Below are 40,822 nucleotides of genomic sequence, written 5' to 3'. Positions count from 1 at the left end.
CGGCCTTGTAGCCGACCAGCGGGCCCATGCGCGCGGCCAGCGCCTGCTGGAAGAAGGCGCGGGTGCAGTCGGCGGCATCGCTGCCGAAGCCGGCGGGCAGGTCGGGCACCGGGCGGCGCGCCTCGTAGGCCCGCATCCAGCCGTCGATCTGCGCCGGGCTCAGGCAGCCGGGCACGCGCGCCATCGGCGGCGCGGCCGCGGCCGTGGCGGGCGCCGCCGGCGCTGCGGCCGCGGGCGCCGCGGCGCGGGCCGGCTCGCCGCCGCCGCGCGACATGAACTTCGGCAGGCTGCAGCCGCCGAGCGCCGCCGCAGCGGCGAGCGCGAGCAGCAGGTGCGCCGGGCGCCGGCCGCGCGTCGGTGAGGGAAAGTGCATGCGGGCTGTCTCCTGGTTGAATGGGCCGCGGCGCCGATGGCTATAGGATGGGGCGGCATCCTAAACGCGGAGACACGCATGGCCCTCATCAATTACCTCACCCAGATCCAGTTCGAGTTCGGCGCGCTGCGCCTGCTGGCCGACGAGTGCCGGCGCATCGGCATTGCCCGGCCGCTGGTGGTGACCGACGCCGGCGTGCGCGCGGCCGGCCTGCTCGACAGGACGCTGGCGGCGCTGGACGGCCTGGAAGCCGCGGTGTTCGACCAGACGCCGTCCAACCCCACCGAGGCCGCGGTGCGCGCCGCGGTGCAGGCCTACCGCGCCGGCCGCTGCGACGGGCTGATCGCCGTGGGTGGCGGCTCGGCCATCGACTGCGCCAAGGGCGTGGCCATCGCCGCCACGCACGAGGGGCCGCTCAAGACCTACGCCACCATCGAGGGCGGCTCGCCGAAGATCACCGACGGCGTGGCGCCGCTGATCGCGGTGCCCACCACGGCCGGCACCGGCAGCGAGGTGGCGCGCGGCGCCATCATCATCGTGGACGACCACCGCAAGCTGGGCTTCCACAGCTGGCACCTGATGCCCAAGGCCGCCATCTGCGACCCCGAGCTCACGCTGGGCCTGCCGCCGCGCCTGACCGCCGCCACGGGCATGGACGCCATCGCGCACTGCATGGAGACCTTCATGGCCGGCGCCTTCAACCCGCCGGCCGACGGCATTGCGCTCGATGGCCTGGAGCGAGCCTGGAACCACATCGAGCGTGCGACGAAGGACGGCAGCGACCGCGAGGCCCGCCTGAACCTGATGAGCGCGTCGATGCAGGGCGCCATGGCCTTCCAGAAGGGCCTGGGCTGCGTGCACAGCCTGAGCCACAGCCTGGGCGGCGTCGATCCGCGTCTGCACCACGGCACACTCAACGCCCTCTTCCTGCCGGCCGTGGTGCGCTTCAATGCCGGGGCCGAGTCGGTGCAGAAGGAGCATCGCCTGCAGCGCATGGCGCGCGCCATGCACCTGGACCAGCCGGGCGACATCGGCGAGGCCATCCGCGACATGAATGCCCGCCTGGGCCTGCCGAGCGGCCTGGCGGAGATCGGCGTGACCGAGGCCATGTTCGACAAGGTGATCGACGGCGCCATGGTCGACCATTGCCACAAGACCAACCCGCGGCTGGCCACGCGCGAGGACTACCGCGAGATGCTGGCGTCGTCGATGTGACGGCGCGCGTGCGGCGGCCTGCGGGGCGCCGCTGCAGGATAGCGGGCGGGCCTCAGCCCGCCAGTTGCTCGGCCCAGCCCAGGGCCTCCAGGTGCATCGCCAGCAGCGTGCCCGACGGCATGCGGTAGCGCTGCGAGACGATCTCCAGCAAGGCCGGATCGGCGCTTTCGCAGGCCTTGGCAATCTCCAGCAGCCCGGCATACGGGCCGCTGCCATGCAGGATGGCTTCCGACACCGGCGCAGGCAGCGGCATCAGCGCAAGCGCCTCGCGCAGCGGCGTGGCCATCAGCACGTCCAGCATGGAGAACAGGCCCGCCATGAAGGCCTGGTCGGCGTCGGCCGGCGCCATGTGCTGCAGCGCGATCAGCTCCATCAGCCGGCCACGCACTACCGCCAGGGTGCCGGCGGCGGGCGCCACGCTGCCGGGCGCGGTGCCCGCCACCAGCATGGCCGTCCAGCGCAGCAGCGGCTTGCTGCCCACGGCCATGACGGCATGGCGGAAGGACTCGATCTTCTGGCCCAGGCCGGCGCCGGCGGTGTTCAGGTGGCTCAGCAGCTTGTGCGCCAGCGTCGGCTCGTGCTTGAGCAGCGATTCGATCTCGAAGACCTCGGCGTCGTGCGCCACGAGGTTGAGCAGCCGGATCAGCGCGGAATAGGACAGCTGCACGCTGCGGTCGGGCGTGGTGGGCGGCTGCAGATACCAGCGGCCTTCGAACAGGCGCACGCCGGAGGCGGCGAGCTGCTTGAACTGCACCGGCGTGCGCACCTGTACCGCCAGCGGCACGGCCTGGGTGGTCTTCTGGATGGCGCGGGCCATCATCGAGGCCAGATCCAGCGGCAGCACGCCCATCTCCAGCACCACGTAGGACGCCAGCGGGACGGCGCTTTCGTATTCCTTCATCAACCGCGCATCGAAGGCCAGCCTGAAACCGCGGGCGCGCGCGGCCTTGAGGCGCTCGGGGTCGAAACCGACGCTGGCACCGCCGTTGGTCACCTGGATGACGACATGTTCCGGGTCCAGCGCATCGAGGGCTGGGCCCGCCAGGTCGTCGCAGGTGCAGGTCAAGAAGGTCGGACTGCGCAGGCTGGCGGCGGCGCCAGGGGCGGGCTCGCGCAGGCTGGGATCGGCCAGCCGCTGGGCAGGCACGCCGCGCAGGGCCACGGCCTGGTAGCCGGCGATGCGCCGGTGGGCATCGACCATCACCCGCCGGCCCAGCGAGGGCGCGATGTCTGCATGAATGGGCTGGGGTGCCTCGTCGGGCAATGCAGCCGGGGAGGACGACAAGGAATCGAGCATGGCGGGCCTCCCGGCAACTAATCCGATGCCTTGTTTATCGGCCAGCGGGGCGCCGGCTTGAGGGCCTGGGAACCCGTGGGCGCCGAATTCGTGCAAATTCTTCCCATTGGACGGCATCGATTAATCCAAAAGAATTCAAATTTTGCAAACCAAATGTCTAACGCTGAACGAATTGGAGACCTGCCCGCCGAATTCGGCGCCGGCCGCGGTCGCCAGCGCCTGCGAGCGCGATGAGGTCAAAGGGGTAGGACGGCCGCCATGTCCGGGCGGCGGAGCCACTCGGCCCACTCTTCCGCGAGACGGCTCGCCTCGCCGACGGCGCGGCGCCAGGCGGCGGCGCGGGCCTCGGGGCTCAGGCCGGGGTCGGTGAAATCCTTGCGGTCGGGCAGCTTGCCGCGCGGCAGGCGGCGCACCCAGTCCGGGTCGGGCGCAATGAGCACCATGCGGTCCAGGGCCGGCGTGGCGCGGTGGCGCCAGGTCAGGCCCTTGTCCAGCCAGCCGGGTACCACGGCCTGCTGGAAATGCGGATAGAGCACGATGCCCTCCTCCGCCCGGTAGCGCAGGTGGAGGTGGTAGTCGGTGATCCCGCCGTCCCAGTAGGCACCGGGCGGCGCGCCGGGAATGTCGTGCACCGCCTGCAGCACGAAGGGAATGGCGCACGACGCCTGCAGCGCGGGATGGAAGTTGGCGGCGTCGAGCGGCACGCGGCGGGTGCGGAAGTCGCGCGGGTCGAAAGGCAGTTCGGCGCCGCCGGCCGAAAACACGCAGCGCTCCAGCCAGCCGCCGAGGCTGCGGCGGTGCAGCCCGTTGGCGACGAAGGCGCCCAGGTAGCCGGCCACCGTGCGCACGCCGCCTTCGCGGCCCAGCAGGTGGCGCCCGTGCGCCGTCACCACGTGCAGCCGCCACCGGGGATGGTTCAGCACCTCGGCCACGCGCTGGCCGAAGAAGCCCGCCAGGTCGGCGCCGAAGCGCTGGCTGACCTGCTGCGCGCTCATGCGCTTGCGGCCTTCGGGCGGGTCGAAGCGCTGGGCGATGTAGTCGCGCTCGAAGCGGCCGAAGGCCGCGGCCGGATCGTTCAGGCAGGCAGTGGCCAGACGCCACGCCCCGATGGAGGCGCCGACGAGGTCCACCGGCTGGCGCGACTGCGGCAGCCATTCGCCGAAGAGGAAGCGGTCCAGCGGCCCGAGGATCAGCCCCTTGGGCCCACCGGCGGCGCCGGGCACCACGCGCACGTGATCGGGCGCGAGGCCGTTCTTCTCGAGGTGGGCGCGGGCCGCGGGGCCGGCGTGGATGCGCAGAGCTTTCATGGACGGGACGGATGGGCGGCGGATTGTGCCGCAGGGCCTCAAGCCTTGTCCGCCAGCCGGCGCAGGGCCGCGCCATGCTCGGCGCAGACGGCGCGGAACGACGGGCCGATGCGCCCGTCCGCCGCGGCGGCGTCCCAGAAGCCGAGGGCGGCGGTGCAGGCCGCCAGCCAGGCCGGGCGCTCCTGCGGCAGCGGCAGGGCGAACTCGGGCGAGCGGACCGGCAGTTCGCCGCCCGCCAGGGGCGCCAGCCGCATCGGGAGCATGTCGTAGGCCGGCGCCAGGGCCAGCCGTCCATCGACCGGCACAAAGGCCAGGTTGCCGGTGTGCATGTCGCTGTTGGCGATCAGGCGGCCGAACCACCACAACCGCTGCACGGCCGCTTCCGCGCCATCCGCCAGCAGGCCCAGGCCGGCCAGCCCCGCCGCCAGTTCCGTCCACTGGCTGCCGCCCCGGCCCAGGAAGGCGGCGTCCAGCACGTCGAGCGCGCACAGGGGGCTGCGGCCCGCCTCGCCGTGCCGGTCGAAGCGTTCGACTTCCAGGAAAGTGCGCCCGCCGCCTGCCAGGATGCGGCTGCGCGCCGCGTGCAAGCCCGGCAGCGTGGCGGCCGCTTCGAGCGCCAGGTGCTCGCAGACCAGCAGGTCGGCCCAGCGCCGCACGGTGGCCGAATCGTCGGCGCCGGAGAACTTGACGATGACATGCGGCGTGGCGGCGCCCGGGAGCGCACGCACCGCGGTGAACTTGGGAAACTCCCCCGCCGCGCTGGAACCGGGCACGCCGGCGGCCACCGCTTCGTCGGCGCGTTGCCGGTAATGGGCCACGGTCGCGGCCTCGGCCACGGGCGCCGGGGGCTGCGCCCGGTCGGCCAGCCATTGCTGGCAGGCCGCCTCGCCGACGACGAGGTGGCCGCTCAGGTCGCTGCCGGCCACGCTCATGGCGAAGAGCGCGTCGTCGTCGCTCCAGCGGGCCACGTCCTCCGGCACCTGCAGCCGGCGATGGGACAGCCGGGCGAACTGCCGGCCCATGTAGCCCTGGGGCCGCATCTGGTGCAGCGGATACGGCAGGCCCGGCCACCAGCCGTCGCGCGCCTCGTCCGGCACCGGCCAGCCGGCGTCCGCCAGCAGCAGGTGGCTGCCTTCGGGCTGGGTGAGCGCAAGCGGGCCAACGGCCTGCAGCCGGCCTTCGCGGTCCACCGCGAACACCGGCAGCTGCGCGGGGCCGCCGCGCAGGCGACGCGTCAGGGCATGCCGGGTGCGCCGCGCCCGGCCGGCGCTGAGCACCTCGCCGGCCGGCAGCCTGGCCATCTGGCGATGCAGCGTCGGCACGCTGACGCCGAGCGCGGCCGCCAGGTCTGGAGCCGCCTGCGCCGGCTGGCGGGCCAGCTGCTGGCGCAGCGCGTCCGGGGTGAGCTGGATAGGCCGCATGGGTTATGAAACGATTTCTGAAAAGATTCTATTCAGAAATTCCATTTCCCATCAGTCACTTGCACTTCACGAAACGCAAGTTTCGAGAAGATTCCCCGTGCGATCAGCGCTTGATGCCCTGCAGCTTGGCGAAGGCCGCCGCCATCTGGCCGCCGGCCTGGGGCGCGGGATCGCGCCGGGGCCCCTGCGCGCGGCCGGCAGGCTCGAAGCGATTGCCGTCTCGGTTGCCCTCGCGCCGGGCGCCAGTCGGCGCGTCCAGCTTCATGGTCAGGCCGATGCGCTTGCGCACCACGTCCACCTCGACCACTTTCACGCGCACGATGTCGCCGGTCTTGACCACCTCGCGCGCATCGTTGACGAACCTGTGGGAAAGCTGGCTCACGTGCACCAGGCCGTCCTGGTGCACGCCTAGGTCGATGAAAGCGCCGAACTGGGCGACGTTGCTCACCGTGCCTTCGAGCACCATGCCCTCCTTCAGGTCGGCGATGTCTTCCACGCCGTCGTTGAAGCGGGCCACCTTGAAGTCGGGACGCGGGTCGCGGCCGGGCTTTTCCAGCTCGGACAGGATGTCCTTGACGGTGATGACGCCGAACTTGTCGTTGGCGAAGAGTTCCGGCCGCAGCGTCTTGAGCATGTCGGCGCGGCCCATCAGCTCGGCCACCGGCTTGCCGGTCTGCTCCATGATCTTCTGCACCAGCGGATAGGTTTCGGGGTGCACGCCGGTCATGTCCAGCGGGTCCGCGCCGCCGCGGATGCGCAGGAAGCCCGCGCTCTGCTCGAAGGCCTTCGGCCCGAAGCCGCTCACCTCCAGCAGCTGCCGGCGGGTGGAGAAGGCGCCGTTGGCCTCGCGCCAGCGCACCACCGCCTTGGCCACGCCGGGCGTCAGGCCCGACACGCGGCTGAGCAGCGGCACGCTGGCCGTGTTCAGGTCCACGCCCACGCCGTTCACGCAGTCCTCGACCACGGCGCTCAGCGTGCGGGCCAGCTCGCTCTGGTTGACGTCGTGCTGGTACTGGCCGACGCCGATGCTCTTGGGATCGATCTTGACCAGCTCGGCCAGCGGATCCTGCAGCCGCCGCGCGATGCTGGCGGCGCCGCGCAGGCTCACGTCCACGTCGGGCATCTCCTGGCTGGCGTACTCGCTGGCGCTGTAGACGGAGGCGCCGGCCTCGCTGACGACGACCTTCTCCATGTGCGGCGCCGGTGCGCCGGCCTGCTCGCTCATCTTGGCCAGCAGCTTGATCAGGTCGGCGGCCAGCTTGTCCGTCTCCCGGCTGGCCGTGCCGTTGCCGATGGCGATCAGGTTCACGCCATGCTTGGCGCACAGCTTGCCCAGGGTGTGCAGCGAGCCTTCCCAGTCCTTGCGAGGCTCGTGCGGGAAGACGGTGGCGGTGTCCACCAGCTTGCCGGTCGCATCCACCACGGCCACCTTCACGCCGGTGCGAATGCCGGGGTCCAGACCCATCACCACGCGCGGGCCGGCCGGCGCAGCCAGCAGCAGGTCGCGCAGGTTGTCGGCGAAGACCTTGATGGCGACCTTCTCGGCCTCTTCACGCAGCCGCGAGAACAGGTCGCGCTCGCTCGACAGGCTGAGCTTGACGCGCCAGGTCCAGGCCACGCACTTGCGGATCAGATCGTCGGCCTTGCGGCCCTGGTGGCTCCAGCCCAGGTGCAGGGCGATGCGGCCTTCGGCGACGCTGGGCTTGCCCGGCTCGGGTTCGACGGGCAGCACCAGCTTGGCATCCAGCACCTCGAGCTGCCGGCCACGGAAGACCGCCAGCGCCCGGTGCGAGGGCACGCGGCCGATGGGCTCGTCGTAGTCGAAGTAATCGCGGAACTTGGCGACCTCGGGGTCGTTCTCGTTCTTGCCTGCGACCAGCGAGGACTTGAGCAGCCCCTCGGCCCACAGCCATTCGCGCAGCGACTGCACCAGCGCCGGGTCTTCGGCCCAGCGCTCGGACAGGATGTCGCGCACGCCTTCGAGCACCGCCATGGTGGTCGAGAAATCGGGGCCCGGCTTGCCGTCGTCCAGCGTGGTCGGCGGCTTCAGGAAGGCCTGCGCCTCGGCCACCGGGTCGAGCGTGGGGTCGGCCAGCAGCTTGTCGGCCAGCGGCTCGATGCCGAATTCCCGGGCGATCTGGCCCTTGGTGCGGCGCTTCTGCTTGAAGGGCAGGTAGATGTCTTCCAGTTCCTGCTTGGTCGGCGCGCCGGCGATGGCCAGGCGCAGAGCGTCGGTCAGCTTGCCCTGCTCGTCGATGGCCTTGAGCACCGCGCCGCGGCGCTCGTCCAGCTCGCGCAGGTAGGTCAGGCGCACTTCCAGTTCGCGCAGTTGCGCATCGTCCAGGCCGCCGGTGGCCTCCTTGCGGTAGCGGGCGATGAACGGCACCGTCGCGCCGCCATCCAGCAGGTCGGTCGCGGCCTGGACCTGGTGCTCGCCCACCTTCAGCTCGGCGGCGATCTGGCGAATGATCTTCTGCATGCTTGCTTGGTCTGTCCGAGAAAAAGGGCGGCAGTTTGCCATAGGGCTGCAGTCGGCTCAGGCGGCTATTGATAACGTACAATCGTTATCAATGAATGCCGTTTCATCCGATCGTCCAACGGCTGCATCGCCGCCCCGCAGCCTGCTCGGCATGGGCGCTGGCCTGCGGCTTGCGGGTGCCGTCGTGCTCATGGCCGTGCTGTGTCTGGCCGCTTGGTGGGCCATGCTGGAATGAACGCCGTCGCTTTCATGGAGGACGGGCCGGAGGCGCTCGCCGCCGCCGCACCTTGCCCCATCCGCCTGCATGACCTCACGGTGGCCTACCGCGGCCATCCGGCTGTCCACCACGTCAGCGGCGGCTTTGCTGGCGGCGCACTGACGGCCATCGTCGGGCCCAACGGCGCCGGCAAGACCACGCTGCTGAATGCCGTCATGGGCCGCCTGCGCCCGGCCAGCGGCCGGGTCGAGCTGGCCGGGGACTGCGCGGGCCGCATCGCCTGGCTTCCGCAGCAGGCGGAAATCGACCGCAGCTTCCCCGTCCAGGTGTTCGACCTTGTGGCCATGGGGCTGTGGCGCCAGGTGGGCAGCTTCGGCCGCCTGCGGCCGGCGCACCGCGAGCAGGCGATGGCCGCGCTGCAGACCGTCGGGCTGTCCGGCTTCGAGCGCCGCCAGATCGGTGAGTTGTCGGCCGGACAGTTCCAGCGCGTGCTGTTCGCCCGCGTGCTGCTGCAGGACGCGCCGGTGATCCTGCTGGACGAACCCTTCAACGCGGTCGACACCCGCACCACCGACGACCTGCTGGCCGTGGTGCACGGCTGGCGCGCGCAGGGCCGCACGGTGATCGCCGTGCTGCACGACATGGCCCAGGTGCAGGCGCATTTCGACCAGGCCCTGCTGCTGGCGCGCCGCTGCGTGGCCTGGGGCCCAGTGGCCGAGGCGCTGCGGCCGGAGCACCTGGCCGCAGCGCGGCGCATGGCGCAGGCCTGGGACGAGACGGCGCCGGTGTGCGAGGGCGCCGGCGCGCCGCATCTGGTCCGCGAGCGGCCATGAAACCTGCCGCCGGGGGCCGTGTGCCATGACTTTGCACGACCTGCTGATCCAGCCCTTCCTGGACTTCGGCTTCATGCGCCGCGCCCTGGTCGGCGCGCTGGCGCTGGCGCTGGGCAGTGCGCCCATGGGCACGCTGCTGGTGCTGCGCCGCATGAGCCTCATGGGCGACGCCACCGGCCATGCGCTGCTGCCGGGCGCGGCGCTGGGCTTCCTGATCGCCGGCCCCTCGGTTGCCGCCATGAGCATCGGCAGCTTCCTGGCCGCCATCGGCGTGGCGCTGGGCGCGGGCATCGTCGCCCGCAGCACCGCGCAGCGCGAGGACGCGAGCTTCGCCGCCTTCTACCTGATGGCGCTGGCCCTGGGCGTGATGCTGGTGTCGCTGCGCGGCACCAGCGTGGACCTGATGCACCTGCTCTTCGGCACCATCCTCGCCGTGGACGACAGCGCCCTGCTGCTGATCTGCGGCGTGAGCAGCCTCACACTGGCGGTGCTGGCGCTGCTGTGGCGGCCGCTGATCGCCGAATGCGTGGACCCGGGCTTCCTGCGCAGCGTCGGCGGCCCCGGACGCTGGGTGCACCTCGCCTTCCTGATGCTCACCGTCGCCAATCTGGTGGCGGGTTTCCAGGCCATGGGCACGCTGATGGCCGTGGGCCTGATGATGCTGCCCGCGACCGCGGCCCGCTTCTGGGCCGGCACCGTCGGCGGCCTGATCGCCGTGGCGGCGCTGATCGCCGCCTTCTCCGGCTTTGCAGGGCTGCTGCTGTCGTACCACGCGCAATGGCCCTCCGGCCCGGCCATCGTGCTGGTGGCCGGCGCCGTCTACCTGCTGTCGCTGTGTGCCGGCAGCCGCGAAGGCCTGCTGTGGCAGCGCCTGCGGCGGCCGCACCGGGTGGCTTGACGCCGTCCCTACCCGCGCCGGCTTTCTCATTTTCCTGCTGTCACACACCATGCCTTCCCAAACCCTGTCCCGCCGCCTCTTCGTCTCCGGCCTCGTCGCCGCGGCCGCAGCCGCGCCTGTCCATGCGCAGGAGCGCCCGCTGCGCGTCGTGGCGAGCTTCTCGATCCTGGCCGACCTGGTGCGCGAGGTCGGCGGGCCGGAGGTGCAGGTGCAATCGCTGGTCGGCCCCGATGCCGATGCGCACGTCTTCCAGCCCACGCCGGCGGATGCCCGCGCGCTGGCGGCGGCCGACCTGGTGGTCGTCAACGGCCTGGGCTTCGAAGGCTGGATCGACCGGCTGGTGAAGACCTCCGGCTACCGCGGCAGCGTGGTGGTGGCCAGCGCCGGCATCACGCCGCGCAAGGCCGACGACGACGAGGGCCACGGCCATGGGGCGCATGGCGAGGGCACCGATCCGCATGCCTGGCAGGATCTGCGCAACGCAGTGCGCTACGTCGCCAACGTCCGCGATGCGCTGTCCTCCCTGCGGCCCGCGCAGGCCGCTGCCATCGGCGAGCGCGCGGCCGCCTACACCGCGAAGCTGCAGGCCCTGGACCGCGACCTGCGCACGCGCTTCGCCGCCATTCCGGCGCAGCGCCGGCGCATCCTGACCTCGCACGACGCCTTCGGCTACTTCGGCGCCGCCTATGGCGTGAAGTTGCTGTCGCCGCAGGGCATCAACACCGATGCCGAGCCTTCCGCCGCCGACGTGGCGCAGCTCATCCGCCAGATCCGCAAGGGCCAGGTCAGCGCCGTCTTCATGGAGAACATCTCCAGCCCTCGCCTGGTGGAGCGCATCGCGCGGGAGTCCGGTGTGACGGTCGGTGGCAAGCTGTACTCCGACGCCCTCTCCGCGCCCGGCACTGAGGCGTCGACCTACCTCAGGCTGTTCGCCTACAACGCCGACACGATCGCGGCGGCCCTGATGGGCGCCAAGGTGCGCTGAACCACGCAGGCATCGGCGTTGCCGGTCCAGGCTGACGGCCCCGGCGGCCGGCCCTCGCTAGACTGAAGCCATGAGTGCCCCGCACCCCCATCCTCACCGCCACGACCACGGGCCGGCCACCGACGGCGAACCCGCGGCGCTGGAAGCCGGGGAGATGCCGGGCGCCAACTCGCCCATCGGCAGCCGCGGCACCCGGCAGCGGGCCGCTATTCGGCGGGTGATCGACGAATCGCAGCGTCCGCTCCTGCCCGCGGAGATCCTCGCCGTGGCGCAGCAGGAGGTGCCGGCCCTGGGCATCGCCACCATCTACCGCAACATCAAGCTGCTGCTGGAAGGCGGCGCCATCCGCGCCGTCGAACTGCCGGGCGCGGCGGCCCGCTATGAATCGGCGCGCCATGCGCACCACCACCACTTCCAGTGCCGGCGCTGTGAGCGCGTGTTCGACATCCATGCCTGCCCGGGCGACCTGTCCGGCCTGGCGCCGGCCGGCTTCGCGGTGGAAGCGCACGAGCTGACGCTGTACGGACTGTGCGCGGAGTGCGGGGCGGGGCGCGAGCCTCGACCCTGACGAACCGGTGGGGTGCGAGCGCGGCGGCGGCCCAGCGCCGCCGCTGTGCCGTCCTCAGGGCACCGGCTTGATGAGCAGCGTCTCGCCTTGGGGCCCCGTCTTCAGGTGCGGCGAGACCGGCAGCTTCTGGGCACCGGTGCCGGTCTGGACCGGGATGGACACGGCGCTGGTGGCATTGCCCTGGGTCGTGAAGACATCGATGTAGGCCAGGCCATCCGCCAGTGGCTGCACGTCCACCGCCCACATCGACTCGCCGGAGGGCAATGCGCGTTGCGCAGGCACGGTCAGCAGCGACAGGCCTGGCTCCGCCACGACGCGCACCGAGCCGCCGGCCGGACCGACTTCCACGAAGCGCAGCATGATCCGCGTGGAACGGCCGGTTACGGGATGGGGCTCCACGCTGTAGCTTACCGCGATGCCCGATCCGTTGGCCTTGGCCGGCGCGGCCGTCCAAGTGCGCTTTTCTTTCTTCGCTTCCGTGCTTGCGCCTGCCCACGCACTGCCCGCGGCTGCCACCGCCGCCAGGATCAGCGCCAATGCGGCACGACGGTTCCAGTTTCTTCCGTTCATGGCGTTCCCTTTCAGTTGACAGTAACCGTGAAGCACGTGTTGGCGGAAGAGACATTGAAGTCCTGCACGGCCACCACCGCAGTGCCGGCGCCCAGCTTCACCTTGGCCTGGTCGCTGCCAGCCTGCACGTTGGCGGCACCGCCGACGAGCGCACCCTGGTAGACCCGGAAGTCCGGGTCGGAACCCGCCGGGCCGCTCACGTTGACCGTGTAGTCGCGCGCCTGCGAGATGGGCAGCCGCAGGTAGGCGAAGCTACCGAGCTTGTTGCCCGATCCGCCGGGATCCGCCTGGTCGGTCACGCAGACCTGCTTCGGCGTACCCACCGCCGCGCTGGTGTAGAGCGGCAGGGCGAAGGCGCCCAGGCCGCCGTCGTTTGTCTCCGAGCCGCCGAAGGCGTCGGACGATCCAGTAATCCGCTGGCCGGCCAGCAGGCTGTTAAGCGCCGCTTGCTGCGCCGACGAGGCCACCGCGATGAAGGCGGAGGCGAACGCATGGATCGAGGTCACGGCCGGGGTGTTCTTCAGACCCTGGGTCATGGCCTGATGGATGGGCGTGAAGCCGATCTGGTTGTTCAGGTTCCACAGCACCGACTGGACGGAGAACTCCTTATACCAACCCGGCGTCGAAGGCGCCCCCGTGTCGAGCGCAAACGCGAAACCCTGCGACTGGCGGGGGCCCGCCGAGTCGGAATAGTCGCGGCGACCCAGCGCGATGCCGGACCACGCATTGCCCCAGCCTTCGGAGAAGGCCAGGCGCCGGTCGGCCAAATCGCCGGTCGAATGGGGACCGCCGGGCGAATCGTCGCGACTGAAGGCCGACTGGTAATAGTGCCCCCATTCGTGGGCGATCACGGAGGTGTCGTACTCGTCGGTGTCGACATTCTCCTGGCCCAGCACGTAGATGCTGCGCCCGCCGCCGCTGCGCGTACGGTCTTCGAAATGGCTCGTGCCGATCTGGCCGAGTTCCGGCGCCCCGCCAGCCGGCCGGTTGTCCGGACTCCAGTAGACGTCAAGCGGCGGAAAGACCGTGCCCGCCGCCGTAGACAGCACCTTCGACTGCGCGGCGTAGATGGCGTCCAGCACCGCGAAGGGTGCGGCCAGCCGGTCGCTGCCATAGGCGCTGCCGGTCCAGCCGGAGGCGGCGTTGATGTCGCGCGTCGCAGTGGCGCCACCCAGCGCGAAGAAGTTGGTCTGGATGCCATGGATGCCGCCCGACTGGGTGTTGTCGCGCACCGCGACGTCTGCACTGCCGCTGCCCGAACCGCGCACCAGCTTCGCGAGGACCCGCACGGCGACGGGCCCACCCGCCGCTACCGTCACGCTATAGCGCCCGTCCGCATCGGTGGTGGCGGATGCCTTCACGTTGCCTGCGGCATCCACCACGTCCAGCGGCACGCCGCGCACGGGCTTGCGCGCCACGGCACCGTAGTCGAGGACACCGTTGGCGCTGGGCACCGACTCGTAGGTGACCCGGCCAGAGAGCACGGTCGAGGCCGCCGCGGTGCCGCCACTGCCAGCGGCGCCGCCCGAGCCCGGGGTGGACGCACCGCCGGAGCCGCTGGCGCCGCCACCGCCCGACCCGGCGGCTGGCGGGGCGAAGCCGCCAAGGCCTCCGCCGCCGCCACTCCCGCCTCCGCCGCACGCGACGAGTAGAACAGCACACCCCAGATACACGGGGGCCCACGATGGCCTGACGAACATTGGACGCTTCCCTCCTGACAAAAGGAGGCGGAGCGTAGGGGCCGCATTGGCGCGATTGTGGCCGTCGTCAGAATAGTTCGGGTTGTGGCGAGCGAGGAAGAAACGCCCTATCGCACGGGGCTGGACGCTGCCATACCGAGCGCCTTCGACGCGAGCAGAAACGCCGCCGCATTCCAGCTCTGCCCCGCCATGCCCATGGGCGCCAGCGTCTTGCCGTGGAACCATTCGGTGAAGCGCCAGCCGCCGTGCGCATTGGCGCGGGCCAGCTTCACCAGTTCGGCCCGGGCCTGCGCGTGCAGGCCGAGCTGCGCCAGCGCCATCACCCAGAAGCCGCCGACGAAGGGCCAGATGCCGCCGTTGTGGTACTGGTGCAGGTAGTTCTGCTGGTGGCGCCCCATGTAGGGCCGCCACAGCGGATGCTGCTGCGACAGCGGGTGCAGCACCACCCGCACCGGCCAGGGCACGCTGGCACCGGCTTCGCCGATGCGCTGCACGATGCGGGCCGCCATGTCGGTATCGGCCAGGCCGCTCTGGATGGCCAGCACGTTGCCGAAGACGTCGCCCTCGTCGCCCACCACCGACAGGTTGACGAAGCTCAGGTACATGCCCGGATCGCGCCGGCCGCGCCGCGCGTAGTGACGCAGCAGGCGGGCGCGGTGGTATTCGGGCAGGTCGCGCTGGAAGGGGTTGAAGAGGTGGTTGAAGTGGTGCTTCGTCTCTTCTGCATTCGCCAGGCCGAAGCGGCGCTTGACCTCGTACCACAGCGCATTGGTGTAGAGCACGAAGCCCGAGCGCGGCATGATGTCCGCCCAGTCGCTGGCCTCGTTCTGCTGCAGCAGGCGGAAGTGCTGGTGCTCCTGGGCCAGCAGCCACTGGATGGCCAGCGCCTCGCCGGGCGCCCAGCGTCCGGCCGGCACGCGGCCCAGGCCCCGCAGGTGGTCGATGGCGATCAGCCACCACAGCGTGGCGTCGATGCAGCCCAGGTACCAGAAGTCGGCGTCCTGACCCTCGGGGTCCACGTACTTGGGAATCTGGCCGTTGGCCGCCTGCTGGTCGGCCAGCGCCTGCACGCTGGCGATGGCGCCCTCCTCCAGCGCCGGTACGCCGCTGCCGGCCATGGCCATGATGCAGATGGCCGCATCGCGGCCGAAGATGCGGGTGTAGCGCCGCGCCACCGCCGCCTCGGTGCGGCTGGCCGCCAGGATGCCGTGGGGCGAGAGGTTGCGCACCAGCAGGTCGAGCGAGGCCTGCTCGCACTGGTCCAGCAGGGCATGGTCGTCGGGGCTCAGGTCCTTCATCGGCCAGGAAACATGCAGGTTCAGTGCCCGCGCAACTGCTGGAGCATCTGCTGGGTGGGATAGCCGTCCGCCGGCTGGCCGCTGCTGCGCTGCCAGGCGCGGATGGCGCCGCGCGTGGCCGGGCCGAGCAGGCCGTCCGGCGTGCCGGGATCGAAGCCGCGGGCGGCCAGGCCCTGCTGCAAGGCCAGCATGTCGCTGCGGCCCAGCGGCTGCAGGTCGCGCGGCCATTCCGCGATCACGCCCGGACCGCCGGCGATGCGCTGGGCGAGCAGGCCGACGCCCAGCGCATAGCTGGTCGCATTGTTGTAGCGCAGCAGCGCGCGGAAGTTGGGCCCGACCAGGAAGGCCGGCCCGCGCGCGCCGGCCGGCAACAGCACGTAGGCATCGCCCAGCTCGGGCAGCGGGCCGCCTGCCGCGGCGCTCACGCCCTCGGCCGCCCATTGCGATGCGGACTGGCGCACCGATGGATCGGCCCGCGCCAGGTCGAAGCCGGCCGGCAGCCGCACTTCCGCCCCCCAGCCCTGGCCGCGCTGCCAGCCTTCGCGCATCAGGAAATTGCCGGTGGAGGCCATCACGTCGGCCATGCTGTACCAGATGTCGCGGCGGCCGTCGCCGTCGGCATCGACCGCATAGGCCAGGAAGTTGGTCGGCAGGAACTGCGTCTGCCCCATGGCGCCGGCCCAGGAGCCGATCATGTGGGCGGCGTCGATGTCGCCGTTCTGCACGATGCGCAGGGCGGCGATCAGTTGCTGGCGCGCCCAGTCGGCGCGCCGGCCGTCGAAGCCCAGCGTGGCCAATGCATCGATGGTGGGGATGTCGCCGTAGTTGCTGCCGAAATTGCTCTCCATGCCCCAGACGGCCACCAGCACCTCGGCCGGCACGCCGTAGCGGGCCGCGGCGGCATCGGCGGCCGCGGCCGCCTCCTGCCGCTTGGCCTGGCCGCGCGTCACGCGCTGGGGCGAGACGGCGGTGTCCAGGTAATCCCAGACGCTGCGGGTGAACTCGGGCTGGCTGCGGTCGCGCTCCACCACCGACGGCAGAAGGCGTGCCGTGTCGAGGGCGGCGCGCAGCGTTGGCTCCTGGATGCCGGCGGCGGCCGCCTGCTGGCGGAACTGGGCCAGCCACGCAGAGAACGCGGCCTGGCGCTCGTCGGGAACAGGGGCAGCCTGCTTCGACACAGGCGGTGCGACCGGGGCAGCGGAAGGCGCCGTCGCCACACGGCCCGGCTGCGGCGGCGGGACCGGAACGGGGGTGGAGGCACAGCCGGCGAGCAGCAGGGCGCCGGCAAGGGCGGGCGCGATGGGGAGGGAGCGGATCGGGGGGCGCAGGCGCATGGCCGGCATTGTCCACAGCCCTTCCGACCTGCCGCGCCAAATCCAAAAGCCCCTGCGCTGCGTAAAGGTGGCAGACCCGCACCGATCACCCGCCCGCCAGGACCGACCCCATGCCCCGAGACAACACCGCCACCGCCATCCGCTGGGTCGAACAGGGCTACGTGCCCGACAGCGTGATCCGCCTCGGCATCCGCCGCCTGCTGCGCGAGCGCATCGACGAACTGCAGTGCGGCGACGCCGAGGCCGTGGCCCGGCAGACGCGCGACTTCCTCACCGCCATGCGTGCTGCCCCGCTGGCGCCGCTGCCCGAGAAGGCCAACGAGCAGCACTACGAGGTGCCCGCCGAATTCTTCGGCGGCGTGCTCGGCCCGCACCGCAAGTACAGCTGCTGCGAATGGGGGCCCGGCGTCGAGGACCTGGGCGCCGCCGAGGCCGCCGCCCTGGCCACCACCTGCGAGCGCGCCGGCCTGGTGGACGGCCAGAAGATTCTGGAGCTGGGCTGCGGCTGGGGCTCGCTCTCGCTGTGGATGGCGGCGCACTATCCGAACAGCCCGATCACCGTCGTCTCCAACTCGCACTCGCAGCGCGCCTACATCGAAGGCGAAGCGGCGCGCCGCAAGCTGGCCAACCTGCGCGTCATCACCTGCGACATCAATGCCTTCGACATCGACGAGCGCTTCGACCGCATCGTCTCGGTCGAGATGTTCGAGCACCTGCGCAACTGGGCGGCCGCCTTCGGCCGCGTCGCCGGCTGGCTGGCGCCAGGCGGCCGCTTCTTCATGCACGTCTTCGTGCACAAGGAAGCGCCCTACCCCTTCGTCGAGCGTGACGCCAGCGACTGGATGACGCGCTACTTCTTCGCCGGCGGCATGATGCCCAGCGACGACCTGGCGATGCAGTGCCAGGACGACCTGCGCCTGCTCGACCGCTGGCGCTGGGATGGCCGCCACTACCAGCGCACCGCCCGCGCCTGGCTGGACAACATGGACGCACGCCGCGCCGAACTGCTGCCCGTGATCGCGGCTGCCTATGGCGCCAACGAGGCCGACCGCTGGTGGATGCGCTGGCGCCTGTTTTTTCTGTCGGTCGAAGAGCTGTTCGGCTGGGACGGCGGCCAGCGCTGGTGGGTCGGCCACTACCTGTTCGAAAAGCGCTGAGCCATGCTGCATGCCGCCCTCTTCGGCCTGCTCGTGTCGCTGCCGCTGGCCTTGGCCGGCTGGCTCGCCAGCCTGCGCCAGCGCGACGCCAGCCTGGCCGACCGCATCTGGCCCTGGCTCATCACCCTGCCCGCGCTGGCCTATGCCTGGGCCCTGCCGGCCGCCGACCCCACGCGGCGCGGCGCGATGCTGGTCTTGGCCTGCGCCTGGGCCCTGCGCCTGTGCGTCTACATCAGCTGGCGCAACTGGGGCCATGGCGAAGACCGCCGCTACGCCGAGATGCGCGAACGCCACGGCCCCGCCTTCGCCTGGAAGAGCCTGTTCATCGTCTTCGGCCTGCAGTGGCTGCTGGGCTGGATCATTTCCGCACCGTTGCTGGCCGGACTGGCCGGCGCCCGGCCTTTCGGTGCCATCGACCTGCTGGGCGCCGCGCTGGCGCTGTTCGGCATCGTCTTCGAGGCCGTGGCCGATGCGCAGATGGCCAGCTTCCGTGCCCGGCACCGCGGCAGCAAGGCGGTGATGGACCGCGGCCTGTGGCGCTATACCCGGCATCCCAACTACTTCGGCGAGAGCTGCGTGTGGTGGGGCCTGGCCCTGATGACGCTGGAGGCCGGGGGCCTGGGCGCCGCCTGGTGTTTCGTCTCGCCAATGCTGATCACCTTCATGCTGCTGCGCGTGTCGGGCGTGACGCTGCTGGAAAAAGACCTGCACGCACGCCGGCCCGCTTACCGCGACTACGTGGCGCGGACCAGCGCCTTCGTGCCCTGGCCGCCAAGAAAGGCCGGCGCATGAGCGACCGGTGGCTGGCGGCAGGGCGAACGGCTTCGGGCAGGCGCACGCGGCACGTCATCGCCGTGCTGGCGTTCGCAGCCTGGGCACTGCCGGCCGCCGCCGCTGAGCCGCGGCAAATCTGGAACTTCGACGCCGCGCTGGACGGCAAGCCCATCGGCGAGCACGTCTTCGCGCTCGACACCCAGCCCGACGGCATCCGCCTGCTGCGCAGCGAGGCCCGCTTCGACGTTAAGCTGCTCGGCATCACCGTCTACCGCTACCGCCACCGCGCCCAGGAACGCTGGCAGGGCGACTGCCTGCAGACGCTGCAGGCCGAGACCGACGACAACGGCGACAAGCTGGCCGTGCGCCTGCCACCTGGCGATGCGCTGCTGGCCGGCTGCGTCATGAGCTTCGCCTACTGGAACCGTGCGCTGCTGCAGCAGCGCGAACTGCTCAATGCGCAGACGGGCAAGCTGGAACCGGTGCGCGTCGAGCCCCTGCCGCCGGCCACGCTCGACGTACGCGGTCAGGCCGTGACCGCCCAGCGCTGGCGCATCGTGGCCCTCAAGCAGCGCATCGACCTGTGGTACGACGCCAGCGGCAACTGGGTCGGCCTGGACGGCACGCTCGAAGGCGGCCGGCTGCTGAGCTACCGCCTGCGCTGAAGTTTCGCCCTCTCCCTTCGTCCGCTTCGCCCCCTCAACGGCTCCGACCATGAACCTCCCCTTCGCCCACTATCTCACCGCCTACGGCATCGCCGCCGTCGTCTTTCTCGGCCTGGATGCCATCTGGCTCGGCACCATGGCCTCCCGGCTCTACCGGCCGGCCATCGGCCACCTGATGGCGGACGGCTTCGCGGTGGCACCGGCCGTGCTGTTCTACCTGCTGTATCTGGTGGGCATGGTGGTCTTCGCCATCGGCCCGGCGCTGGAGGCCCGCAAGCCGCTGCAGGCGCTGGCCATGGGCGCGCTGCTCGGGTTGATCTGCTACGCGACCTACGACCTGACCAACCAGGCGACGCTCAAGCAGTGGCCCTGGGCCGTGACGCTGGCCGACCTGGCCTGGGGCGCGTTCGTGACCGGCGTCTCCTCGGCGGTGGCCACGCGGCTGACGCTGGCCTGGCGCGGCTGAGCGCCGCGCCCCAGCCAGGGGCTGGCAGAAAAAAACCGCGCGGTCTTGGCCGCGCGGTTTTTTTTGCATCGGTGGCAGCCGGGCTCCAGCCCGTGCGTGCCGGCCACGCACTCACATGCCGACCATCGACCCCAGTGCGCGGGCCAGGAAGCTGTCGAACACCACGCGGCCGTCCACCGACGCCAGGCAGATGCATTCGCAACCGGGTTCCACCACCGGCTGGTGGTGGACACGGCCGTCCGCCGCATCGAAGTCGCCCGGGCCGAACAGAGCGCGGCCGTCGTGGAAGCTGCCCCACAGCACCTGGGTCAACTCCAGCTCACTGTGGGTGTGCGGCGGCAGGAACTTGCCCGCGCCGATGCGCAGCAGGAACAGGTTGGCGGACGGGTCGCTGGGCAGCGTCAGGCGGCTCCAGCGCATGCCCGGGCCGATCCAGCGCCAGGGCGTGCCGCTGCAATCCGCCAGCGCCCTGGGCCAGCGGGCACCGGCAGGCAGGTCCGGCCGGCGCGCGGTGCGAATCACGCGCTCTGCCTCGGTGACGGGCAGCGCGTCGATGGCGGCAAGGGTGTTCACCAGGGCCTCCGGGGCCAGGTCCGCGCCGGGCAGTTCTTCAAGCAACGCGCCGCCGAGAGCTTCCAGTTCGGCAAGACGGTTCGCACAGGCCGGGCAACCTTCGACGTGGCTCGCCACGACGGCGGCCGGTCCAGCCGCGAGCGTGCCGGCGGCCAGTGCGACGAGGAGGTCGTCGCACGGATGATGATGAATTGCCGTCATGCCAGGCCATCCAACAACTTGCGGAGATGGGCCACCGCCAGCCGCACGCGCGACTTGACGGTGCCGAGGGGAATGCCCAGATCCTGGGCGATGCGTGAATGCGGCTGTTCTTCGAAATAGGACAGGTGCAGCACCCGCAACTGGTCGGCGGGCAGGCGCCGCAGCGCCTCACGCAGCCGGCCTTCGCAGCGCAGGCTGTGCAGGCGCTCGTCGGGCGCGGGTGCGTCTTCTGCGATGGCGTCCAGGCCGGCGGCCTCCGTCGTCACCATTTCCACGGCGCCGCCCTGGCGGCGGAAGCGGTCGACGCGCAGGTTGCGGGCAATGGTGAACACCCAGGTCGACACCCCCGCCTGGCGGGGGTCGAACAGCGCCGCCTTGCGCCAGAGCATGACCATGGTTTCCTGCACCAGGTCCTCGGCCAGCTCGGCCTCGGCGCCTGCGCGCATCAGGTAGGTCTTGATCCGTGGCGCGAAATGCTTGAACAGCACGGCGAAGGCCGTTCTGTCCTGGCGTTCGGCCACCGCCTGCACCAGATCGCACAGTTCGGCAGAGGTCGGCAGTATGGCTTGGGCGTCGGCGAGGTTCACGATCGACACGGGCAGCGGACGCGTCCGTGGCCGGGGTGTATTCGATGGCAGGGGCCGGGCTTCCATGATGGAGCCTTTACGCTGCCGGCCGCGGATTGGATCACGGCGCCCGCCGCATCGCATGTAGGACGGCGCGAATCCAAGCCGCTCCGCGGCGCGTATAGGCATCGAGCACCTGGAGTCACGATGAGCCACCTTGTCCCCGTCGCCCACCCTCTGCCGCCCGATGCGGCCCACGCCGGCGCGCCGCTGAACATCGCGGTGGTCGGCGCCGGCATCGCCGGGCTCTCGGCCGCCTGGCTGCTTGGCCAGCGCCACCGGGTGACGGTGTTCGAGACCGAGCCGCGCCCCGGCGGCCACAGCCACACGGTGGACGCGCCCGTGCCGGGTGGCCAGCGCGTGCCGGTGGACACGGGCTTCATCGTCTACAACGAACCGTCCTACCCCAACCTCACGGCCCTGTTCGCACACCTGGGCGTGCCCACCGTGGCCTCCGACATGTCCTTTGCGGTCAGCCGCGACGGCGGCGCGCTCGAATATGCCGGCACCGATCTGCGCGGCCTGTTCGCCCAGCCGCGCAATCTGGTTCGGCCCCGCTTCTGGGCCATGCTGCGCGACCTAATGCGCTTCTACCGCGAGGCCCCTGGCCAGGCCGCCGCCGCCGGCCTGCAGCCCCTGGAGGAGTTTCTGGACGCGCACGGCTACGGCGCCGCCTTCCGCGAAGACCACCTCTATCCGATGGCCGCCGCCATCTGGTCCACGCCGGCCGGGCAGATCGGCCGCTATCCCACCGAGGCCTTCATCCGCTTCTGCCAGAACCATCACCTGCTGCAGGTCGATGGGCGCCCCGTGTGGCGCACCGTGCAGGGCGGCAGCCGCAGCTATGTGCAGCGGCTGGTGGCCGGCTTCGCGGACCGCCTGCACCTGGACCAGCCGGTAATCGCCGTCCGCCGCGACGACGAGGGCGCCTGGCTGCGCACCGCTGGCGGCTGGTGGCCCGAGCGCTTCGACGCCGTCGTGGTGGGCGCCCATGCCGACCAGGCGCTGGGCCTGCTCGGCGACGCGAGCGCCGACGAGCGCCGCCTGCTCGGCGCCTTCCAGTATTCGCGCAACCACACCGTGCTGCACAGTGACCCCGCGCTGATGCCCAGGCGCCGCGGCGTGTGGGCCAGCTGGAACTACCTGGCCGACAGCCGCAACCCCGATGCCGCGCCCTGCGTCACCTACTGGATGAACCGGCTGCAGGGCATCGACGAGAAGACGCCGCTGTTCGTCACGCTCAACCCCACGGTGGAGCCGCACGGCGACCACCTGATCCGCAGCCAGGTCTACGAACACCCGCTGTTCGATGCCCGGGCCATCGAGGCCCAGCGTTCGCTGTGGTCGCTGCAGGGCCAGCGGCGCGTGTGGTTCTGCGGCGCCTACTTCGGCTCGGGCTTCCACGAGGACGGGCTGCAGTCCGGTCTGGCCGTGGCCGAGGCCCTGGGCGGCGTGCGGCGCCCCTGGCAGGTGGCCAACGAGTCGGGCCGCATCCACCTCGGCGCCAGCCCTGCTGCAGCGGCCGGCACCCTCGGCACGACGGTCCCATGAGCGGCGACGGACAGGCGCTCTACAGCGGCCGCGTGATGCACCAGCGGATGCGTCCGCGGCGCCACCGCCTGGCCTACCGGGTCTATTCGCTGCTGCTGGACATCGACCGGGTGGAAGCGCTGTCGCAGCGCAGCCGGCTTTTCTCCCTCGGCCGCTTCAACCTGTTCAGCCTGCGCTGGTGCGACTACGGCGCGGGCGACGCCGAAGGCCCGCGTGCCCACGTGGAAGCCCAGCTGATTGCGGCCGGCCTGCCCGTTGGCGGGCGCATCCGGCTGCTCACCATGCCGCGCATTCTGGGCTACGCCTTCAACCCGCTGAGCGTGTACTTCTGCGATGCGCCGGGCGGCGGGCTGCGGGCCATCCTCTACGAGGTCAACAACACCTTCGGCCAGCGGCACAGCTACCTGCTGCCGGTGGAACCGGGGACGGGCGAGCGCGTCGAGCAGCGCTGCGACAAGGCGCTGTACGTGTCGCCCTTCATGGGGCTGGACATGCATTACCGCTTCCGCATCCGGCCGCCGGCCGCCGATGCGCCGGCCCACAGTCCGCTGTCGGTGGGCGTGGATGCGGTGGATGCCCAGGGCCCGCTGCTGGTGGCGCGCCTGGACGCCACGGCGCGGCCGCTGGACGACCGGGCGCTGCTGGCCGCCTTCGTCAGCCATCCGCTGCTCACGCTCAAGGTGATCGGCGCCATCCACTGGGAGGCGCTGCGCCTGTGGCTCAAGGGTGTCGGCCTGGTGCCGCGGCCCGCGCCGCCCGGCCATGCCGTCAGCATTCACAATGCCGGCCCAGCCCCTGCATCCGCCGGCCCTTCCGCCACCCTGCCGCCCACGACGCCATGACCCGACCGCTCGATCCCGCCTGCGACTGCGACCTGACGCCAAGCCCGCGCCCGCGTGGCAAGGGGCCGGTTGCCAGCCTTCTGGCCCGCCGGCTGCTGCAACCGCTGCTGGCCCGGCTGCGGGCCGGCCATCTGGTGGTCGAGCTGCCGCACGGTGCCCGCCTGGAGGCCCGCGGCGGCCAGCCCGGCCCGCAGGCCCTGCTGCGCCTGCACCGCTGGCGGCCGCTGCTGCGCCTGCTGGCACAGGGCGATCTCGGCCTGGCCACGTCCTACCGCGACGGCGACTGGTCCACCCCCGACCTGCCGGCCCTGCTGGAACTCGGCGCCCTGAACGAAGCCGCCTGGCAGGGCAGCGTCGAAGGCACCGGGCTCGCGCGGTGGCTGGCCCGCCTCGCGCACCGCCGGCGCGACAACACGCGCGCCGGCAGCCGCGACAACATCGCCTTCCACTACGACCTGGGCAATGCCTTCTACGAACGCTGGCTCGACCCGGGCCTGCAGTATTCCAGCGCCATCTATGCCCGCAGCGACGACACGCTGGAAGCCGCGCAGGACCGCAAGCTCGCGCGCATCGTCGAGCTGCTGAGGATCGACCCCGCGCAGTCCGTGTTGGAGATCGGCTGCGGCTGGGGCGGCCTGGCGCTGCGCATGGCCGAAGCGGGCGCGCAGGTCACCGGCCTCACCCTGTCCACCGAGCAGCTGCGCTGCGCCCAGGGGCGCGCCGAGGCCGCCGGCATGCAGCCGCGCATCGACCTGCGCCTGCAGGACTACCGCGACGTGCCGGGCCACTTCGACCGCATCGTGTCCATCGAGATGATCGAGGCCGTGGGCGAGGCCTGGTGGCCGACCTACTTCCAGGTGCTGAAGGACCGGCTGGCCGCCGGCGGCCGGATCGTCGTGCAGGCCATCACCATCGACGAAGACGCCTTCCCCCGCTACCGCGCCGGCGCGGACTTCATCCAGCGCTTCATCTTCCCCGGCGGCATGCTGCCCACGCCCACGCTGATGCGCGAGCACGGCGAGCGCGTCGGCCTGCGCCTGGCCGAGGTCCAGCGCTTCGGCCAGAGCTATGCGCTCACGCTGGCCGAATGGCGCCGGCGCTTCATGGCCCAGTGGCCCGCCATCGCCCCCCTGGGCTTCGACGAGAGCTTCCACCGGTTGTGGGAGTACTACCTGGCCTACTGCGAAGCGGGCTTCCGCCAGGGCCGCATCGACGTGGGCCTGTACGTGTACGAGCACGCCGACTGACCAGAACGGGGCCATCGACAGAAGCCGGTCCGTGTCGCCGCATGCCGGCGAACGGGCATGAAGAAAGGGGCCCGCAGGCCCCTTTCTCGTTGGCGCGGAAACCGCTGCCGTTTTTTCAGCGCACCACGGCGATCTGCGTGCGCTGGCCACCCTTGTAGGTGTACAGCGTCAGGGCGCCGTTCTTGATGTCGCCCTTCTCGTCGAAGGCGATGGGGCCGGTCAGGCCCTTGTATTCGATCTTGCCGACTTCGGGCAGGTACTTCGCCGGATCGGCCGAGCCGGCCTTCTGCATCGCAGCGGCCAGCACCTGCACGGCGTCGTAGACGTACGGGGCGTAGATCTGCACGTCCACACCGTTCTTTTCCTTGAACTTGGTCTTCCAGGCGTCCAGCGGGGCCTTGAAGTCGCCGTCCACGCCGCCGGCTTCGGCGCAGTAGACCATCTCTTCGCCCACGGCATCGCCGGCCAGCTTGGCCAGTTCGCCGGTGCACAGGCCGTCGCCGCCCATGAACTTGACGTTCAGGCCGAGTTGCTTGACCTGCTTGAGCATCGGGCCGCCCACGGCGTCCATGCCGCCGAAGAACAGGATGTCGGGCTTGGCGCCCTTCAGCTTGGTCAGGATGGCGTTGAAGTCGGTGGACTTGTCGGTGGTGAACTCGCGGCCCACGATGGTGGCGCCGGCGGCCTTGGCGGCCTTCTCGAACTCGTCGGCGACGCCCTGGCCGTAGGCCGTGCGATCGTCGATCACGGCGATGTTCTTGCCCTTGAGCGTGTCGACGGCGTACTTGCCCAGCGTGCCACCCAGATGGGTGTCGTCGGCCACCACGCGGAAGGTGGTCTTGAAGCCCTGGCGGGTGTACTTGGGGTTGGTGGCCGAGGGAGAGATCTGCGGAATGCCGGCGTCGCTGTAGATCTTGGAGGCCGGGATGGTGGTGCCCGAGTTCAGGTGGCCCACCACGCCGTTGACCTGGCTGTCCACCAGCTTCTGGGCGACGGCGGTGCCCTGCTTCGGATCGCCGGCATCGTCTTCGGCGATCAGTTCGAACTTGGCCGTCTTGTCGCCGATCTTGACGCCCTGGGCATTCAGGTCCTCGATGGCCATCTTGGCGCCGAGTTCGTTGTCCTTGCCGAGGTGGGCGATGGGACCGCTGGTGGGGGCCACGTGGCCGATCTTCACCGTCAGGGTCTCACCGGCGGGAGGCGTGGCCGGCGCGGGAGCAGCCGCCGTGGGCGCAGGGCTCGTCGCAGGTGCCGCGGCTTCTTCCTTCTTGCCACAAGCCACCAGCGAAAGTGCAGCCAGGGCGACCGCGGTCCATTTCAATTGCATGAGAAACCTCCAAACGATGAGGAACAGGAATAGACAGATTTAGCTCTACCGGTCGGTCCGACCGGAGCACCGACATGGAGCAAGTTCCAGGCCGCAGCGCCGGCGTTCGGCACCCTCGCGCCTGCCGACCTGCGGGCCAGTTTAGCCCAACGATGGTGCGCTTCCCCCGGCGAAAACACGGGGTTCGGCGGCGTCGAGTTCCTGCGCCAGCGCCTCGCCGATCAGGCGGCGCAAGCGGCCTTCCAGGCGCGCGCGGATGACGGGGATCATGGCGTCCAGCTGCTGCTGGACCGCCTCGGACACCACGTCGGTCAGCGCCTCTTCCAGCCGCAGATCGACGCGCTGGAGCACGCGGTGCAGCAGCTCTTCCTCGATGGCGAAGACGTCGTCCGGCCGAATGGCGACCATCGACGGCGCGGCGGCATGCCTGGCGTCGACGGTGCGCGGTCCGGCGGGCGATGCGGACGGTGCCATGGTCGGTGCCGGTGCACCGCTCGGGGGCGCCGCCGACGGCGCGTTTGCGGGTAATGCCGCCGAGCGCGCCGCAGCATCGCCGGCCTCGAGACCAGCACCCTCGGCGCGCCCCGGCGACAGGTCCAGCAACCCGGCCTGCGGCCATTTCAGTTCCGGCTCGGCCAGGGGTGGCGGCGCGTCCAGGTCGACCACCGCCGTGAGCGTGGGCACGAAGCGCGGCGGACGGCGCGGCCCGACGTTGCTCATGCCGCGTCGGCCGCCTGTGCCGTCCGTGCGCCCACGTCGTGGCGCGTGATGGCATAGCCGCGGTCGGCATAGTGGCGCCAGCGGTTGCGGCCTGCCAGGCGCTCGGCATCGTCCAGGCCCACGATGTCGATCAGGCGCTCGAAGCGCTCGAAGCCCGCGGGCAGGTCGACGCCCAGGTTGAGCATCACCTGCCGGTGCGAAGGCGCGTCGCCCTCGGCCAGGCCGAGCACCACCGGCGAGCGGCCGCGCACGTGCACCGGCGCATCGGCCTTGCAGTGCGCGATGAAGTCGGCCGGCGAGAACAGCCAGAGCGCTTCGTCCAGCGCATCCAGCAGCGGCGCCGGCCCCTGCACCACCACCTGCGCCCCCGCACCCAGCACCGCCTTGCGCAGCAGCCGGCAGGCGTGGCGCAGCTTGTCGGACGTGTTGTAGTGGACGTCGATCTCGGTCACGGCTGGCGCGGCAGATCAGGCGGCCGCCGTCTTGCGGGCGCGCTTGCGCGGCGCGGCGGTGGCTGCGCCTTGCCCCGCCTGCGCCAGCAGGTAGCTCAGCAGCAGGCCCACCGGGCGGCCGGTCGCGCCCTTGGCGCCGCCGCTCTTCCAGGCGGTGCCGGCGATGTCCAAGTGCGCCCACGGGTAGGCCGAGGTGAAGCGCTGCAGGAACTTGGCCGCCGTGATGGCGCCGCCCGCGCGCCCGCCCACGTTGGCGACGTCGGCAAAGCGGCTCTTGAGGCCGTCCGCATAGTCGTCGTCCAGCGGCAGGCGCCAGCACAGGTCCTGCGACGCATCGCCCGCCGCCTGCAGTGCCTGCGCCAGGGCCTCGTCGGTGGCGAACAGGCCGCTGCGCACGCCGCCCAGGGCCACCACGCAGGCGCCGGTGAGCGTGGCGATGTCGATGACCGCCGCCGGCTCGAAGCGCTTGGCGTAGCACAGCGCGTCGCACAGGATCAGCCGGCCTTCGGCATCGGTGTTCAGGATCTCGATGGTCTGGCCGTCCATGCTGGTGACCACGTCGCCGGGCTTGACCGCACGGCCGTCGTTCATGTTCTCGCAGCTGGGGATGAGGCCGACGACGTTGATGGCCGGCTGGATCTCGCCGAGCGCGCGGAACACGCCCAGCACGCTGGCCGCGCCGCCCATGTCGAACTTCATCTCGTCCATGTCGGCGGCGGGCTTGAGCGACACGCCACCGGTGTCGAAGGTGATGCCCTTGCCCACCAGCACCTGCGGCGCCACGTCCTTGCCCGCGCCCTGGTAGCGCAGCACGATGAAGCGCAGCGGCTGTTCCGAGCCCTGCGACACGGCCATGAAAGCGCCCATGCCCAGCTTGGCAACCTCGCGCGGGCCCAGCACCTCGACCTTGAGCTTGGGGCCACGCGCCAGCGACTGCGCGGCCTCGCCGAGCATGGTGGGCGTGCTGTGGTTGCCGGGGCGGTTGGCCCATTCCTTGGCGAATTCGATGCCGCGCACCGTGCCGCGCGCCACGTCGAAGGCGGCCTGCAGGCCGGCTGCCGCGGGCGTGCCGATCACCACCTGCCGCAGCGAGCGCGGCTCGGGCTTGGACAGGGTGGTGGTGTAGACGTAGCTGGCATCGGCCACGGCCAGCACGGCGGCATACAGGGCCTGCTCGCCCACGTCGCCGGCGAAGGCGATGACCATCTTCTTGGGTGCCGACGACTTGACGGCCTGCACCGCGGCACCGACCGCGCTGCGCACGGCCGCGGGCGACAGGTCGCCGGCGCAGCACAGCACGAGGCGCGCGGCCGATACGCCGGCCGCCGCATAGGCCGCCACCAGCTTGCCGGGTTTGCCCTTCAGGTCGCCGGCCTTGCGGGCCTGGGCGAGCAGGCCGGAGACGCCGTCGTTGCCGGCCGGCTTGAAGTCGTCATGGAGGAGGACGACGAGCACGTCGGCCTTTTCTGCGGCAGCCTGCGCGAGGCCGAGGGTCTTGAGTTGGAAGTCCATAATCCGTCTTTTCGCTCGGACGATGTTATTCCATTCCACTTTGCGCAAGGAGCTGTCGCGCAGCTTCGGGGCCACGCTGGTGGTGCTGATCGCGATCGTGATGACGATCATCCTGATCCGCACGCTGGGCCTCGCCTCGCGCGGCAGCGTCAATCCCTCCGAAGTCTTCCTGGTGATGGCCTATACGGTGATCGGCTACATGCCCACCATCCTGAGCCTGAGCCTGTTCATCTCCATCGTCGGCACGCTCTCGCGCATGTACCGCGACAGCGAGATGGTGATCTGGTTCTCGGCCGGCCGCGGCCTGGCGGACTTCATCTCGCCGCTGCTGCGCTTCGCCTGGCCGGTGCTGCTGCTGATCGCCGTGCTGGCGCTGGTGGGCTGGCCCTGGGCCAATTCGCAGACGCAGGGCATGCGCGACCAGTACGAGCGGCGCGGCGACCTCGAGCGCGTGGCGCCCGGGCAGTTCCAGGAATCGGCCGCCCGCAACCGCGTCTTCTACATCGACAAGGACTCGCCGGGCGCGACCTCGGCCTCCAACGTGTTCATCTCCTCGCTCGAGCGCAACCAGCAGATCATCACCTCGGCCCAGAGCGGCAAGATCGAGTCGCTGGATGGCGGCCGCTATCTGGTGCTGAGCAACGGCCAGCGGCTGGAACGCAGCTTCGACAACAACGACCTGAAGATCAGCGAATTCGCCACCTACGGCGCCCGCATGGGCGACGACAGCCCGCTGCCGGGCGATGCCGTGCCGCCCAAGGCCCAGTCCACCCTGTCGCTGCTGGCCAGCCCGACGCCGGCCAACCAGGGCGAGCTGGGATGGCGCATCGGCATGGTGCTGGCGGCCATCAACTTCGTGCTGATCGCGCTGGTGGTGTCCAACGTCAATCCGCGCGTGGGGCGCAGCGGCAACCTGCTGTTCGCCCTCTTCTGTTTCGTCATCTACTTCAACCTGCTCAACCTGGGCCAGAACTGGGTGGGCAGCGGCCGCTTCCCGCTGCCCGGCTTCGTGGTCGCGCTGCATGGCGGCGTGCTGGTGGCGGTGCTGGCCTGGCTGTGGCTGCGCCAGCACAGCTGGCGCCGGCCGCGCGCGGTCGCCCCGGCCGTCGCCCGCTGACCCGACAGGACCGCCTCCCGACCGCATGAGAACCCTGCGCCGCCTGATCTACGTGGAGGCGATCAAGTCGATCGCTTTCGTCACGCTGGGCTTCCTGAGCCTGTTCTTCTTCTTCGACTTCGTGGACGAGCTGTCCTCGGTGGGCCAGGGCACGGTCGCGCCCTACGGCCTGCCGCAGGCCCTGCTGTACGTCACGCTGCTGGTGCCCAGCCACCTGTACGAGCTGCTGCCCATCGCGGTGCTGATCGGCACCATCTTCGTCATGGCCAACCTGGCCCGCAGCTCCGAATACACCATCCTGCGCACCAGCGGCCTGGGGCCGTGGCGGGCGCTGCGCATGCTGCTCACGCTGGGCCTGGGCTTCGTGCTGCTGACCTTTGCCGTGGGCGACTACGTGGCGCCGCTGTCGGACCGCGCGGCGCAGCTGCTCAAGTCGCGCTACCAGGGCTACCTGGCGACGGCGGGGCTGACGGGCGGCTGGCTCAAGGAACGCCGCGGCGACGATTCCTTCGCCGTGAACGTCGTCTCCATCGACCGCGACGGCACGCTGAAGCTGCCGCGCATCTTCGAGTTCGACAACCGCGGCTTCCTGCGCTCGCTGACCACGGCCAACACGGCGCGCATCGTCGACGGCGGCTGGGTGCTGCAGGACGCGCAGCGCCAGGAATTCCAGACCGGGCCGAACAATGCCGCGCCCAAGGTCGTCAACGTCCACCAGCCGCTGATGGCCTGGCAGACCGGCCTGACCACCGACATGGTGGCGGTGGCGCTGCTCAAGCCCGAGCGCATGCGCACCATGGACCTGTTCGAATACACGCGCCACCTGGACGCCAACGGCCAGGCCACGCAGCGCTACAAGATCGAGTTCTGGCGCAAGGTGTTCTACCCGCTGTCCTGCCTGGTGATGGTGGTGCTGGCCCTGCCCTTCGCCTACCTGCACTTCCGCCAGAGCGGCATCGCCGGCTATGTGTTCGCCGGCGTGATGATCGGCATCAGCTTCTTCCTGTTGAACAACGTGTTCGGCTACATCGGCAACCTGCGCGACTGGTGGCCCTGGGCCACGGCAGCGGCGCCGGGCCTCCTGTACTCGCTGATGTCGCTGGGCGCCTTCGGCTGGCTGGTGCTGCGGCGATGACGGCGCGCGGCATCGTCCTGTTCGCTCACGGCTCGCGCGACGCGCAGTGGCGCGCACCCGTCGAAGCCGTGGCCCGGCGCGTGGCCGAGCAGGCGCCCGATGCGCGCGTGCGCTGCGCCTACCTGGAACTGGTGGCGCCCGATCTGCCCGCCGCAGTCGCCGAACTGGTGGCCGAGGGCGTGGCGAGCATCCACGTGGTGCCGCTCTTCCTCGGCATGGGCCGCCACGCGCGCGAGGATCTGCCCGTGCTGATGGCCGAACTTCGGCAGCGACACCCCGGCGTGCACTTCACCCAGGCGCCCGCCGTGGGCCAGGATCCGGCCGTCATCGACCTGCTGGCACGCCTCGCGCTGAACCCGCCTCGATAGATTCATAAGGCATAATGAATCGCGATAAATATCGGGATTTGTTATGAACCTTCACCAGTTCAAGTTCGTTCAGGAGGCCGTGCGCCGCAACCTGAACCTGACCGAAGCCGCCAAGGCGCTGCACACCTCGCAGCCCGGCGTCTCCAAGGCCATCATCGAACTGGAAGAAGAGCTGGGCGTGGAGATCTTCGCCCGCCACGGCAAGCGGCTCAAGCGCGTGACCGAGCCCGGCCAGCACGTCATCGCGAGCATCGAGCTGATCATGCGCGAGGTGGGCAACCTGCGGCGCATCGGCGAGCAGTTCAGTGCCCAGGACAGCGGCACGCTGTCCATCGCCACCACCCACACGCAGGCCCGCTACGTGCTGCCGGTGCCGGTGGTGAAGCTGCGCGAGGCGTACCCGAAGGTCAACGTCAGCCTGCACCAAGGCTCGCCGGCCCAGGTGGCGCAGATGGTGCTCGATGAGGTCGCCGAGATCGGCGTCGCCACCGAGTCGCTCGATGCCTACGACGGCCTGGTCACCCTGCCCTGCTACGAATGGCAGCACGTGCTGGTGCTGCCCAAGGACCATCCGCTGGCCACCAAGGAACGCGTGAGCCTGGAGGACCTGGCGGCCGAGCCGCTGATCACCTACCACCCTTCCTTCACCGGCCGCACGCGCATCGACCATGCCTTCGCGCAGAAGAAGCTGTCGCCGCGCATCGCGCTGGAAGCGATCGACTCCGACGTCATCAAGACCTATGTGCGCCTGGGCCTGGGCGTGGGCATCGTGGCCGAGATGGCGGTGCGCGAGGACAGCAACGACGACCTCGCCGTGCGGCCCATGGGCCAGGTGATCGGCCAGAACGTGGCGCGCGTGGCCTTCAAGCGCGGCGCTTACCTGCGCAACTTCGTCTTCAAGTTCGCCGAGCTGCTGTCGGACCGGCTGGACCGCAACCTGATCGCCAAGGCCCTGAGCGGCCATTACGACGACTACGAACTCTGAAACCGCCGCATCGCGCTCTCACTGCCATGACCGCACCCCGCACGCCCGAGCCGGGCACCAAGCTGCCCGCCGTGGGCACCACCATCTTCACCGTGATGTCCGCGCTGGCGGCCGAGCACGGCGCCGTCAACCTGGGCCAGGGCTTCCCGGACTTCGGCTGCGATCCGAAGCTGCTGGAGGCCGTCACCGCCGCCATGGCCGCCGGCCACAACCAGTACCCGCCGATGACCGGCGTGCCGCTGCTGCGCGAGCGCATCGCGGGCAAGATCGAGGCGCTCTACGGCCGCCGCTACGACGCCGGCAGCGAGATCACCGTCACCGCCGGCGCCACGCAGGCCATCATCACCGCCGTGCTGGCGCTGGTGCGGCCGGGCGACGAGGTGATCGTGCTCGAGCCCTGCTACGACAGCTACGTCCCCAACATCGAACTGGCCGGCGGCGTGGTGGTGCGCGTGCCGCTGGTGCCGGGCAGTTTCCGGCCCGACTTCGACCGCATCGCCGCCGCGCTCACGCCGCGCACCCGGGCCATCATCGTCAACACGCCGCACAACCCCAGCGCGACGGTGTGGACCGCCGAGGAGATGCGCCGGCTGGACGAACTGCTCGCGCCGACGGACGTGTTCGTGATCAGCGACGAGGTCTACGAGCACATGGTCTACGACGGCGCACTGCACCAGAGCGTGGCCCGCTTCCCGGGCCTGGCGGCGCGCAGCCTGATCGTCAGCAGCTTCGGCAAGACTTACCACGTGACCGGCTGGAAGGTGGGCTACGTGGCCGCGCCGGCCGTGTTGACGGCCGAGTTCCGCAAGGTGCACCAGTTCAATGTCTTCACTGTGAACACGCCGATGCAGCATGCGCTGGCGCACTTCATGGCGGACGCGGCGCCCTATCTGGAACTGCCGGCCTTCTACCAGCGCAAGCGCGACCTCTTCGCCGAGGGCCTGGCCCGCACGCGGCTGCGCCTGCTGCCGAGCGAAGGCAGCTACTTCCAGTGCGTGGACATCTCCGCGGTGAGCGACCTCTCGGAGTCGGACTTCTGCCAATGGCTCACGCGCGAGATCGGCGTGGCGGCCATCCCGCTGTCGGCCTTCTACGGCGACGGCTTCGACCAGCGCGTGGTGCGCTTCTGCTACGCCAAGAAGGACGAGACGCTGCGCAGCGCCCTGGCGCGGCTGGCAAAACTCTGACAGCGGACCGGGCCGATGGCCTGACAGCGCAAGAGGCCGGCGGCCGGCCGGGCATGCACCGGGATGCACTGAGCATCTGCGCCATCAACAACTTCCAGAGCACGGAGCCCGCCATGTCCCTGTCCTTCATCCTCCTCATCGTCCTGATCCTGCTGCTGATCGGTGCGCTGCCGAGCTGGGGCTACAGCCGCAGCTGGGGCTATGGCCCGAGCGGCGGCCTGGGTCTGGTGCTGGTGATCGTGATCGTGCTGCTGCTGATGGGACGCATCTAGTCCCCACGCCGCATCGTCAAGCCGCCCGCGTGGGCTGGGTCGTCGACCCGGTTCACGCGGGCGGTTTTTCTTTGTCCCGGTGCAGGCAGGGCCAGCCCGATGGCGTCGGGCCACGTGCGGCACGGATTCGGATGGGCGGCATTCAGCCGAGCGCCCGCACCTCGTTCAGGATCAGCTCTCCCACCTCCGCCATCAGCCCGCTCTCCGTCGTCGTCACGCGGTTCCAGAGGTAGATCGGCCGGGCGGCCGCCGGCCCCGGCCAGGGCAGCTGGGCCAGCCCGAAGCGCCGGCCCAGGCGGCGCAAGGGAAAGTCCGGCAGCACCGACAGGTGCCGGCCCCGCGCCAGCATCTCCAGCAGCACGAAGGCCTCGCCCAGCACCGTGACCTGTGCGCGCATCTGCTGCACGCCGCCGCCGGACAGCATGGCCCGCACGTCCTGGTCGAAGGGCGACGCCGTGCCCAGGCTGATCCAGTCCGCCGCCTCGGCCTCGCCGTGGGCGATCGATGCCCGTCCCGCGAAGGGATGGCCCAGTCCGGCATAAACGCCCAGGCTGTCCGCCACCAGCAGCCGCCGCTCGATGCCCTCGGGCGGCCGCTCCAGCCAGGACGGTCCGATGACGAAGTCGTGCTGGCCGTCGATCAGCTGCTCGACCAGCACGTGGGGCCGGTCGCTGCGCACCGACAGGGCGAGGTCGTCGAAGCGCGCGAGCAAGGCACGCGTCACCTCGTCGAGCACGGCGGCGCCAACCATGGGGCCCGAACCGATGCGCAACTGCCGGCGGATGCCGCCCCGATGCCGCGCGCTCACCTCGGCCGCGTCCTTGAGCCGGCGCGCGATGGCGCGGCCCTCGCGCGCCAGCATCTCGCCCAGCGGCGTGCTGCGCACCCCATAACGGCTGCGCTCGAAGAGCTGGCCGCCGGCCTGCATCTCCAGCGTCTGCATGTTGTGCGTGAGGGTGGGCTGCGTCAGGTGCAGGTGCCGGCTCGCCTGAGTGATCGAGCCTTTTTCCAGGATGGTCGCAAGCTGGACCAGGTGCCGGGGATCCATCGGAATTTTTATGGTTGGCGCGTGATTTTCAATTTTACGGATGGGTCCGCGCTGCCTAAGCTCGGCGCTTGCTTCCTGCTTCCTCCGCCATGACCGCCAGACCGAACATCATCTACATCGTCGCCGACGACCTCGGCTATGCCGACCTGGGCTGCTACGGCGGCCGCAGCGCCGACTTCGGCCCGGTCTCGCCGAACATCGACGCCATGGCCCGCGGCGGCCTGCGCTTCACCGAGGGCTATGCCAACTCGCCGGTGTGCTCGCCCACCCGCTTCGCGCTGATGACCATGCGCTACCAGTACCGGCTGCGCGGCGGCATGGAAGAGCCCATCAACAGCCGCAGCAAGGGCAGCACCACGCTGGGCCTGCCGCCGACGATGCCCACCCTGCCCTCGCTGCTGCGCGAGGCCGGCTATGCCACCGCGCTGATCGGCAAGTGGCACCTGGGCTACCCGCCCGCCTTCGGGCCGCTGCGCTCGGGCTACGACGCCTTCTACGGCATCATGGCCGGCGGCGTGGACTACTTCACCCACTGCTCGGGCAAGGGCGACCACGACCTGTACCTGGACGAGGAAGAGCACCACGAGCCCGGCTACCTCACCGACCTGCTGTCCGCGCGCGCGGTCGATCACGTGCGCACCCGTGCCGCCGACGCCCGGGCCGGCAAGCCCTTCTTCCTCAGCCTGCACTACACGGCGCCCCACTGGCCATGGGAGACCCGCGACGACGAACACGTGGCCGCCCAGACCGCCGCCAACCTGTTCCACCTGGACGGCGGCAACATCCACACGTACCGCCGCATGATCCACCACATGGACGAGGGCATCGGCCAGCTGGTCGAGGCGTTGCGCGCCGAGGGCCTGCTGGACGACACGCTGATCGTCTTCACCAGCGACAACGGCGGCGAGCGCTTCTCGGACAACTGGCCGCTGGTGGGCGGCAAGATGGACCTCACCGAAGGCGGCATCCGCGTGCCCTGGATCGCCCACTGGCCGGCGGCCATTCCCGCCGGCATGACCAGCGACCAGCACTGCATGACCATGGACTGGTCGGCCACGATGCTGGCACTCGGCGGCGGCGCGCCACCGGCCGGCCATACGCTGGATGGCGTCTCGCTCGCCGCCGTGCTGCGCGATCCGCAGCAGCGCTTCGAAAGGGCGCTCTACTGGCGCATGAACCACCGCGGCCAGCGCGCCCTGCGCCGCGGGCCCTGGAAGTACCTGCAGGTCGACGGCCACGAGTACCTGTTCGACCTGCGCGCCGACGAGCGCGAGCGCGCCAACCTGGCGGCGCGCGAGCTCGAGCGCCTGGCGGCGATGCGCGCGGACTGGCTGGCCTGGAACGATTCCGTGCCCGCCATTCCGGAGGACGCGGCCGTGAGCCTCGGCTACTCCTACCGCGACATGCCGCAGCGCTGAGCCCCCTTCACGATTCACGGAGACAACCATGACGACCATCCCCTTCGGCCGGCGCGCCGTCCTCTTCAGCGCACTGGCGCTTGGCTGCCTGGCGAGTCTGGGCGCCCAGGCCCAGACTTGGCCCATCAAGCCCATCAAGGTGATCGCGCCCTCGACGGCCGGCGGCGCCCCGGACGTGTATGCCCGGGCCCTGGCCGACCTGATGTCGCGCGAACTGGGCCAGCCCATGGTGGTCGAGAACGCGCCCGCCGTCGGCGGCATGGTGGCGGCCCAGCAGATGCAGCGCGCCCAGCCCGACGGCTACACGCTGCTCGTCAGCACCGCCGGCATGATGACCATCACGCCCAACGCCAATCCCAAGGCCAGGTACCAACCGGCCGACTTCACGCCCATCTGCCAGGGTGTGGATGCCGGCCTGGTGCTGGCGGGCAGCCCCACGCTGGGACCGAAGGACTTCAAGGCGCTGCAGCAGTGGCTGAAGGCCGAGAAGGCACCGCCGAGCTATTCCTCCTATTCGCCGGGCTCGCCCGCGCACTTTCTGGGCTACCAGCTGAGCGAGGCCTCGAATGTGCCGATGACGCACGTCCCTTACCGCAGCGGCCCGCAGCAGATCATCGACATGGTGGGCGGCATCGCGCCCCTGGGCTTCACGCAGATCGCCACCGCGTCGCCGCAGATCAAGGCCGGCAAGCTGGTCGCCTTCGCCACCACGGGCCCGCAGCGTGCGCCCGAACTGCCCGACGTGCCCACGGTGCGGGAGCTGGGCCTGCCGCAGCTGGAGACCACCGTCTGGTTCGGCCTGACCGGCCCCGCCGGCCTGCCCGCCCTGGTCGCCAAGCGGCTGACCGACGCGCACCGCAAGGTGCTGGCGTCGCCGGAGTTCCGCAACCGCATGGCCACGTCGGGCCTCGTGCCCTCGGCCGACATCTGCGGCGACGCCTTCCTGAAGAAGATGAACGACGAGTCGGCCCGCTGGGCCCGCATCGTCAAGGCCACCGGCTTCGTGGCCGACTGAAGAGCCCGTAGTCAGCCGTCCCACGCATACTCCGGCGATGGCCGAACCAGATGCAAGACACGAAGCAGCCGGGGCGCCCCGCACCCCGGCCCGCCCCGCCTGGCGCACCGGCGGCGAGGAGCCCGACTACCGCTTCACGCTGGCCAACGAGCGCACCTTCCTGGCCTGGATCCGCACCGCGCTGTCGGTGCTGGCGGCGGGCGTGCTGCTCGACCAGTTCTCCACCAAGCTGCAGCCGCATCTGGTGGTGGTCGCCACGGCCATCCTGCTGTGCGGCGTGGCCGGCGTGCTGGGCTCGCTGGCCTACACGCGCTGGCGCGACAACGAGGTGTCGATGCGCCACCGGCGTGCGCTGCCCCATTCGCGCATGCTGGCCATCCTGACGGTGGCCGTGGTGCTGGTCTGCGCGCTGCTCGCCATGCTGATGGCCTGGGCCATCGCCAGCCACCGCGCCTGAATGCCGGCCGACTCGAGCCGCGATACCGGGCTGCAGCCCGAGCGCACCACGCTGTCCTGGACGCGGACCGCCGCCGGCCTGCTGCTCAATGCCATGCTCAACCTGCGCAGCGGCTACGTCCACGATGCCGTGCCGCTGCTGGTGCTGTCGGGCGCGCTGGTCGTGGCGGCTGCGGCGGTGTCCGGCTTCGGGTGCGTGCGGCGCCGCCAGTTGGCGAGGCGCGGCCCCGCAGCGCTGGCCGATCCGCTGGCCATGCGCGTCGTCACGGCCGCCACGCTGCTGGCCACGGGCACGGGCCTGGCGTCGGTGCTTGTCGGCCATTGGGGATGAGGCGCCCCGGGCGACGCACACCGTCCGGGTGGACAGTGCTTCCCGCCAGAAAAGCAGAAAGCCGGCATGCACGCGCATACCGGCTTTCGAGTGGCCCGAAGGCCATCGCCCTTCACCAGACCCGCTGACAACGGGACCAGGACGGGCGACGAAGGTCCGATTACAGGCCGGCCTTGCGGTAGACCGACAGGCTGCCCTGGGTGTACTGCGTCGGGATCGTGCTGTTCACGAAGGCCTTGGCATCCAGGTTGGACGTGGGGTTGTGGGCCGCGGCCACGGCTTCGGCCTGGACGGCGGCGCGGCTGCGCGGGGCGGCCGGGGCGGCGGCGACCTGCTGGCCGACGTATTCCAGGTTCTGCTCGGCGCGGGCGGCTTGCACGCCCTGGGCGTTCACTTCGGCGCGGCTCAGGGCCGACACGGGGGCGACGACGCCCTGGTATTCCTCGGCGTGGGCGCCGGCAACGGCGGCGAACGACAGGGCGGCGAGGGCGATGATCTTCGAGGTCTTGGTCATGATTTTTCTCCTGTGATGCAGGCAATGCGTTGAACAGAGCTGGCAGGGCACCCGCCCCGCCGGCTTCGGGTCTGCGTTCAATCGCTGGCCCGTGAGATGAATTGTGGAACGCGACCCCAGGGAAAACCCGCATCGTTTCCGAACGTGGTGTTCCAGCGCACGAAACAATCGCAAGCCGAACATGAAGCGGCCGCCCTGCGCGACGACCTGCCCGCGGAACAGCGTCCCGGCGTGCACAGTCCAAATAATTCAATGATACTTGTATGATTGAATGATGAATGAGCGTCAAGCCGTCGCCGCCCTCGGTGCACTCGCCCATGCCCAGCGCCTGCGGGTGTTCCGCGCTTTGGTCGTCGCCGGCCCGGTGGGCGCGACGCCCAGTGCCATGGCCGATCAACTGGACGTGGCACGCAACACCCTGTCCTTCCACCTCAAGGAACTGGCCCGTGCGGGCCTCGTTTCGGCGCAGCCGCAGGGCCGCAACCTGATCTACCGCGCGGACTTCACGCACATGAACCAGCTGCTGGGCTACCTGACCGAGCACTGCTGCCAGGGCGCGGAGTGCGAAGTCGGGGACGCGTCCCGGTCGTGCACGTCCTGCTGACGGCGGCCATGCGACCCGCGACTTCCAGACACCTTCCAGCACCCGACCACCGCGACACCACGACGATGACCGCCGCAAGCCAGGACAACGACCATCGGCCCGCCTCCTCCGCCATGAGCGGCTTCGAGCGCTGCCTCACCCTGTGGGTGCTCGCCTGCATCGCGGCCGGCATCGGTCTGGGCCATATCGCGCCCGGCGTGTTCCAGGCCATCGGACGGATGGAAGTGGCCCAGGTCAACCTGCCGGTGGGGCTGCTGATCTGGGTCATGGTGATTCCGATGCTGCTCAAGGTGGACTTCGGCGCCCTCGGGCAGGTGCGGCGGCACTGGCGCGGCATCGGCGTGACGCTCTTCGTCAACTGGGCGGTCAAGCCCTTCTCGATGGCCCTGCTGGCCTGGTTGTTCGTGCGCCATGTGTTCGACGTCTGGCTGCCGGCCGAGCAACTCGACAGCTATGTGGCGGGCCTCATCCTGCTCGCAGCCGCGCCATGCACGGCCATGGTCTTCGTCTGGAGCCGGCTGACGGGCGGCGACCCGGTGTTCACGCTGTCGCAGGTGGCGCTGAACGACGTACTCATGGTGTTCGCCTTCGCCCCGATCGTCGGGCTGCTGCTGGGTCTGTCGGCCATCACCGTGCCGTGGGCGACCCTGCTGACCTCGGTGCTGCTGTACATCGTCGTGCCGGTCGTCCTAGCGCAGCTGTGGCGGCGCGCGCTGCTGCGCCGCGGCCAGGCGGCCTTCGACGGCGCGCTGGCGCGTGTCGGTCCGCTGTCCATCGGGGCGCTGCTGCTCACGCTGGTGCTGCTGTTCGCCTTCCAGGGCCGCGCCATCCTGCAGCAGCCGCTGGTCATCGCCATGCTGGCGGTGCCGATCCTCCTCCAGGTGTTCTTCAATTCGGGCCTGGCGTACTGGCTCAACCGCCGGCTCGGCGAGACGCACGCCATCGCCTGCCCTTCGGCGCTGATCGGGGCGAGCAACTTCTTCGAGTTGGCCGTCGCGGCGGCCATCAGCCTGTTCGGCTTCCAGTCCGGTGCGGCACTCGCCACCGTGGTCGGCGTGCTGATCGAGGTGCCGGTGATGCTGCTGGTCGTGCGCCTGGTCAACCGCTCGCGCGGCTGGTACGAGCGCGGCGCGGCCCGCGCCTCCTGAATCGTTTCTGCCCTGCCCCATGAGCGACATCACCATCTTCCACAACCCCGACTGCGGCACCTCGCGCAACGTGCTGGCCCTGATCCGCAACAGCGGCGAAGAACCGACCGTCATCGAGTACCTGAAGACGCCCCCCGACCGTGCGACGCTGGTGCGCCTGATCGCGGCCATGGGCGTGCCCGTGCGCGCGCTGCTGCGCGAGAAGGACACGCCCTACGCAGCGCTCGGCCTGGGCGATCCGGCGTGGCACGACACGCAGCTCATCGACGCGATGATCCAGCACCCGATCCTCATCAACCGGCCGATCGTGGTGACGCCGCTCGGCACGCGGCTGTGCCGGCCTTCGGAGGCGGTGCTCGCGATCCTGCCCCGGCCGCAGCGCGGCGCATTCAGCAAGGAAGACGGCCAGCCGGTCGTCGATGCGCAAGGCCGCCGCGTCTGAGCTTCTCGATGCGGGTCTTGGGCGGCTGGCAATCCTCCGATCCAGCCAACGGATGCGCGTGCCGGGCCGCTGGATGCGCATGCCGACGATCCCCAACCGGTCCTCACCGCCCTTTCATGGCGTCGCAGGCGATACGCCGCCCGGCCCGCCTTGCGCCAGCCGCTGCGGCAGCCG

Annotated in this window: 43 protein-coding genes and 1 pseudogene; 27 read left to right on the top strand and 17 right to left on the bottom strand. The window is 70.7% G+C overall.

The features are described from left to right. Positions 1–373 (bottom strand): annotated as a pseudogene (locus NS331_RS26785) (hypothetical protein); the annotation flags it as partial. A gap of 78 nt (positions 374–451) precedes the next feature. Here NS331_RS26785 and gbd point away from each other — a divergent pair. After that, positions 452–1,588: a 4-hydroxybutyrate dehydrogenase gene (gene gbd / locus NS331_RS19810; protein WP_058643674.1), complete on the top strand. Its 1,137-nt coding sequence runs from the start codon at positions 452–454 to the stop codon at positions 1,586–1,588. Positions 1,589–1,640: 52 nt separating this feature from the next. Here the strand turns inward: gbd and NS331_RS19805 are convergent, their stop codons facing one another. The 4 genes from NS331_RS19805 to NS331_RS19790 all read right to left on the bottom strand — a co-directional run bounded on the left by NS331_RS19805 (position 1,641) and on the right by NS331_RS19790 (position 8,092). Then, entirely contained in the window at positions 1,641–2,885 is a 1,245-nt protein-coding gene (locus NS331_RS19805) for an EAL and HDOD domain-containing protein (protein ID WP_153012945.1), read from the bottom strand. 236 nt (positions 2,886–3,121) lie between these two features. After that, positions 3,122–4,192 carry a patatin-like phospholipase domain-containing protein gene (locus NS331_RS19800; RefSeq protein WP_058643672.1) on the bottom strand — a complete coding sequence of 357 codons (1,071 nt, stop codon included), beginning with the start codon at positions 4,190–4,192 and terminating at the stop codon, positions 3,122–3,124. A 38-nt stretch (positions 4,193–4,230) separates the two neighbouring features. Continuing rightward, positions 4,231–5,613: a type II toxin-antitoxin system HipA family toxin YjjJ gene (gene yjjJ, locus NS331_RS19795; protein ID WP_206597350.1), complete on the bottom strand. Its 1,383-nt coding sequence runs from the start codon at positions 5,611–5,613 to the stop codon at positions 4,231–4,233. Positions 5,614–5,716: 103 nt separating this feature from the next. Continuing rightward, entirely contained in the window at positions 5,717–8,092 is a 2,376-nt protein-coding gene (locus tag NS331_RS19790; RefSeq protein ID WP_058643671.1) for a Tex family protein, read from the bottom strand. Between NS331_RS19790 and NS331_RS26280 the strand changes: the two genes are divergently transcribed. The 5 genes from NS331_RS26280 to NS331_RS19770 all read left to right on the top strand — a co-directional run bounded on the left by NS331_RS26280 (position 8,091) and on the right by NS331_RS19770 (position 11,593). After that, a complete protein-coding gene (locus NS331_RS26280) occupies positions 8,091–8,327 on the top strand; it encodes a hypothetical protein (protein WP_153012944.1) in 237 nt (78 codons plus the stop codon). The two genes, NS331_RS19790 and NS331_RS26280, sit on opposite strands and share 2 nt — an antisense overlap. Beyond that, the gene (locus tag NS331_RS19785) at positions 8,324–9,142 is read left to right on the top strand and encodes a metal ABC transporter ATP-binding protein (protein WP_345940358.1); all 819 of its coding nucleotides are present in this window, start codon (positions 8,324–8,326) and stop codon (positions 9,140–9,142) included. The genes NS331_RS26280 and NS331_RS19785 overlap by 4 nt, the downstream gene beginning before the upstream one ends. A gap of 25 nt (positions 9,143–9,167) precedes the next feature. After that, a complete protein-coding gene (locus NS331_RS19780) occupies positions 9,168–10,040 on the top strand; it encodes a metal ABC transporter permease (protein ID WP_058643669.1) in 873 nt (290 codons plus the stop codon). A gap of 49 nt (positions 10,041–10,089) precedes the next feature. Then, positions 10,090–11,025 carry a metal ABC transporter solute-binding protein, Zn/Mn family gene (locus NS331_RS19775; RefSeq protein ID WP_058643668.1) on the top strand — a complete coding sequence of 312 codons (936 nt, stop codon included), beginning with the start codon at positions 10,090–10,092 and terminating at the stop codon, positions 11,023–11,025. Between the two features lie 154 nt (positions 11,026–11,179). Then, positions 11,180–11,593, top strand: coding sequence for a Fur family transcriptional regulator (locus tag NS331_RS19770; protein ID WP_058643677.1), 414 nt, complete (start codon positions 11,180–11,182; stop codon positions 11,591–11,593). 54 nt (positions 11,594–11,647) lie between these two features. Here NS331_RS19770 and NS331_RS19765 read toward each other — a convergent pair whose 3' ends face one another. The 4 genes from NS331_RS19765 to NS331_RS19750 all read right to left on the bottom strand — a co-directional run bounded on the left by NS331_RS19765 (position 11,648) and on the right by NS331_RS19750 (position 16,495). After that, the gene (locus tag NS331_RS19765) at positions 11,648–12,163 is read right to left on the bottom strand and encodes a hypothetical protein (protein WP_153012943.1); all 516 of its coding nucleotides are present in this window, start codon (positions 12,161–12,163) and stop codon (positions 11,648–11,650) included. 11 nt (positions 12,164–12,174) lie between these two features. Next, positions 12,175–13,863 (bottom strand): carboxypeptidase-like regulatory domain-containing protein, encoded by a 1,689-nt coding sequence (locus NS331_RS19760; protein ID WP_082702635.1) that lies wholly within the window; start codon positions 13,861–13,863, stop codon positions 12,175–12,177. Positions 13,864–13,970: 107 nt separating this feature from the next. Further along, the gene (locus tag NS331_RS19755) at positions 13,971–15,161 is read right to left on the bottom strand and encodes an amylo-alpha-1,6-glucosidase (RefSeq protein WP_058643666.1); all 1,191 of its coding nucleotides are present in this window, start codon (positions 15,159–15,161) and stop codon (positions 13,971–13,973) included. Positions 15,162–15,181: 20 nt separating this feature from the next. Next, a complete protein-coding gene (locus NS331_RS19750; RefSeq protein ID WP_440589397.1) occupies positions 15,182–16,495 on the bottom strand; it encodes a lytic murein transglycosylase in 1,314 nt (437 codons plus the stop codon). Positions 16,496–16,605: 110 nt separating this feature from the next. Between NS331_RS19750 and NS331_RS19745 the strand changes: the two genes are divergently transcribed. The 4 genes from NS331_RS19745 (at position 16,606) to NS331_RS19730 (ending at position 19,557) form a co-directional block, all read left to right on the top strand. Beyond that, positions 16,606–17,652 (top strand): SAM-dependent methyltransferase, encoded by a 1,047-nt coding sequence (locus NS331_RS19745; protein ID WP_058643664.1) that lies wholly within the window; start codon positions 16,606–16,608, stop codon positions 17,650–17,652. Between the two features lie 3 nt (positions 17,653–17,655). Then, positions 17,656–18,444, top strand: a complete 789-nt coding sequence (locus NS331_RS19740) for a DUF1295 domain-containing protein (RefSeq protein WP_058643663.1) — start codon at positions 17,656–17,658, stop codon at positions 18,442–18,444. A 62-nt stretch (positions 18,445–18,506) separates the two neighbouring features. Next, a complete protein-coding gene (locus NS331_RS19735; protein ID WP_242873831.1) occupies positions 18,507–19,091 on the top strand; it encodes a DUF6134 family protein in 585 nt (194 codons plus the stop codon). A 49-nt stretch (positions 19,092–19,140) separates the two neighbouring features. Continuing rightward, a complete protein-coding gene (locus tag NS331_RS19730; RefSeq protein ID WP_058643661.1) occupies positions 19,141–19,557 on the top strand; it encodes a DUF2177 family protein in 417 nt (138 codons plus the stop codon). A 111-nt stretch (positions 19,558–19,668) separates the two neighbouring features. Here NS331_RS19730 and NS331_RS19725 read toward each other — a convergent pair whose 3' ends face one another. Continuing rightward, on the bottom strand, positions 19,669–20,331 hold the full coding sequence (locus NS331_RS19725) for a ChrR family anti-sigma-E factor (protein ID WP_058643660.1): 663 nt from the start codon (positions 20,329–20,331) through the stop codon (positions 19,669–19,671). Continuing rightward, on the bottom strand, positions 20,328–21,086 hold the full coding sequence (locus tag NS331_RS19720) for a sigma-70 family RNA polymerase sigma factor (protein WP_242873830.1): 759 nt from the start codon (positions 21,084–21,086) through the stop codon (positions 20,328–20,330). The genes NS331_RS19725 and NS331_RS19720 overlap by 4 nt, the downstream gene beginning before the upstream one ends. 18 nt (positions 21,087–21,104) lie before the next feature. On the opposite strand from NS331_RS19720, the gene NS331_RS19715 reads away from it, so the two are divergent. The 3 genes from NS331_RS19715 to NS331_RS19705 are packed head-to-tail and all read left to right on the top strand — an operon-like array spanning position 21,105 to position 24,597. Further along, positions 21,105–22,508 (top strand): NAD(P)/FAD-dependent oxidoreductase, encoded by a 1,404-nt coding sequence (locus NS331_RS19715; protein ID WP_058643658.1) that lies wholly within the window; start codon positions 21,105–21,107, stop codon positions 22,506–22,508. Continuing rightward, on the top strand, positions 22,505–23,350 hold the full coding sequence (locus NS331_RS19710; protein ID WP_058643657.1) for a DUF1365 domain-containing protein: 846 nt from the start codon (positions 22,505–22,507) through the stop codon (positions 23,348–23,350). The genes NS331_RS19715 and NS331_RS19710 overlap by 4 nt, the downstream gene beginning before the upstream one ends. Continuing rightward, positions 23,347–24,597 (top strand): SAM-dependent methyltransferase, encoded by a 1,251-nt coding sequence (locus NS331_RS19705; protein WP_082702634.1) that lies wholly within the window; start codon positions 23,347–23,349, stop codon positions 24,595–24,597. Before NS331_RS19710 ends, NS331_RS19705 begins: the two co-directional genes overlap by 4 nt. Positions 24,598–24,712: 115 nt before the next feature. On the opposite strand, the gene NS331_RS19700 is transcribed toward NS331_RS19705, so the two are convergent. The 4 genes from NS331_RS19700 to NS331_RS19685 all read right to left on the bottom strand — a co-directional run bounded on the left by NS331_RS19700 (position 24,713) and on the right by NS331_RS19685 (position 28,608). Next, a complete protein-coding gene (locus tag NS331_RS19700; RefSeq protein ID WP_058643656.1) occupies positions 24,713–25,924 on the bottom strand; it encodes a branched-chain amino acid ABC transporter substrate-binding protein in 1,212 nt (403 codons plus the stop codon). Positions 25,925–26,065: 141 nt separating this feature from the next. Beyond that, positions 26,066–26,608 carry a hypothetical protein gene (locus tag NS331_RS19695; RefSeq protein WP_153012942.1) on the bottom strand — a complete coding sequence of 181 codons (543 nt, stop codon included), beginning with the start codon at positions 26,606–26,608 and terminating at the stop codon, positions 26,066–26,068. Between the two features lie 32 nt (positions 26,609–26,640). Next, the gene (locus NS331_RS19690) at positions 26,641–27,096 is read right to left on the bottom strand and encodes a DNA polymerase III subunit chi (RefSeq protein ID WP_058643654.1); all 456 of its coding nucleotides are present in this window, start codon (positions 27,094–27,096) and stop codon (positions 26,641–26,643) included. Positions 27,097–27,111: 15 nt separating this feature from the next. Then, positions 27,112–28,608 (bottom strand): leucyl aminopeptidase, encoded by a 1,497-nt coding sequence (locus tag NS331_RS19685; RefSeq protein WP_058643653.1) that lies wholly within the window; start codon positions 28,606–28,608, stop codon positions 27,112–27,114. A gap of 22 nt (positions 28,609–28,630) precedes the next feature. Between NS331_RS19685 and lptF the strand changes: the two genes are divergently transcribed. The 6 genes from lptF (at position 28,631) to NS331_RS19655 (ending at position 33,672) form a co-directional block, all read left to right on the top strand. Beyond that, positions 28,631–29,725, top strand: a complete 1,095-nt coding sequence (lptF, locus tag NS331_RS19680; RefSeq protein ID WP_058643652.1) for an LPS export ABC transporter permease LptF — start codon at positions 28,631–28,633, stop codon at positions 29,723–29,725. Between the two features lie 25 nt (positions 29,726–29,750). Then, positions 29,751–30,860 carry an LPS export ABC transporter permease LptG gene (lptG, locus tag NS331_RS19675; RefSeq protein ID WP_058643651.1) on the top strand — a complete coding sequence of 370 codons (1,110 nt, stop codon included), beginning with the start codon at positions 29,751–29,753 and terminating at the stop codon, positions 30,858–30,860. Further along, positions 30,857–31,228, top strand: coding sequence for a sirohydrochlorin chelatase (locus NS331_RS19670; protein ID WP_058643650.1), 372 nt, complete (start codon positions 30,857–30,859; stop codon positions 31,226–31,228). Before lptG ends, NS331_RS19670 begins: the two co-directional genes overlap by 4 nt. 43 nt (positions 31,229–31,271) lie before the next feature. Then, the gene (locus tag NS331_RS19665) at positions 31,272–32,213 is read left to right on the top strand and encodes a CysB family HTH-type transcriptional regulator (protein ID WP_058643649.1); all 942 of its coding nucleotides are present in this window, start codon (positions 31,272–31,274) and stop codon (positions 32,211–32,213) included. A gap of 26 nt (positions 32,214–32,239) precedes the next feature. After that, positions 32,240–33,400: a pyridoxal phosphate-dependent aminotransferase gene (locus tag NS331_RS19660; RefSeq protein WP_058643648.1), complete on the top strand. Its 1,161-nt coding sequence runs from the start codon at positions 32,240–32,242 to the stop codon at positions 33,398–33,400. Positions 33,401–33,513: 113 nt separating this feature from the next. Continuing rightward, complete coding sequence (locus tag NS331_RS19655; protein ID WP_017761920.1) at positions 33,514–33,672, top strand: DUF3309 family protein; 159 nt, start codon at positions 33,514–33,516, stop codon at positions 33,670–33,672. A 142-nt stretch (positions 33,673–33,814) separates the two neighbouring features. On the opposite strand, the gene NS331_RS19650 is transcribed toward NS331_RS19655, so the two are convergent. After that, positions 33,815–34,720, bottom strand: coding sequence for a LysR family transcriptional regulator (locus tag NS331_RS19650; protein WP_058643646.1), 906 nt, complete (start codon positions 34,718–34,720; stop codon positions 33,815–33,817). Between the two features lie 89 nt (positions 34,721–34,809). Here NS331_RS19650 and NS331_RS19645 point away from each other — a divergent pair, with 89 nt between their 5' ends. From NS331_RS19645 to NS331_RS19630, 4 genes are read left to right on the top strand one after another with little or no spacing between them, the layout of a single operon-like run. After that, entirely contained in the window at positions 34,810–36,138 is a 1,329-nt protein-coding gene (locus NS331_RS19645) for a sulfatase family protein (RefSeq protein ID WP_058643645.1), read from the top strand. A 28-nt stretch (positions 36,139–36,166) separates the two neighbouring features. Continuing rightward, positions 36,167–37,153 carry a Bug family tripartite tricarboxylate transporter substrate binding protein gene (locus NS331_RS19640; protein ID WP_058643644.1) on the top strand — a complete coding sequence of 329 codons (987 nt, stop codon included), beginning with the start codon at positions 36,167–36,169 and terminating at the stop codon, positions 37,151–37,153. 37 nt (positions 37,154–37,190) lie between these two features. Then, on the top strand, positions 37,191–37,610 hold the full coding sequence (locus NS331_RS19635) for a YidH family protein (protein ID WP_058643643.1): 420 nt from the start codon (positions 37,191–37,193) through the stop codon (positions 37,608–37,610). Then, complete coding sequence (locus NS331_RS19630) at positions 37,611–37,940, top strand: DUF202 domain-containing protein (RefSeq protein ID WP_058643642.1); 330 nt, start codon at positions 37,611–37,613, stop codon at positions 37,938–37,940. Between the two features lie 160 nt (positions 37,941–38,100). Here NS331_RS19630 and NS331_RS19625 read toward each other — a convergent pair whose 3' ends face one another. Continuing rightward, a complete protein-coding gene (locus NS331_RS19625) occupies positions 38,101–38,454 on the bottom strand; it encodes a hypothetical protein (protein WP_058643641.1) in 354 nt (117 codons plus the stop codon). A gap of 274 nt (positions 38,455–38,728) precedes the next feature. Between NS331_RS19625 and NS331_RS19620 the strand changes: the two genes are divergently transcribed. From NS331_RS19620 to NS331_RS27005, 4 genes are all read left to right on the top strand, one after another. Beyond that, the gene (locus NS331_RS19620) at positions 38,729–39,058 is read left to right on the top strand and encodes an ArsR/SmtB family transcription factor (RefSeq protein ID WP_058643640.1); all 330 of its coding nucleotides are present in this window, start codon (positions 38,729–38,731) and stop codon (positions 39,056–39,058) included. Positions 39,059–39,123: 65 nt separating this feature from the next. Continuing rightward, the gene (arsB, locus tag NS331_RS19615; RefSeq protein WP_058643639.1) at positions 39,124–40,206 is read left to right on the top strand and encodes an ACR3 family arsenite efflux transporter; all 1,083 of its coding nucleotides are present in this window, start codon (positions 39,124–39,126) and stop codon (positions 40,204–40,206) included. 19 nt (positions 40,207–40,225) lie between these two features. Further along, entirely contained in the window at positions 40,226–40,648 is a 423-nt protein-coding gene (gene arsC / locus NS331_RS19610) for an arsenate reductase (glutaredoxin) (protein WP_058643638.1), read from the top strand. Further along, positions 40,626–40,822, top strand: a 197-nt coding sequence (locus tag NS331_RS27005) for a hypothetical protein (protein ID WP_345940359.1), incomplete at its 3' end; no start/stop codon positions are given. The genes arsC and NS331_RS27005, both read left to right, overlap by 23 nt.

The sequence above is a fragment of the Pseudacidovorax intermedius genome (genome assembly GCF_001476815.1).
GTDB lineage: Bacteria > Pseudomonadota > Gammaproteobacteria > Burkholderiales > Burkholderiaceae_C > Xenophilus > Xenophilus intermedius_A.
Note: the sequence above shows the minus strand (reverse complement) of the source record. Positions and strands in the feature narration are given on the sequence as shown.

Bases quoted from the DNA above. Each gene is read 5' to 3' on its own strand.
- gbd (WP_058643674.1), top strand. From the start codon at position 452: ATGGCCCTCATCAATTACCTCACCCAGATCCAGTTCGAGTTCGGCGCG.
- NS331_RS19805 (WP_153012945.1), bottom strand. From the start codon at position 2,885: ATGCTCGATTCCTTGTCGTCCTCCCCGGCTGCATTGCCCGACGAGGCA.
- NS331_RS19800 (WP_058643672.1), bottom strand. From the start codon at position 4,192: ATGAAAGCTCTGCGCATCCACGCCGGCCCCGCGGCCCGCGCCCACCTC.
- yjjJ (WP_206597350.1), bottom strand. From the start codon at position 5,613: ATGCGGCCTATCCAGCTCACCCCGGACGCGCTGCGCCAGCAGCTGGCC.
- NS331_RS26280 (WP_153012944.1), top strand. From the start codon at position 8,091: ATGCTTGCTTGGTCTGTCCGAGAAAAAGGGCGGCAGTTTGCCATAGGG.
- NS331_RS19790 (WP_058643671.1), bottom strand. From the start codon at position 8,092: ATGCAGAAGATCATTCGCCAGATCGCCGCCGAGCTGAAGGTGGGCGAG.
- NS331_RS19785 (WP_345940358.1), top strand. From the start codon at position 8,324: ATGAACGCCGTCGCTTTCATGGAGGACGGGCCGGAGGCGCTCGCCGCC.
- NS331_RS19780 (WP_058643669.1), top strand. From the start codon at position 9,168: ATGACTTTGCACGACCTGCTGATCCAGCCCTTCCTGGACTTCGGCTTC.
- NS331_RS19775 (WP_058643668.1), top strand. From the start codon at position 10,090: ATGCCTTCCCAAACCCTGTCCCGCCGCCTCTTCGTCTCCGGCCTCGTC.
- NS331_RS19770 (WP_058643677.1), top strand. From the start codon at position 11,180: ATGCCGGGCGCCAACTCGCCCATCGGCAGCCGCGGCACCCGGCAGCGG.
- NS331_RS19765 (WP_153012943.1), bottom strand. From the start codon at position 12,163: ATGAACGGAAGAAACTGGAACCGTCGTGCCGCATTGGCGCTGATCCTG.
- NS331_RS19760 (WP_082702635.1), bottom strand. From the start codon at position 13,863: ATGTTCGTCAGGCCATCGTGGGCCCCCGTGTATCTGGGGTGTGCTGTT.
- NS331_RS19755 (WP_058643666.1), bottom strand. From the start codon at position 15,161: ATGAAGGACCTGAGCCCCGACGACCATGCCCTGCTGGACCAGTGCGAG.
- NS331_RS19750 (WP_440589397.1), bottom strand. From the start codon at position 16,495: ATGCGCCTGCGCCCCCCGATCCGCTCCCTCCCCATCGCGCCCGCCCTT.
- NS331_RS19745 (WP_058643664.1), top strand. From the start codon at position 16,606: ATGCCCCGAGACAACACCGCCACCGCCATCCGCTGGGTCGAACAGGGC.
- NS331_RS19740 (WP_058643663.1), top strand. From the start codon at position 17,656: ATGCTGCATGCCGCCCTCTTCGGCCTGCTCGTGTCGCTGCCGCTGGCC.
- NS331_RS19730 (WP_058643661.1), top strand. From the start codon at position 19,141: ATGAACCTCCCCTTCGCCCACTATCTCACCGCCTACGGCATCGCCGCC.
- NS331_RS19725 (WP_058643660.1), bottom strand. From the start codon at position 20,331: ATGACGGCAATTCATCATCATCCGTGCGACGACCTCCTCGTCGCACTG.
- NS331_RS19720 (WP_242873830.1), bottom strand. From the start codon at position 21,086: ATGCCTATACGCGCCGCGGAGCGGCTTGGATTCGCGCCGTCCTACATG.
- NS331_RS19715 (WP_058643658.1), top strand. From the start codon at position 21,105: ATGAGCCACCTTGTCCCCGTCGCCCACCCTCTGCCGCCCGATGCGGCC.
- NS331_RS19710 (WP_058643657.1), top strand. From the start codon at position 22,505: ATGAGCGGCGACGGACAGGCGCTCTACAGCGGCCGCGTGATGCACCAG.
- NS331_RS19705 (WP_082702634.1), top strand. From the start codon at position 23,347: ATGACCCGACCGCTCGATCCCGCCTGCGACTGCGACCTGACGCCAAGC.
- NS331_RS19700 (WP_058643656.1), bottom strand. From the start codon at position 25,924: ATGCAATTGAAATGGACCGCGGTCGCCCTGGCTGCACTTTCGCTGGTG.
- NS331_RS19685 (WP_058643653.1), bottom strand. From the start codon at position 28,608: ATGGACTTCCAACTCAAGACCCTCGGCCTCGCGCAGGCTGCCGCAGAA.
- lptF (WP_058643652.1), top strand. From the start codon at position 28,631: ATGTTATTCCATTCCACTTTGCGCAAGGAGCTGTCGCGCAGCTTCGGG.
- lptG (WP_058643651.1), top strand. From the start codon at position 29,751: ATGAGAACCCTGCGCCGCCTGATCTACGTGGAGGCGATCAAGTCGATC.
- NS331_RS19670 (WP_058643650.1), top strand. From the start codon at position 30,857: ATGACGGCGCGCGGCATCGTCCTGTTCGCTCACGGCTCGCGCGACGCG.
- NS331_RS19665 (WP_058643649.1), top strand. From the start codon at position 31,272: ATGAACCTTCACCAGTTCAAGTTCGTTCAGGAGGCCGTGCGCCGCAAC.
- NS331_RS19660 (WP_058643648.1), top strand. From the start codon at position 32,240: ATGACCGCACCCCGCACGCCCGAGCCGGGCACCAAGCTGCCCGCCGTG.
- NS331_RS19655 (WP_017761920.1), top strand. From the start codon at position 33,514: ATGTCCCTGTCCTTCATCCTCCTCATCGTCCTGATCCTGCTGCTGATC.
- NS331_RS19650 (WP_058643646.1), bottom strand. From the start codon at position 34,720: ATGGATCCCCGGCACCTGGTCCAGCTTGCGACCATCCTGGAAAAAGGC.
- NS331_RS19645 (WP_058643645.1), top strand. From the start codon at position 34,810: ATGACCGCCAGACCGAACATCATCTACATCGTCGCCGACGACCTCGGC.
- NS331_RS19640 (WP_058643644.1), top strand. From the start codon at position 36,167: ATGACGACCATCCCCTTCGGCCGGCGCGCCGTCCTCTTCAGCGCACTG.
- NS331_RS19635 (WP_058643643.1), top strand. From the start codon at position 37,191: ATGGCCGAACCAGATGCAAGACACGAAGCAGCCGGGGCGCCCCGCACC.
- NS331_RS19630 (WP_058643642.1), top strand. From the start codon at position 37,611: ATGCCGGCCGACTCGAGCCGCGATACCGGGCTGCAGCCCGAGCGCACC.
- NS331_RS19625 (WP_058643641.1), bottom strand. From the start codon at position 38,454: ATGACCAAGACCTCGAAGATCATCGCCCTCGCCGCCCTGTCGTTCGCC.
- NS331_RS19620 (WP_058643640.1), top strand. From the start codon at position 38,729: ATGAATGAGCGTCAAGCCGTCGCCGCCCTCGGTGCACTCGCCCATGCC.
- arsB (WP_058643639.1), top strand. From the start codon at position 39,124: ATGACCGCCGCAAGCCAGGACAACGACCATCGGCCCGCCTCCTCCGCC.
- arsC (WP_058643638.1), top strand. From the start codon at position 40,226: ATGAGCGACATCACCATCTTCCACAACCCCGACTGCGGCACCTCGCGC.